At 64.4% G+C, this 55,492-nt stretch carries 56 protein-coding genes (1 of these 56 only partly in view); 26 read left to right on the top strand and 30 right to left on the bottom strand.

Features of this window, described 5'->3' with window-relative positions; genetic code table 11:
* The 5 genes in view from JDO7802_RS07235 to JDO7802_RS07215 are tightly spaced (at most 56 nt apart) and all read left to right on the top strand, a layout consistent with a single transcriptional unit that may run on beyond the window.
* Positions 1 to 99, top strand: partial view of an ABC transporter substrate-binding protein gene (locus JDO7802_RS07235; RefSeq protein WP_055084049.1) — the final stretch only. 1,248 nt of this gene lie to the left of the window's left edge; the window shows 99 of its 1,347 coding nt (coding positions 1,249-1,347); its start codon lies off the left edge, out of view; it ends in the stop codon at positions 97 to 99.
* 56 nt (positions 100 to 155) lie between these two features.
* Complete coding sequence (locus JDO7802_RS07230; RefSeq protein WP_055084047.1) at positions 156 to 1,448, top strand: carbohydrate ABC transporter permease; 1,293 nt, start codon at positions 156 to 158, stop codon at positions 1,446 to 1,448.
* Positions 1,445 to 2,677 (top strand): carbohydrate ABC transporter permease, encoded by a 1,233-nt coding sequence (locus JDO7802_RS07225; RefSeq protein WP_055084045.1) that lies wholly within the window; start codon positions 1,445 to 1,447, stop codon positions 2,675 to 2,677. Before JDO7802_RS07230 ends, JDO7802_RS07225 begins: the two co-directional genes overlap by 4 nt.
* 4 nt (positions 2,678 to 2,681) lie before the next feature.
* Complete coding sequence (locus JDO7802_RS07220; protein ID WP_055084043.1) at positions 2,682 to 3,947, top strand: MGH1-like glycoside hydrolase domain-containing protein; 1,266 nt, start codon at positions 2,682 to 2,684, stop codon at positions 3,945 to 3,947.
* An 11-nt stretch (positions 3,948 to 3,958) separates the two neighbouring features.
* Positions 3,959 to 5,011, top strand: a complete 1,053-nt coding sequence (locus JDO7802_RS07215) for an ABC transporter ATP-binding protein (protein WP_055084041.1) — start codon at positions 3,959 to 3,961, stop codon at positions 5,009 to 5,011.
* Between the two features lie 6 nt (positions 5,012 to 5,017).
* On the opposite strand, the gene tcuA is transcribed toward JDO7802_RS07215, so the two are convergent.
* On the bottom strand, positions 5,018 to 6,481 hold the full coding sequence (gene tcuA / locus JDO7802_RS07210) for an FAD-dependent tricarballylate dehydrogenase TcuA (RefSeq protein WP_055084039.1): 1,464 nt from the start codon (positions 6,479 to 6,481) through the stop codon (positions 5,018 to 5,020).
* Positions 6,482 to 6,544: 63 nt separating this feature from the next.
* Between tcuA and JDO7802_RS07205 the strand changes: the two genes are divergently transcribed.
* Together JDO7802_RS07205 and JDO7802_RS07200 are read left to right on the top strand one after the other, a co-directional pair.
* Complete coding sequence (locus JDO7802_RS07205; RefSeq protein ID WP_245624140.1) at positions 6,545 to 7,189, top strand: GntR family transcriptional regulator; 645 nt, start codon at positions 6,545 to 6,547, stop codon at positions 7,187 to 7,189.
* Positions 7,186 to 8,214: an AbrB family transcriptional regulator gene (locus tag JDO7802_RS07200; protein WP_055084036.1), complete on the top strand. Its 1,029-nt coding sequence runs from the start codon at positions 7,186 to 7,188 to the stop codon at positions 8,212 to 8,214. The genes JDO7802_RS07205 and JDO7802_RS07200 overlap by 4 nt, the downstream gene beginning before the upstream one ends.
* Here JDO7802_RS07200 and JDO7802_RS07195 read toward each other — a convergent pair.
* The 4 genes from JDO7802_RS07195 to JDO7802_RS07180 all read right to left on the bottom strand — a co-directional run bounded on the left by JDO7802_RS07195 (position 8,192) and on the right by JDO7802_RS07180 (position 13,453).
* Entirely contained in the window at positions 8,192 to 9,160 is a 969-nt protein-coding gene (locus tag JDO7802_RS07195; RefSeq protein ID WP_055084034.1) for a D-2-hydroxyacid dehydrogenase family protein, read from the bottom strand. The genes JDO7802_RS07200 and JDO7802_RS07195 overlap by 23 nt on opposite strands.
* Positions 9,157 to 10,248 carry a 4-oxalomesaconate tautomerase gene (locus JDO7802_RS07190; RefSeq protein ID WP_055084032.1) on the bottom strand — a complete coding sequence of 364 codons (1,092 nt, stop codon included), beginning with the start codon at positions 10,246 to 10,248 and terminating at the stop codon, positions 9,157 to 9,159. The genes JDO7802_RS07195 and JDO7802_RS07190 overlap by 4 nt, the downstream gene beginning before the upstream one ends.
* Positions 10,245 to 12,272, bottom strand: a complete 2,028-nt coding sequence (locus JDO7802_RS07185) for a tripartite tricarboxylate transporter permease (RefSeq protein ID WP_055084030.1) — start codon at positions 12,270 to 12,272, stop codon at positions 10,245 to 10,247. The genes JDO7802_RS07190 and JDO7802_RS07185 overlap by 4 nt, the downstream gene beginning before the upstream one ends.
* Positions 12,273 to 12,349: 77 nt before the next feature.
* On the bottom strand, positions 12,350 to 13,453 hold the full coding sequence (locus tag JDO7802_RS07180) for a tricarboxylate transporter (protein WP_055084028.1): 1,104 nt from the start codon (positions 13,451 to 13,453) through the stop codon (positions 12,350 to 12,352).
* A gap of 153 nt (positions 13,454 to 13,606) precedes the next feature.
* Between JDO7802_RS07180 and JDO7802_RS07175 the strand changes: the two genes are divergently transcribed.
* Both JDO7802_RS07175 and JDO7802_RS07170 read left to right on the top strand, forming a co-directional pair.
* On the top strand, positions 13,607 to 14,275 hold the full coding sequence (locus JDO7802_RS07175; RefSeq protein ID WP_055084026.1) for a response regulator transcription factor: 669 nt from the start codon (positions 13,607 to 13,609) through the stop codon (positions 14,273 to 14,275).
* Positions 14,272 to 15,672 carry a sensor histidine kinase gene (locus JDO7802_RS07170; RefSeq protein WP_055084024.1) on the top strand — a complete coding sequence of 467 codons (1,401 nt, stop codon included), beginning with the start codon at positions 14,272 to 14,274 and terminating at the stop codon, positions 15,670 to 15,672. The genes JDO7802_RS07175 and JDO7802_RS07170 overlap by 4 nt, the downstream gene beginning before the upstream one ends.
* Positions 15,673 to 15,925: 253 nt before the next feature.
* On the opposite strand, the gene JDO7802_RS17930 is transcribed toward JDO7802_RS07170, so the two are convergent.
* From JDO7802_RS17930 to JDO7802_RS07160, 3 genes are all read right to left on the bottom strand, one after another.
* Positions 15,926 to 16,603, bottom strand: a complete 678-nt coding sequence (locus JDO7802_RS17930) for a hypothetical protein (RefSeq protein ID WP_187298111.1) — start codon at positions 16,601 to 16,603, stop codon at positions 15,926 to 15,928.
* 92 nt (positions 16,604 to 16,695) lie between these two features.
* Positions 16,696 to 17,028, bottom strand: coding sequence for a DUF2794 domain-containing protein (locus JDO7802_RS07165; RefSeq protein ID WP_055084022.1), 333 nt, complete (start codon positions 17,026 to 17,028; stop codon positions 16,696 to 16,698).
* Positions 17,029 to 17,331: 303 nt separating this feature from the next.
* Positions 17,332 to 18,201, bottom strand: coding sequence for a branched-chain amino acid aminotransferase (locus JDO7802_RS07160; RefSeq protein ID WP_055084020.1), 870 nt, complete (start codon positions 18,199 to 18,201; stop codon positions 17,332 to 17,334).
* A gap of 127 nt (positions 18,202 to 18,328) precedes the next feature.
* Here JDO7802_RS07160 and JDO7802_RS07155 point away from each other — a divergent pair, with 127 nt between their 5' ends.
* From JDO7802_RS07155 to dxs, 6 genes are read left to right on the top strand one after another with little or no spacing between them, the layout of a single operon-like run.
* Positions 18,329 to 18,829, top strand: coding sequence for a MarR family winged helix-turn-helix transcriptional regulator (locus JDO7802_RS07155; protein WP_438501626.1), 501 nt, complete (start codon positions 18,329 to 18,331; stop codon positions 18,827 to 18,829).
* The gene (locus JDO7802_RS07150) at positions 18,826 to 19,539 is read left to right on the top strand and encodes a response regulator (RefSeq protein ID WP_055084017.1); all 714 of its coding nucleotides are present in this window, start codon (positions 18,826 to 18,828) and stop codon (positions 19,537 to 19,539) included. The genes JDO7802_RS07155 and JDO7802_RS07150 overlap by 4 nt, the downstream gene beginning before the upstream one ends.
* 57 nt (positions 19,540 to 19,596) lie before the next feature.
* Positions 19,597 to 20,520 (top strand): histone deacetylase family protein, encoded by a 924-nt coding sequence (locus tag JDO7802_RS07145; protein ID WP_055084015.1) that lies wholly within the window; start codon positions 19,597 to 19,599, stop codon positions 20,518 to 20,520.
* The gene (locus JDO7802_RS07140) at positions 20,513 to 20,752 is read left to right on the top strand and encodes an exodeoxyribonuclease VII small subunit (protein ID WP_055084013.1); all 240 of its coding nucleotides are present in this window, start codon (positions 20,513 to 20,515) and stop codon (positions 20,750 to 20,752) included. The genes JDO7802_RS07145 and JDO7802_RS07140 overlap by 8 nt, the downstream gene beginning before the upstream one ends.
* The gene (locus JDO7802_RS07135; RefSeq protein ID WP_055084011.1) at positions 20,749 to 21,618 is read left to right on the top strand and encodes a polyprenyl synthetase family protein; all 870 of its coding nucleotides are present in this window, start codon (positions 20,749 to 20,751) and stop codon (positions 21,616 to 21,618) included. Before JDO7802_RS07140 ends, JDO7802_RS07135 begins: the two co-directional genes overlap by 4 nt.
* 21 nt (positions 21,619 to 21,639) lie before the next feature.
* The gene (gene dxs, locus JDO7802_RS07130) at positions 21,640 to 23,553 is read left to right on the top strand and encodes a 1-deoxy-D-xylulose-5-phosphate synthase (RefSeq protein ID WP_055084009.1); all 1,914 of its coding nucleotides are present in this window, start codon (positions 21,640 to 21,642) and stop codon (positions 23,551 to 23,553) included.
* Between the two features lie 103 nt (positions 23,554 to 23,656).
* On the opposite strand, the gene JDO7802_RS07125 is transcribed toward dxs, so the two are convergent.
* From JDO7802_RS07125 to JDO7802_RS07115, 3 genes are all read right to left on the bottom strand, one after another.
* Complete coding sequence (locus JDO7802_RS07125) at positions 23,657 to 23,908, bottom strand: hypothetical protein (protein ID WP_055084007.1); 252 nt, start codon at positions 23,906 to 23,908, stop codon at positions 23,657 to 23,659.
* Positions 23,909 to 24,054: 146 nt separating this feature from the next.
* Positions 24,055 to 24,720, bottom strand: a complete 666-nt coding sequence (locus JDO7802_RS07120) for a YjbF family lipoprotein (RefSeq protein WP_187298110.1) — start codon at positions 24,718 to 24,720, stop codon at positions 24,055 to 24,057.
* Positions 24,721 to 24,725: 5 nt separating this feature from the next.
* Positions 24,726 to 26,825 carry a YjbH domain-containing protein gene (locus tag JDO7802_RS07115; RefSeq protein ID WP_187298109.1) on the bottom strand — a complete coding sequence of 700 codons (2,100 nt, stop codon included), beginning with the start codon at positions 26,823 to 26,825 and terminating at the stop codon, positions 24,726 to 24,728.
* A gap of 263 nt (positions 26,826 to 27,088) precedes the next feature.
* On the opposite strand from JDO7802_RS07115, the gene JDO7802_RS07110 reads away from it, so the two are divergent.
* Positions 27,089 to 27,829, top strand: a complete 741-nt coding sequence (locus tag JDO7802_RS07110) for an NAD-dependent epimerase/dehydratase family protein (protein WP_055084001.1) — start codon at positions 27,089 to 27,091, stop codon at positions 27,827 to 27,829.
* Positions 27,826 to 28,467: a sugar transferase gene (locus JDO7802_RS07105; RefSeq protein ID WP_055084807.1), complete on the top strand. Its 642-nt coding sequence runs from the start codon at positions 27,826 to 27,828 to the stop codon at positions 28,465 to 28,467. The genes JDO7802_RS07110 and JDO7802_RS07105 overlap by 4 nt, the downstream gene beginning before the upstream one ends.
* Positions 28,468 to 28,474: 7 nt before the next feature.
* Here the strand turns inward: JDO7802_RS07105 and JDO7802_RS07100 are convergent, their stop codons facing one another.
* From JDO7802_RS07100 to hslO, 8 genes are all read right to left on the bottom strand, one after another.
* Complete coding sequence (locus JDO7802_RS07100) at positions 28,475 to 29,251, bottom strand: ion transporter (protein WP_055083999.1); 777 nt, start codon at positions 29,249 to 29,251, stop codon at positions 28,475 to 28,477.
* 5 nt (positions 29,252 to 29,256) lie between these two features.
* The gene (locus tag JDO7802_RS07095) at positions 29,257 to 30,483 is read right to left on the bottom strand and encodes a class I SAM-dependent RNA methyltransferase (RefSeq protein WP_055083997.1); all 1,227 of its coding nucleotides are present in this window, start codon (positions 30,481 to 30,483) and stop codon (positions 29,257 to 29,259) included.
* 249 nt (positions 30,484 to 30,732) lie between these two features.
* Entirely contained in the window at positions 30,733 to 32,583 is a 1,851-nt protein-coding gene (locus tag JDO7802_RS07090; RefSeq protein ID WP_083481059.1) for an ABC transporter ATP-binding protein, read from the bottom strand.
* Positions 32,580 to 34,418, bottom strand: a complete 1,839-nt coding sequence (locus tag JDO7802_RS07085) for an ABC transporter ATP-binding protein (protein ID WP_055083994.1) — start codon at positions 34,416 to 34,418, stop codon at positions 32,580 to 32,582. Before JDO7802_RS07085 ends, JDO7802_RS07090 begins: the two co-directional genes overlap by 4 nt.
* A gap of 36 nt (positions 34,419 to 34,454) precedes the next feature.
* Entirely contained in the window at positions 34,455 to 35,039 is a 585-nt protein-coding gene (locus tag JDO7802_RS07080) for a LysE family translocator (RefSeq protein ID WP_055083992.1), read from the bottom strand.
* Positions 35,036 to 36,175, bottom strand: coding sequence for a CCA tRNA nucleotidyltransferase (locus JDO7802_RS07075; RefSeq protein ID WP_055083990.1), 1,140 nt, complete (start codon positions 36,173 to 36,175; stop codon positions 35,036 to 35,038). Before JDO7802_RS07075 ends, JDO7802_RS07080 begins: the two co-directional genes overlap by 4 nt.
* Positions 36,159 to 36,752 (bottom strand): CoA pyrophosphatase, encoded by a 594-nt coding sequence (locus JDO7802_RS07070; protein WP_055083988.1) that lies wholly within the window; start codon positions 36,750 to 36,752, stop codon positions 36,159 to 36,161. The genes JDO7802_RS07075 and JDO7802_RS07070 overlap by 17 nt, the downstream gene beginning before the upstream one ends.
* Entirely contained in the window at positions 36,742 to 37,749 is a 1,008-nt protein-coding gene (gene hslO, locus JDO7802_RS07065; protein WP_055083986.1) for an Hsp33 family molecular chaperone HslO, read from the bottom strand. Before hslO ends, JDO7802_RS07070 begins: the two co-directional genes overlap by 11 nt.
* A gap of 111 nt (positions 37,750 to 37,860) precedes the next feature.
* On the opposite strand from hslO, the gene JDO7802_RS07060 reads away from it, so the two are divergent.
* Positions 37,861 to 38,319: an NUDIX domain-containing protein gene (locus JDO7802_RS07060; RefSeq protein ID WP_055083984.1), complete on the top strand. Its 459-nt coding sequence runs from the start codon at positions 37,861 to 37,863 to the stop codon at positions 38,317 to 38,319.
* On the opposite strand, the gene JDO7802_RS07055 is transcribed toward JDO7802_RS07060, so the two are convergent.
* Positions 38,316 to 39,602: a PP2C family protein-serine/threonine phosphatase gene (locus JDO7802_RS07055; protein WP_055083982.1), complete on the bottom strand. Its 1,287-nt coding sequence runs from the start codon at positions 39,600 to 39,602 to the stop codon at positions 38,316 to 38,318. The two genes, JDO7802_RS07060 and JDO7802_RS07055, sit on opposite strands and share 4 nt — an antisense overlap.
* Positions 39,603 to 39,656: 54 nt before the next feature.
* Here JDO7802_RS07055 and JDO7802_RS07050 point away from each other — a divergent pair, with 54 nt between their 5' ends.
* Complete coding sequence (locus JDO7802_RS07050; RefSeq protein WP_144430547.1) at positions 39,657 to 40,055, top strand: Hpt domain-containing protein; 399 nt, start codon at positions 39,657 to 39,659, stop codon at positions 40,053 to 40,055.
* A 15-nt stretch (positions 40,056 to 40,070) separates the two neighbouring features.
* On the opposite strand, the gene ilvA is transcribed toward JDO7802_RS07050, so the two are convergent.
* Both ilvA and JDO7802_RS07040 read right to left on the bottom strand, forming a co-directional pair.
* Positions 40,071 to 41,303 carry a threonine ammonia-lyase IlvA gene (ilvA, locus tag JDO7802_RS07045; RefSeq protein WP_055083978.1) on the bottom strand — a complete coding sequence of 411 codons (1,233 nt, stop codon included), beginning with the start codon at positions 41,301 to 41,303 and terminating at the stop codon, positions 40,071 to 40,073.
* Positions 41,296 to 42,051 (bottom strand): hypothetical protein, encoded by a 756-nt coding sequence (locus JDO7802_RS07040; protein WP_055083976.1) that lies wholly within the window; start codon positions 42,049 to 42,051, stop codon positions 41,296 to 41,298. The genes ilvA and JDO7802_RS07040 overlap by 8 nt, the downstream gene beginning before the upstream one ends.
* 148 nt (positions 42,052 to 42,199) lie before the next feature.
* Here JDO7802_RS07040 and JDO7802_RS07035 point away from each other — a divergent pair, with 148 nt between their 5' ends.
* The 6 genes from JDO7802_RS07035 to JDO7802_RS07010 all read left to right on the top strand — a co-directional run bounded on the left by JDO7802_RS07035 (position 42,200) and on the right by JDO7802_RS07010 (position 47,906).
* Positions 42,200 to 42,652 (top strand): PRC-barrel domain-containing protein, encoded by a 453-nt coding sequence (locus JDO7802_RS07035; RefSeq protein WP_055083974.1) that lies wholly within the window; start codon positions 42,200 to 42,202, stop codon positions 42,650 to 42,652.
* A gap of 139 nt (positions 42,653 to 42,791) precedes the next feature.
* Complete coding sequence (locus JDO7802_RS07030; protein ID WP_055083972.1) at positions 42,792 to 44,012, top strand: argininosuccinate synthase; 1,221 nt, start codon at positions 42,792 to 42,794, stop codon at positions 44,010 to 44,012.
* The gene (locus JDO7802_RS07025) at positions 44,009 to 45,028 is read left to right on the top strand and encodes an AbrB family transcriptional regulator (protein WP_055084805.1); all 1,020 of its coding nucleotides are present in this window, start codon (positions 44,009 to 44,011) and stop codon (positions 45,026 to 45,028) included. Before JDO7802_RS07030 ends, JDO7802_RS07025 begins: the two co-directional genes overlap by 4 nt.
* Positions 45,029 to 45,105: 77 nt before the next feature.
* The gene (gene msrA / locus JDO7802_RS07020; protein ID WP_055083970.1) at positions 45,106 to 45,720 is read left to right on the top strand and encodes a peptide-methionine (S)-S-oxide reductase MsrA; all 615 of its coding nucleotides are present in this window, start codon (positions 45,106 to 45,108) and stop codon (positions 45,718 to 45,720) included.
* 105 nt (positions 45,721 to 45,825) lie between these two features.
* Positions 45,826 to 46,890 (top strand): YjgN family protein, encoded by a 1,065-nt coding sequence (locus JDO7802_RS07015; protein WP_055083968.1) that lies wholly within the window; start codon positions 45,826 to 45,828, stop codon positions 46,888 to 46,890.
* Complete coding sequence (locus tag JDO7802_RS07010) at positions 46,890 to 47,906, top strand: M48 family metallopeptidase (protein WP_055083966.1); 1,017 nt, start codon at positions 46,890 to 46,892, stop codon at positions 47,904 to 47,906. The genes JDO7802_RS07015 and JDO7802_RS07010 overlap by 1 nt, the downstream gene beginning before the upstream one ends.
* Here the strand turns inward: JDO7802_RS07010 and JDO7802_RS07005 are convergent.
* Positions 47,903 to 48,223, bottom strand: coding sequence for an HNH endonuclease family protein (locus JDO7802_RS07005; RefSeq protein WP_055083964.1), 321 nt, complete (start codon positions 48,221 to 48,223; stop codon positions 47,903 to 47,905). The two genes, JDO7802_RS07010 and JDO7802_RS07005, sit on opposite strands and share 4 nt — an antisense overlap.
* 9 nt (positions 48,224 to 48,232) lie before the next feature.
* Here JDO7802_RS07005 and JDO7802_RS07000 point away from each other — a divergent pair, with 9 nt between their 5' ends.
* Positions 48,233 to 49,387 (top strand): TIGR03862 family flavoprotein, encoded by a 1,155-nt coding sequence (locus JDO7802_RS07000; RefSeq protein ID WP_055083962.1) that lies wholly within the window; start codon positions 48,233 to 48,235, stop codon positions 49,385 to 49,387.
* Here JDO7802_RS07000 and JDO7802_RS06995 read toward each other — a convergent pair.
* From JDO7802_RS06995 to JDO7802_RS06965, 7 genes are all read right to left on the bottom strand, one after another.
* Positions 49,378 to 50,121 (bottom strand): hydroxypyruvate isomerase family protein, encoded by a 744-nt coding sequence (locus JDO7802_RS06995; protein ID WP_055083960.1) that lies wholly within the window; start codon positions 50,119 to 50,121, stop codon positions 49,378 to 49,380. The genes JDO7802_RS07000 and JDO7802_RS06995 overlap by 10 nt on opposite strands.
* The gene (gene otnC, locus JDO7802_RS06990; RefSeq protein ID WP_055083958.1) at positions 50,118 to 50,762 is read right to left on the bottom strand and encodes a 3-oxo-tetronate 4-phosphate decarboxylase; all 645 of its coding nucleotides are present in this window, start codon (positions 50,760 to 50,762) and stop codon (positions 50,118 to 50,120) included. Before otnC ends, JDO7802_RS06995 begins: the two co-directional genes overlap by 4 nt.
* A complete protein-coding gene (locus JDO7802_RS06985) occupies positions 50,759 to 51,619 on the bottom strand; it encodes an NAD(P)-dependent oxidoreductase (protein WP_055083956.1) in 861 nt (286 codons plus the stop codon). Before JDO7802_RS06985 ends, otnC begins: the two co-directional genes overlap by 4 nt.
* The gene (locus JDO7802_RS06980) at positions 51,612 to 52,199 is read right to left on the bottom strand and encodes a glutathione S-transferase family protein (protein ID WP_055084803.1); all 588 of its coding nucleotides are present in this window, start codon (positions 52,197 to 52,199) and stop codon (positions 51,612 to 51,614) included. The genes JDO7802_RS06985 and JDO7802_RS06980 overlap by 8 nt, the downstream gene beginning before the upstream one ends.
* An 86-nt stretch (positions 52,200 to 52,285) precedes the next feature.
* Positions 52,286 to 53,266: a DNA polymerase III subunit delta gene (gene holA, locus JDO7802_RS06975; protein WP_055083954.1), complete on the bottom strand. Its 981-nt coding sequence runs from the start codon at positions 53,264 to 53,266 to the stop codon at positions 52,286 to 52,288.
* Entirely contained in the window at positions 53,263 to 53,760 is a 498-nt protein-coding gene (lptE, locus tag JDO7802_RS06970; protein ID WP_055083952.1) for an LPS assembly lipoprotein LptE, read from the bottom strand. The genes holA and lptE overlap by 4 nt, the downstream gene beginning before the upstream one ends.
* Positions 53,747 to 55,492: class I tRNA ligase family protein (locus tag JDO7802_RS06965; RefSeq protein WP_083481058.1), on the bottom strand; the 1,746-nt coding region annotated here is incomplete at its 5' end. The genes JDO7802_RS06965 and lptE, both read right to left, overlap by 14 nt.

The following is a 55,492-nucleotide window of genomic DNA, read 5'->3' as shown; positions in this document are numbered from 1 at the left end:
GTCATGAGCCGTGTCATCCGGGAGATGACCGACGGCGACCTGACTGTTCAGCAAGCAGCCGACAAGATCGTGGCCGAGCACAAAGCGCTCGACCTCTGATCGTGTCATGGGCGGCGCGCACAGACGCGCCGTCCTCCTCCGACGCGGAAGCGATCATGACACCCGACAGCCAACCCAAACCGCCAAAAGGCCTGGGGCCACTGGCCAAGCGCGAGATGCGCTTTGCCTACATGCTGCTGTTGCCAACCTTCCTGATCGTGCTGTCGGTCGTTCTGTTCCCGCTGGTTGCCAACGTCTGGATCAGTTTCAAGCCGGTCACGTTGGGCGACCTGCGCGCGCCGTCCATCCTGTCGAATGAACGCCTGATGGGCGATCTTGAGGCCGTGGGCGACACCGCCGACATTCGCTACCGCCTGCGCAATTCGTCGCGTCAGAGTGCCATCGCCTCGGTGACCTTCACCGATACCCTGCCCGCGTCGCTGGATGTGCTGACGGTGGATGAACGCTGCACGCTGGAGGATGCCGCACTGCGCTGCGACTTGGGCGATTACGAGCCGGGATTCCGCGAAGACGTCATCGTCCGCGTCGCCGCCACCCAAGCGTTTCTGGATGCGCCCGCCGACGTCAAGGACACCGACCCGGCGTTTGACTTCGTGCCCGAGAACATCCTGACGAACGACGATTTCACGCTCGATAACTTCCGCAAGGTCTTCAACGCCTCCGACTTCTGGGAGGTTCTCTGGGCCTCGCTCTACTACACGATCGCGGGCACCGTCGGCGCATTGGTCATGGGCCTTTTCGCCGCGCAGCTGATGAACATGACTTTCTTGGGCCGCAGTGTTCTGCGCGGACTGTTCCTGTCTCCCTACGTCGCCCCCGTCATCGCGGTGGCGCTGGCCTGGGTGCTTCTGCTCGATCCCGGCCCCGGCGGCACGCTCAACGCACTGTTGCTGCAACTCGGCGTCATCGACGGGCCGATCAGCTTTCTGGGTCAACGTGCCGCCGAGCTCAGCATCCTGGGCCTGACCTTCGACTTCCCGGTCGCCTTGACCGTGGTGATCATCTTCGAGATCTGGCGATACTTCCCGCTGGCCATGCTGTTCATCCTCGCCCGGATGCAATCGGTCTCGACCGACATTTACGAGGCGGCGGAAATCGACGGGGCCACGCCGCTGCAACAATTCCGCTTCATCTCGCTGCCGCAACTGGCGGGCATCATGGCGGTCCTGTTCCTGCTTCGCTTCATTTGGACGTTTAACAAGTTCGACGACATCTTCCTGCTGACGGGCGGGGCCGCCGGAACGCGAACGCTTACCGTGAACGTCTATGAGCAGGCGTTCGCGATCTCGAACCTGGGGGCTGGTGCCGCCGTCGCCGTGGTCGTCTTCCTGATGTTGCTGTGCTTCTCGGTCATCTTCTTCAAATTCTCGCCGGAGGATGACGCATGAGCCGCTTCGGAAACATCTTCTGGCTATGTTTGCTCTTCGGCACGCTGTGGGGCGCGGTCCTTACGACCCTGCTCACGCTGCTCGCCCTCTTCGTTTCCGGCGAACCGTTTCAGCCGCAGGTCACGGCCGGCGCGCTGGCGGGCCTGATTGCGGCGGGCGTCCTTACGGGCGTGTCACCTGCGCGGCGGACGCTTGGCGTGCGCGCGCTTGCCACCTTTGTCTTCCTGCTCGTCCTCACCCTCGCATCAGGCACGACGCCGCTGGGCTTGCCGCTGTCTGTCTACCCTATTGGACAGGTCACATTCACGGTGCTTGCCGCCTTGGCGGCTGTGCAGGCGATCCAACTGACTGCCCGCGGTTTTGGCCCCATGCGCGAGCGGCGCTATAACGTCGAAGTGATCTGCCTTCGGTTCGTCAAGGGCTTCGGCTTGCTGGCCTTCACCATCGCCGTCGCCCTGCCGTTCTTCGTCATGGTGATGATGAGCCTCAAGAACCAACAGTTGCTGCTCTCCAATCCGCTCGATTTCTCCATCGACTTCGGTCAAGGCGCGAGTGCTCTTTTCCGCAGCTATATCGAGCTCTTTACCCAGTACCACTTCGGCACCTACCTGCTGAATTCGGCGCTCGTGTCTGTCGCGACCGTCGCCATCACCCTGTTCTTCGCCGTCCCTGGAGCCTATGCGGTCGCGCGCCTCAGGTTTCCGGGCCAGAACTTCCTCAGCCGCTCGATCCTGTTGATCTACATGGTGCCGATGATCGTTCTGGTGATCCCGCTCTACGCGATCTTCTCTCAGCTTGGGATGCGCAATACCCTCTGGGGGCTGATGCTGGTCTATCCGGCGACGACGATCCCGGTCGCGCTCTACATGCTGCAAGGCTACTTCCGCGGCATCCCGTCGGAGCTGGAGGAAGCGGGGCTGATGGATGGTCTGTCTCGCCTCAAGGTAATAATCAAGATCACGCTCCCCCTCGCCCTGCCCGCCTTGGCCTCCGTCGCGCTCTATGTCTTCATGATCGCGTGGAACGAGTTTCTGTTCGCCTTCATGTTCCTCGACAACGTCGACCTCTACACCCTGTCGCGCGGCATCGCAGAGCTGAACTCCTCCGAAGTCCCGCGTCAGCACCTCATGGCAGGGGCCGTGATCGCGACCGTGCCCGTCCTGGCCCTGTTCCTCTGGTTCGAACGCTTCCTCGTCGCGGGGCTCACGGCCGGAAGCGTGAAAGGTTAATCAAATGTCACTTCGCCAGAAAGCGATCGACACCCTCCTCGCCAACGATCGGGGCGGCTTCACCATTCCCACGTCAGGCCTTTATCCGCACCAATGGAACTGGGACAGCGCCTTCGTGGCGCTCGGCATCGCGACCTATGATACGGACCGCGCTTGGGCCGAAGTGACGTCGCTGCTAGAGGGGCAATGGCCCGACGGCATGGTGCCCAGCATTATCTTCCGCAGCGACGACCCGGATTACTTCCCCGGACCCTCTCGCTGGGGCGTGACACCTGGCCCGATCCCGTCGACTGGCGTGTCGCAGCCGCCCGTCTTGGCAACCGTGGTGCGCCACCTCACCCCTGACGCGCCCGACCGTCGCGCCGCCGTCTTCGACGCGTTGCTGCGCTGGCACCGATGGTGGCACGATGCGCGCAGCGTCGATGGTGTGGTCTGCACGGTTCATCCTTGGGAAACCGGGCGCGACAACTCGCCCGACTGGAACATCGGCCTTGCGGCGATGGAGTCGGCACCCGACCTCGCGCCCTACACGCGCATGGACAACAAGCACGTCGACGCGACCTATCGACCGACGCAGGATCAGTATGACAAGTATCTCACCATCGTGCAGTTCGGCGAACGGATCGGTTGGGACCAGCGGCGGCTGACCGACGAGGGGCCGTTCCTGATGGCCGACCCGACCATTCACTTCGTCCTGCTGCGTGCCAATCGCGACTTGCTGGCAATGGCGCAAAGCTTGGGCAAAGATGCCGAGACATGCATGGAAGTCCAAGGCTGGATCGACACCGGCCTGGCCGCGACCGACACGTTCTGGAACGATGACCTCGGTGCCTTCTGCGCCCGCGACATCCGTTCGGGTGCGTTGACGGCGGGGTTCAACAATTCCAGCGCGCTTTGCTTCTATGCCGACGCCGGCACCCCCGACCAACGCGCCCGCACTGTAGCGAACCTGCGCCGGATTGCCGGCAAGGTCGCGCATATGCTGCCCAGTTGGGACCCAGACGACCCGGCGTTCGAGCCGCAGCGGTATTGGTGCGGGCCCGTCTGGCCGCAGATGAACTACATGACCGCGCTTGGTCTCGACGAACAGGGCGAACCTGATCTGGCGGCCCAACTGCGCGACGGGTTGATCCGCGCCATCGAAGCCTCGGGCTTCTGGGAATGCTTCAATCCACTCACGGGTGCCGGCTGCATCGGTGCGAACTTCTCCTGGACCGCGGCCGTATGGCTGTCGTGGAACGCCGACCCTCGCGCGCGCCAAGCCGTCTGAAGGAATACATCATGGGATCCATCACGCTCAATTCCGTCGAGAAATGGTTCGGGGCCGTTCAGGTCATCAAGGGCATCGACCTCGACATCCGCGACGGCGAACTCATCATCTTCGTCGGTCCGTCCGGCTGCGGAAAATCGACGCTGCTGCGGATGATCGCGGGGTTGGAGGAGACGTCGCGCGGCCAGATCCTGCTGGATGGTGCCGACGTCACCCACAAAGTTCCGTCCGAGCGGGAACTGTCGATGGTGTTCCAATCCTACGCGCTCTACCCGCACTTGTCCGTCGAAGATAACATGGGATTCGCCCTCAAGACCGCAGGTGCATCCAAGGCCGAGATCGCCGAGAAAGTCGGCCATGCCGCAGACATCCTCAAGCTCGACGCCTACATGGACCGTCGCCCCAAGGATCTGTCGGGCGGTCAGCGGCAGCGCGTCGCCATTGGCCGGGCCATCGTGCGCAAGCCGAAGGGCTTCCTTTTCGACGAACCGCTGTCGAACCTGGACGCCAGTCTGCGCGTCGATATGCGCTTCGAGATCGCACGCCTGCACAAAACACTCGCCACCACAATGGTCTACGTCACGCACGATCAGGTCGAGGCGATGACGCTGGCCGACCGGATTGTCGTCCTGAAGGACGGTTTGATCCAACAGGTCGGGACACCACGCGAGTTATATGAACGGCCCGATACGGTCTTCGTCGCCCAATTCATTGGCAGCCCAAAAATGAACTTGATGCCTTGCACCACATCGGACGGCCAGTTCGTATTGGACGGTGGCAACGGCGGCGCGCTTGGCTCGGACGGGCGGTCAGGCGCGGTGCAATTGGGCATTCGCCCCGAGCACATCGACATTGGCGCGCCCGGTACGGGACATTGCGACGGCGTGGTGCAGGTCAGCGAATACCTTGGCGCTGATTTCTTCCACTACGTCGATTGCGGCCCGCTTGGCCTGCTGACGGTCCGCAGTTCCGGCGCAATGGACGACATCGAGGGCCAGACAATCGGCCTGACCTTCGAGAACGCGAACCTGCATTTCTTCGGAGCAGACGGCAAAGCCCTTTGAGGGAAGTCAGGCGGCCCCCCGCCCGGCCAAGCGCCCGAACACTGCCCCCGAGGTGAGGCCCGATCCGCCGGGATAGCCTTCGAAGAAGACCCCGCCCACCATCTCGCCGCAAGTGAAGAGACCTGGGATCACATGGCCATCCTCGTGCAGGACCGCGCCCGTGTCCGACACCTTCAACCCACCATAGGTGAATGTGATGCCACCAGTCACAGGGAAGGCCTTGAATGGCCCCGTATCGATCTTCTGCGCCCAGTTTGATTTCGCCAAGGCCAACCCCCTGGTCCCCTTCCCGTCCAAAATGGTCGGGTCGAACGGCACATCGGCCATGACCGCGTCATTGTAGGCCGCCAGCGTCGCCGCCGCTCCTTTCGGGTCGACGCCTTCCATCCTGGCGCAGAGGTCTTCCAACGTGTCAGCCTCGACGAAATGCGCGTCATGAAAACGGTATTCTGCATAAAGCAGGTCATCGACCTTTGCATCGAAGACCTGCCACGCGAAATGCCCTGGCTGTTCCAGAACGGCCTTCCCGAACTGCGCGTAGGTGTAGTTACGGAAATTCTCGCCCTCGTCGACGAAGCGGTTGCCGTCAGCGTTCAGCATCACACCCAGGAAGTAACAGATCTTGCGGTAGTTTTTACGTTCCCCCGGTGGCAAGTCCAGCCCGCCGTAATCCGCCATGTGCAGGTCCATCGGCGTCGCGTGGCATCCGGGGTAGAGACCGTACTTCTGTGCACCCAGCCCATGTGCCAATGTCAGGCCGTCGCCGGTATTGTGCGGCGTGCCGCGTACCTTCGCCTTCTCCCAGTCGCCGCCCATCAACTCGGCGCGCAGGCGCGCGCTCGCCTCGAACCCGCCGCAGGCCAGGATCACCGCATCGGCACGCACCTCTTCGGACCCGACACGGACGCCGACGACCGCCTCCCCATCAGTCAAAAGATCTGTAACCGCGCTGTCATACCGGATTTCGCCGCCCAGGCGGGCAAATGCAGCCAGTTCCATATCGAACAGCCCCACGCCCTCGTTTTCCGCGGCCAGCGTCAGGCCGCCCCAGAAAACGTGCCGGCCGTCCTTCTCGAAGCTCTGCCGGCTATAGATTGGCTCGAACTTGATCCCGTGTCCGCCCAACCAGTGCATCGCGAACAGGCTTTCGCTGATCAGTCGCTTTTGCTCCACCGACAGCGGTCGCCCGCCGTTGAAGCCCAGCAGATCATCGCAGAATTTCGCCTGTGGATAGCCCCCAAAATCGGTTGCCACCAATCTGGGATCTTCCGGATCTTTGAGAAGCGGGAGCAGGTCCTCCGCCCCGTCATAGGCAAAGCGCATCGCGCCCGCCGTGTATTTGGTGTTGCCGCCTGCAAGACCCTCACCTGCCTTCTCAAGCATCAAAACGCTGGCCCCGGCTTCCAGTGCGGCGATGCCCGCGCACATGGCCGCGTTTCCCGATCCGACGATGATGACGTGCTTTGACATTGGCAATTCTCCTTGATACAAATTTTGTATCCGAGTGGATACAATTTGAAAAGGTGTCTATACTTGTCGGACGATCAGGAACTTTCTCAAGGTGGCATCGCCTTTGCCAAGCTGATGTCCGCGATCGAGGCGGGCGAGTTTCGGCCTGGCGACCGCTTGCGCGAAACCGACATTGCGGAACGTCTATCGCTGTCGCGGACGCCGGTGCGCGAAGCCTTGCGTCGATTGGAGGCCGAACGGATCGTGGAGCATCGCCCCCGCATTGGGGCCGTCATTCGCACGCTGGGCCAGACTGAAGTGGTCGAACTTTACGAAATGCGCTTGGTCCTCGAACGGACGGCGGCGGAGATGGCGGCCAAGCACGCCAGCGCCGCCGAAGTTGACGCACTCTTTGCGATCAACGACGAGATTGCGGCGGCCACGAATGCCCCTTCCCGTGCCGCCGCCATCAACCAGCGGTTCCACCGGTCCATCTACCTCGCGGCGCGCAATCGGTTCTTGCTGGAATCTGCCCGCGCGCTCAACAACGCGCTTCTGCTGCTCGGCCCTACCACTTTGGCCGACGAGGCACGGATCACAACGGTCGTCGGGCAGCATGGCCTAATCATCGAGGCGATCTCTCAGGCTGATATTGATGCCGCCGGTGCCACTGCCGAAGCCCATCTTCAAACCTCCCTGCGGCATCGCCTGTCCTTGATGCGATCGTGAAGTCGGTCCTGTCGGCCCATCTGGTCGCGGCCCTTGGCGTTGGCGCCTTCTACCTTCTGTCACTGCCCCTACCCTGGCTTCTCGGTCCAATCATTGCTTGCCTGATCGCGGCCCTTCTAGGCATGCCGATGCGGGGAATGCCCGTCGTCAACAACCTGATGCGCACCATCCTCGGGGTGGCTGTCGGCGCAACGTTTACCTGGGCACTCGTCGCGGCGATGGCGCAGATGTGGACGACGTTAATCCTTGTCCCGCTCATGGTCGCCGCCATCGGCTTGGTCGGCGTGCCCTATTTCCAGCGGCTTTGCGGTTTTGACTTTGCCACCAGCTACTACGGGGCGATGCCGGGCGGTTTGCAGGACATGCTCCTTTTTGGCGAAGAAGCGGGCGGCGACGTGCGCGCGCTGTCATTGATCCACGCGACGCGCGTGATGGTCGTCGTTGTCGCCCTTCCCTTCATCCTCAATGGCTACTGGGGCGTCGACCTGAGCAACCCACCTGGTCTGCCCGTCGCAGACCTGCCCCTTGGTCAACTGATGCTGATGCTGGTTTGCGGCGTCGTCGGCTGGCGGGTGGCCAAGGCAATCGGCCTGTTTGGTGCCTCCATCCTCGGGCCGATGATCCTGTCTGCGGTTCTCGCGCTCACCGGTACCTTGCAATTCCGCCCCCCTGCGGAAGCAATCTGGATGGCGCAGTTCTTCATCGGCATGACCGTCGGGACGAAATACGCGGGCGTTACCGGGCCAGAGGTGCGCCGTGTCGTGACCGCCGCCTTGGGGTTCTGCGTGATCCTGCTGATCCTGTCCGGCCTCTTCGTTGAGGCCATTCACCTCCTCAACCTCGCACCGCCGATGGAAACGCTGTTGGCCTTCGCGCCCGGCGGTCAGGCGGAAATGACGGTTCTGGCGTTGATTGCGGGGGCGGACATGGCCTTCGTCATTGCCCATCACGTTTTGCGGATCGTCGTGGTGATTTTGGGCGCACCGCTTGCCGCGCGGCTTTTCAGCCCAAGACCTCAGGGTTGATCATGTTGATTGCCCTGCCGTCTGCGAAGGCGTTGACCTGATCGAAGATGTCAGAAAATTGCAGATCGAACTCGTCCTCGGTGACATAGCCAATATGCGGCGTTGGAGTCACATTCGGGTGTGTCAGCAGCAGATTGTCGGCATCGCGCAGTGGTTCATTGTCGAAGACGTCAACGGCGGCGTGGAGACGGCCACGCGCGATCTCCGCCTCCAGCATACCGGCTGCAATCAGACCCGACCGCGATGTGTTCACCAGCAAGCTGCGCGGGGCCATTGCAGCCAGGTCAGCGGCTGTGATGATGCCGCGCGTGTCGGGTTTCAGACGGACGTGCAGGCTTACCACGTCGCTGGTCGCGAAGAACGCCTCTCGACTGGCCGCGATGTTCCGACCGTCGGCGAGGGCCCGCGCCCGCCCTTCGTCGGAGGCCCACCACTGCACGTGCATTCCAATCGCCTCGGCGTAGCCCGCGACGGCCTGTGCAATCCGCCCGTACCCGTAAAGCCCCAGCGTCCGACCACGCAGCGTGCGCCCGACGCCCATCTGCCAATCGCCCGCGCGGATCGAGGCGACCTGCTGTGGGATCTGGCGATAGCTGGCAAGGATAAGCGCCAGCGTCATCTCGGCGGCCGCATAGGACGGCGTGTCGCTGTGCATGTTAGACGACAGCAACACGCCATTCGCAGTGCAGGCGTCGACGTCGACATGGGGATAGACGCTGCGCTGGCTGATGAGCCGCAACTTCGGCACGCGCGACAGCAGGTTCGCGCCGATTTTCGTGCGCTCGCGGAAGAGCACCAGCGCATCTGCCTGCGCGATCCGCGCCGCGAGGCGCTCCGGATCCGGTTCGTGATCCGTCCAGACGGTGACATCGTGATCCGCCAGCTTGGCGAAGCACGGCAGGCCGCGCAGCGTGTCGAACCAATCGTCAAGGATGTGGACCTTCATGTGCCGCTCCAGATATCGCGTGGAATCATCACCTCGCCACGCGCCAGCAGGCGGGCCGTCCGGACCAGCCCGGCCGAGCGCAGGTCGATGCCATCCGCGGTCAGATCGTAATCCACCAGCACGTCAATCGTGCCGACAGGATGTTCCAGAGCAATCTTAGCGGGCCGGTCGTTCGACCGTATCGCCAACCCGTCGGCCACCGTCCCCGGCGTCAACACGCAGGACGCGAGGCATTGCGCACCGGTCACCGCCATCGTCGGATGGGCTGTCCATGGCATGAAGTATCGCGCTGCGACCGTTCCACCATTGCGCGCCGGAGCGATCAAACCGAATTTGGGCGTGACCGACCCCGCGACGTCCGCACCCCCCATCGCTTCGCCCGCCATTATTCGAACGGCCTCCATGTTGGCAAAGAAGGCACGGTTCTCATTCAGCTCCGCGACGCTTTCATATCCCGTCAGACCGAATGCGTCGGCGCGCGCGATGACCATCGGCATGGCGACGTCCATGCAGGTCACATCGATGTCGTTAAATGTGTCGACCAGATTGCCCGTCGGCAGGAATGCCCCGGTCGCGCCGCCAACCGTATCCATGAATTGCAACGCAACGGGTGCCGCCGTCCCCGGAACGCCATCGATCATTGCCTCACCGTCGTAGATCACGCCATCGGACGAGGTCTGCACTGTTGCGACGACGCGCGCGCCGGTATTGACGGCGCGGATCCTCACCGTGGTTTCCCCTTCGGTCGCGTCGATCAGGTCCATCTCCAGGGCCGCAGGTCCGACACCCGACAGAATATTGCCGCAGGTCGGTTTGAAATCCACCGTACGATCCTCCACGCTCACCTGCGCAAAGAAGTAGTCGATATCGGCCCAATCGTCGTCTGACCGCGACAGCATCGCAACCTTGGTCGTGACCGCATTACCGCCACCGATGCCATCAATGTTGAGCGGATGACCCGACCCGACCATTGCAATCAGGACACGTGCAAGCGTTTCACGATCTGCGGGCAGATCAGCGCGGTTCATGTAGGGCCCGCGCGAGGAGCCGCCGCGCAGGAACAGGAAAGGAATGGCTGTCTGGGTCATGTGAGCGGCCACGGAAGATCAACATAGTTCTGAAGCAGGCCCGGCGGGAAATCCCGGTTCAATGTCCAGGCCATCGCACAGATGAAAGTGATGCCCCCTGCCGCATATGTCGCCGCGTAAGCCCAGCTTTTCCCTGCGCGAATGCGGATGAACAGCAATAGAAATACCGCGAGCGCGAAGATGAAACCGACCAATGCCGACGCGATCAGCAGGGCCGCGAACCAGGCGAGCGTCGGCCAGAGGGCGTGGGTGTTCGACGATGCTTCCTGCGCTTCACGGTCGGCGAAGATGGCACTGGTTTCGGGGCTGCGCATCATCTGCACCAGCAGAAGCGCACATCCAATAAGGGCGATGGTGGCGACGAACACGGGAAACACCCGGTCCATGCGCGCAAAGTCCGGGATGATCGCCGCGTTCCAGTAGGTGAGGCCGACGTAGGCGGACAAGATCAGCAGAAACACGAGCGGCGCGCGTTTGGAGCCCGACGCGACGTCGCCTTCGGCCTGGATCGTTTTGGCTTGGCGCAGGCCGACTACGACAGAAATCAGGGTGATGACGATCAGGATGATGACGATGGGGCTGAAGACATACTCCAACCCCTCCTCGAACCCACGACGGAAGCGGGACGCGCCGATCTGATACGCCTGATTGGTGTAACGTTCGGCCGGAGCGGACAGCACGAACCCGATCAGGAACGCGGGGCGGGACCAATCGAACCGCCGCATGAAAATGCCCAGAAGGCCGATCCCGAAGAGCGCAACCAGATCCCAGATCTCTTGGCGTGACTGGAAAGCCGCGAAGGCGATGATCATGAACAAGAACGGCGCGAGCAGCGCGAAGCGAATGTTCGTCAGCCGCGCGATGCCGCCAGACGCGGCGATGCAGATCAACGTTCCCACGACATTCGCCGACGCCAGGAGCCAGACGATGGCGTAGGTGAAGTCGAGATTATTCTTGAGCATGGACGGGCCGACTTCGATCGAGCCGGTCCCGAGAAGAGCCACCGCAGAGATGAAGATCGCCATCGAGCCCGAGCCAGGAATGCCGAAGAGAAGTGTTGGCACCAGGCCTCCGCCTTCCTTGGCGTTGTTCGACGACTCCGGCCCGATAACACCGCGCACGTCACCCGACCCGAACTGCGTCTTGTCTTTGGCGGTCTGCACGGTATGGCCATAGGCGATCCAGTCGACGACCGACCCGCCGAGGCCGGGGATCACACCGACGATGACGCCGATCAGCGAGCAGCGCATCGAGAGCCAGCGGTTCGCCCACCAGTCCTTGACCCCCACCAGCCAGCCGCCGCCCAAGTTGGCGCGGTCGGAAATGGCCTTGTCCTGCCGCAAGAGCGCGATGATTTCGGGGATAGCGAAGACGCCCAAACCGACGATCACCAATTTCAGCCCGTCCACCAGATACGGCAGGTTGTAGGTCGACATGCGCAGCGCGCCCGAGCTGGCCCCTTCCCCGATGGTGCCCACCAAGATGCCGACGCACGCGGCGACAATGCCCTTGATCGCGACCCGACCGGCGAGGATGCCGACCATCGACAGCCCGAAGATCGTGATCATCAAAAGTTCCGGCGTCTGGAACAAGAGAACAATGGGGCGCGCGGCCAGGATGAAGACTGTCAGGAAGGCCGCACCGAACAGGCCTCCGAACAGAGAGGACGCAAAGGCGGCTGACAGGGCACGGGCCGCCTGACCTTTCTTGGCCATGGGGAATCCATCGAGGACGGTAGCTTGCGACGCCGATGATCCGGGGATGCCCATGAGAACGGAGGCGAAGGTGTCGGACGTGGGCACGACAGCGACCATGCCGATCATCAGGGCGAGGCCCGAGACAGGCTCCATCCCGAACATGAATGGAAGCAGCAGCGAAAGTCCGGCAATGCCGCCCAAACCGGGGAAGACCCCGATGCACAGGCCCATGACCACGCCGAGGACCAGATAGCCGACGACATGCGGCTGGAGGATCATGGCGAAGGCGTCGTTCAACGCCGGAAGCGCCATCGCAATGACGTCCATCGCAGCAACCTCAATATAAAATTGGTTGGCAAGAAGGGTCTTCCCCGCCGCCGACGTACGGGGAAGACAAGGCTAGATCACTCCAGGACGACGCCGTAGCGATCCTTGAGCCAGCCGGTGACGTAGGCCTTGGAGGCTTCCGGCACGACTGTTGCGCTGTCCAGCGCGGTCTGCGCCGCCGCACCCGTCAGTTGCGGATAAACGCCAAGGCGCGCGGTGCTGATCTCGGCAAAATCGGCACGGGCCTTCACGTCCTCGAAGGCTTGCGTGTAGGTCGCGATGGCTGCGTCCGGCGCTCCGGCGGGCAGGAATACCATCTTCTGGGCGGGGAAACCGGCGACGAAGAAAGCCTTCCAGGCATCCCATTGCTTGCCCGAGGTTTCGCAGCCATCGGTGACATCGCAGACTTCCTTGAAACTGGGCATATCGGGGAACGTCGGGTCACGCACTATGTTGCCCGCGTCATCCAGCGCGCCGAACGCGAACCACGGCACCGCAGTGCCCGCTTCGACCAGGGGCGTCACGCCCGACAGATAGGACGACGAAGTCTGGTAGTCGATGTTGGCTTCGCCGCGCTCGAACATCAGGCGACCGTCGCCGCGCCCTTCGATGCCAAAGACCGGCTCGACCTGAAGGCCCAGCATTTCCCATGCCAGAAGCGGCACGAGGTCGAGGCGGGTGGCCCCCTGGCTGCCATAGATGAAGTCTTCTCCGGCCAGCGCGGTCGCGTCACCGCCCTCGCCCAATTGACCCGCCAGATCAGCCGGCAGATAGGCTACGCCACCGGTGCCCGACGCCAGAACCACATTCCAGTCGCCATATTCGTAACGCACGCGTGGATCGCTCAGCAGGTATGGAAACTGCGTGGACCCGGACGAGCCAAAGATCGTCGTGCCATCGTCGTATTCCACATCCTGAAAGAAGTTCGCACCTTTGGTCGAACCTGCACCGGGCATGAAAGTCACGACGACCGTCGGATTCCCCGGCAGCGCTTCGGACAGCAGGGGGGCGTAGAAATTGGCCCATTTGGCAGACCCACCCGTCTCCGAGAATGGAATGATCCACTCCACGGTCTTGCCTTCGAGGTCGATGGCATGGCCATCGGCCAATGCAGGTGCCCCGGTCATCGCAGCCGACAGCACGGCAACAGACGCCATAAGGCGCTTGGTTTTCGAAATCATAAGGTCTTCCTCCCAAAGTCCGACGGTCGCGTCGGCCGTAGATAATCAGACAGCCTCCCCAGCTGCCTTGGTGGTCCGATCATGCGGCGCGATACTTGCATGAACCTTTCATCGGGCGGATTATTGCTTGGTTTCTTGCGGAAAGGGTTTTCCATGCGTGTGGTCGTGATCGAAGACAACCTGTCGGTGGCCAAGGGAATCGCCTACAACCTTCAGGACGCGGGCCACGCGATCGACCTGATCCAGGATGGCGATGAGGCGGACGCCTATCTGCGCAGCGACGACTCCGATCTGATTGTTCTAGACATCAACCTTCCCGGCAAGGACGGGCTGGAGATTCTTCGCGGGATGCGGGCGCGGGGCGACATGCGGCCTGTGCTGCTTTTGACCGCCCGAGCGGAAACCAACGATAAGGTCCGCGGTTTGGATGCCGGAGCGGACGACTACCTGAGCAAACCTTTCGAGATGCAGGAATTCGCCGCCCGGATCAGAGCCCTGTCGCGGCGCGTGACCGATACACCCAAAGTCCAGACGCGGATCGGATCGCTGGTCTTCGATATCGGCGCTAGGATGATAACTGCGCCCGGTGGCCCCCTTGCAATTCCGCGCCGCGAGATCGCGGTGTTCGAGCGGTTGCTTCAAGCCAGCGGTCGCCTGGTATCAAAGCAGGTCCTTCTCGACAGCCTTTACGGCACGGGCGCGGATGTCGATGAACCGGTCGTCGAAGTCTACGTCTCGCGGTTGCGCAAACGTCTGGCTCCTTTCGGCGTCTCCATCATCGTGAGCCGCGGACTTGGGTACATGATGCAGGCGACCGAATGAACAGGGTCCTGTCCCTGCGCGCGCGGCTCACGGCCGTCATCCTCGCACCCCTTCTGGTCATCGCAGCGCTCGTCGGGATTTGGGCCTATGCTGATGCTCAGGCACGCGCGATCGACCGGTTTGATCGCTCGCTCCTGTCGACGGCGCTGTCCATTTCGCGCGATACTGCCGTGACCGGGGGCGACGCGCTAAGCGAAGCGACCCGCGACCTGCTGCGCGATACCTCGGGTGGTGCAGTCTTCTACCATGTCTACGCGCCCGACGGCGTCTTCGTGACCGGTTACGCGACGCCCCCCGTTGTTCCGGGCACTGCGGGCGGGGACGTACCGGAACAGACGTATTACGAAGCAATCTACCGTGGTGAACCTGTCCGGGCCCTCCGCTTCCGGCAACTTATGTCCATCGACCAATTGACTGGTCCCTTCACCTTCACCGTGTGGCAAAACACCTCCCTGCTGGATGGCTTCGTTGATGGCCGGACACGTCCTACGTTTGCAATCATCGCGCTCCTGCTCAGCGCGTTGGCAGTGATTGTCTGGTTCGGCGTTCGCCTGGGCCTTCTGCCGCTCGATGATCTGGAGAATGCCATCGAACAAAGATCGCCAGATGATCTCTCGCCAATCAAGCGCAAGATCCCGCAGGAAGTTGCCGGGATCGTCGCGCGGTTGAATGCGCTGCTCGAACAACTCCGTCTGACCTTGGATGCCAAGGATCGGTTTATTTCTGACGCGACGCATCAGTTGCGCAATCCAATCGCTGGTGTCCTGAGCCTTGCTGAAGCGGTGGAGACAGCCAAAACTCCGGCCGACATGCGCGCGCGGAGCGCCGATCTCGTCGAAGCGGCGCGTCGGTCGGCGGCCTTGGCCGACAGTCTGCTCGCGCTGGAACGTGCCCGCGCCGGCCACCGCGGTGCAAGCTTTGGAACGTTCGATCCGAGGGCCGTATTGCTAGGGATAGCAGCCGGGTTCCAAAAGCAATCTGACGCGAAAGGGATCGTCTTCGATGTAGAAATACCGCCGACACTACCCAATTTGACCGGAGACGCGCTCATGTTCGAGCAGGCTGTCCTGAACCTTCTTAACAACGCACTCGCCCACGGAGGCGGAGGCCTGACAGAAATCGCGCTCACAGCCTCCCATGGGTACAACAGGCTCAAGGTTACGGTTTCCGACGACGGAAAGGGTATCTCACAGTCTGACATCGACACAGCAATGGCACGCTTCGGCCAAGTCGAGCCATCACAAGGATCTGGCTTGGGCCTCTCAATCGTGAACGCCGTATCGGAAGCCTTTGGCGGGACAACTACATCGAGCACATCGGCGGCCGCGTTCAGCGTTTCGATGAGCCTTCCCATCAGTGACCATTCGACTCATCCAAGACCTATACTGGCGCTCTGAAACCAACGGGCCGTATGTAAATATCCATCTGATAGATCAATAGGACAAAGCCCGCGGTCCCACGTGGAGAAAACCACTTACTTTGAATTGCCGCCTGAAAAATCAAGAGCTCCGGCAGTTGGGATCGATCGACGCGATTTACCCGAAGCGAACGTTCACTTCGCCGCCGGCATGACGTGGGGCGGAAGGCAGCCGTGCGGACAGAACTGCCTTACATTTGATATCGGCTTTGCACTTGGCGGTTAATTGGCCACTAAGCTCCAAGATTTATGTCCAGCTTGTACTTTGAAGCTACGACACGCGCATGTTGCCGAACAATTCCGACATCGATTGGTAGGATGCGCTCGATCTCCGAGCACGCAATACCGGGTGTCTCCTCGGCAAGATCTCGGATCGCTGCCGGTATCTCCCACGAAACAGTTGGGTCAAAGTACCAGACTTTTGATCCGGAAGCCTTGGCTGACATCAGAAGATCGCGATATGTCTGCACTTGCGATCGGCTGGCTATTGGATACCGTTTTAACAGCCATACATCAAAAATTCTCTCCTCTGCCGCCAAGTGCCACATCGTCTTACATTCTTTGCATTCGAGCCGATGGAGCCACCATATCCCATCGATTTCGCGCTCGATTATCTCAAATCTGTCGCTTGGCCATTCTCCAAGTGAGACCGACCCATCGTCAGGCTGTGAATGACAGTCGCAACAGGCAGGCTTGAAAAGATGCTGGCTTAGGTAAGCCTTGAACTCCGCAAGTCGCTTCGCATCATAAAAATTCACCGAGATGGCGGCAAGATATCCTTCTTCACCCAAGGCATCTTCAATCTCATTAGAGGAATACAGCCAGTTTTCGAAAACTTGATCCTCCATATCCCCACGGACAAATCTCCAAAAACCGTCGCATAACTTAGGATTATTTTCGAGGATTGGCATTGGTTCACGTTCGATTATGACGGCTTTGGCGAACCAAACATTCGCTGCATCACGACTGATGTGCAAGATAGGCTCACAGCCACCCTCCGCCCCTACTCCACCGCCCGGATCAACTTCCTCTCCAACACGCGCAGCACCGTCTTCAGATCCGACCCACGCTTCAATATCCGGCCATCCATGCCGATCACGCAGTACATCCCCTGCTTTGCCGCCATCTTGGGGCGTTTCTCGATGCGGTACATCGGCTGTTCGGCGGTGCGGCGGAAGATCGAGAAGATGGCCACGTCACGCAAAGCGGAGATTCCGTAATCCCGCCATTCGCCTGCGGCGACGAACCGACCATAGAGCGACAGGATCACCGAAAGCTCGGTGCGGTGAAAATGGATGGTATCCTGCGGGGCGTGGATCGGTGTCGGCGCATTCATGTCTGGAACGTGCCCCCCGTCCCTGCGGTTGGCAAGGGGTCAGCAGTGAACGCTTCGTTAACGTTGCCTTGATCCAGCCATGAAATCACCCGCCCAAGACCGCGCGCCTTCCCCGAATTCGCCAAGTCCACAAACGATACATTGTCTTGTAGGAGCGATAAGCTCACCCCCGGGGCGGCGATTTCTTGCCCCCACCCAGTCGCCGCTCCGGGGGCCTACAAATCGAACGGACACCAGATCCGTCCGGTTCGGATAAGAAGGCCCCGTTCACAGGACGGGGCCCCTTTCGTTTCATCCCGCCGTTCAGGCGCGGACCAGCGTTTCGTAGCCTTCGGCGATATCCCGCGTCAGCGATCCCACCTCGAAATTGTAGTCGCCGATCTGGCCCACCGGCGTGACCTCGGCCGCGGTCCCGGTCAGCCAGCACTGCTCGAAGCCTTCCAGCTCCTCGGGCATGATGTGGCGCTGGTGCACCTTCACCTGCCGGTCACCCAGCATTTTCATCACCGTCTGCCGCGTAATCCCGTTCAGGAAGCAATCGGGGTCGGGCGTGTGCACCTCTCCGTCCTTGACGAAGAAGATATTGGCCCCCGTCGCCTCGGCCACATAGCCGCGATAATCGAACATCATCGCGTCCGAACAGCCCTTGGCCTCCGCCGCGTGCTTGGACATCGTGCAGATCATGTAGAGGCCCGCGGCCTTGGCAGTGTGCGGCGCGGTTTCGGGGCTGGGCCGCTTCCACTTGGCAATGTCCAGCTTGGCGCCCTTCATCTTGGCGTCGCCATAATAATTGCCCCAGGCCCAGACGGCCACGGCCATCCGAACCGGGTTGCGCGACGAACTGACGCCCATATCTTCGCCCGCCCCGCGCCAAGCCAGGACGCGGACATAGGCGTCGTCCAGGCCGTTGGCCTTCATGGTCTCGTATTTGGCGGCCTCGATCTCCTCGACCGTCCAAGGGATTTCCATATCGAGGGCACGACCCGACGCAAGCAGCCGTTCGGAGTGCTTGCGGCTCGCGAAGATCTTGCCGCCGTAGGCACGCTCGCCCTCGAAGACGGCGCTTGCGTAATGCATCGCATGCGTCAGCAGGTGGACATTCGCGTCCTTCCAATCGACGAGCGTTCCGTCCATCCAGATCTTGCCGTCGAGTTCAGCGTAGGACCCAGCCATTGTCTTCTCCATCCCTATTGTGTCGCAAATATGCCCGATACGGACATAAAATTGCGCATAAACTGCCTCGGGCTATCAATGCGACCTTGGAATGTCAACAAGGCTGACGTAATTTGCAACCAAGGAGATGCCGATGGCCCAGGGACACAGCGACAACCTTCTGTTCCTCACGGACGAGCAGCTGCGCCGCGCGATCGAGGCGATGTTCTTCGCCTATCGCGGGTTCACCGCCGACCCTGACCGCATCCTTTCGGGGATGAACTATGGCCGCGCCCATCACCGTGCGATCCACTTCATCCACCGCACGCCGGGGACCACGGTGAACAACCTGCTGTCGGTTCTGGGCGTCACGAAGCAAAGCCTGAACCGCGTCCTGCGCACCCTGGTCGAAGACGGCCTGGTCGACAGTCGCGTCGGCACCCGCGATCGCCGCGAACGCCACCTGCATCTGACTGACGCGGGCGAGGCGCTGGAGCGGGAACTGTCGGACGCGCAGCGCGCCCGGATGCGCGCCGCCTTTCGGGAGGCGGGCCCCGCAGCCGTCTCTGGCTTTCGCGAGGTCCTTGAACATATGATGGACCCCGAACTGCGCCGTTACTTCGCGGCCGTGAAGGAAGGCGAGAGATGAGCGACGACGCCACCCCCGGCCATCAGGCGCATGTCCTTCTGGTCGATGACGACGAACGCATTCGCGGCCTTTTACAGAAATTCCTGATGCGGAACGGGTATCTGATCACCGCCGCCCGCGACGCCGACCACGCGCGCCGCCTGCTGGCGGGTCTGGATTTCGACATGGCGATCCTCGACGTGATGATGCCCGGCGACAACGGCTATGTCCTGTGCGCCGAAATCCGCGAAAGCCGGGATATGCCGATCCTGATGCTGACCGCCAAGGGCGAGACCTCGGACCGGATTACCGGCCTTGAATCGGGGGCGGACGATTACCTGTCCAAGCCTTTCGAGCCCAAGGAACTTTTGCTGCGGCTGAAGGCCATCTTGCGCCGCGCACCTGCGGGGGGCGGCGGTGCGATGCCAAAGACCCTTCACCTGGGCACGGCCCGCTACGACCTCGACCGGGGGGAACTTTATCGCGGGCCGGACCCCGTTCGCCTGACCGCGACCGAAACGACGCTGATGCGCGTGTTGGCCGCCACCCCGCACGAGCCTGTCAGCCGCGCCGACCTGGTCGAAAAGCTTGGCCGCGATGGTGATACCTCCGGCGAACGCGCCGTCGACGTTCAGATCACGCGGTTGCGGCGCAAGCTGGAAAGCGACCCCAAGCAGCCCCGCTATCTTCAGACGGTGCGCGGTGCCGGATACATGCTTGCCCCAGATTGAGCCGCCGGGGCGCTGCCCTGGACCCCGAGGTTTTTAACGCCAGAAGAAAGGGGCCTTATGACGCTTCTGCTGACACATCCCGACGCCGACCTGCACGAGACGCCGCCGGGCCATCCCGAACAGGTCGCGCGACTAAAGGCCGTGCGCCGCGCTTTGAGCGGGGTCGATCTGCTGCGGGAAGATGCGCCAGAGGCGACAGATGCGCAGATCCTGCGGTGCCATCCGCAAAGCTATCTCGACATGCTGATTGCGGCATCGCCGACCGATGGCTGGGCGCAACTGGATGCCGATACGCACATGGCCCCAGGAAGTTTGCGCGCGGCGCGATTGGCCGCCGGGGCCGCCTGCCGCGCGGTGGACGCGGTGATCGGGGGGGAGGCGGACAACGCTTTCGTCGCCATGCGCCCACCCGGCCACCACGCGGAGACGGCGAAGCCCATGGGGTTCTGTCTGTTCGGCACCGTCGCGATCGCGGCGAAACATGCGTTGGAGGCGCATGGTCTAGACCGGATCGCGGTCGTCGATTTCGATGTCCATCATGGCAACGGCACGCAGGACCTTTTGTGGGACGAGGCCCGAACGCTGTTCGTCACGTCGCATCAATCTCCGCTTTGGCCCGGCACGGGGGACGCGTCCGAAACCGGGGCGCATGATAACGTGATCAACGTGCCGCTGCCGCCCAATTCGGACGGTGCCACGTTCCGGGCCCGCATCGAACCGGCCCTGGCGCGGCTTGACGCCTTCGCGCCGCAGCTGGTCCTGGTGTCCGCCGGGTTCGATGCCCACCGCGAGGACCCCCTGGCTCAACTGGACTGGCAGGAAGACGACTTCGCATGGATCACGGACCGGCTGTGCGATCTGGCCCATGCCCATGCGGGGGGTCGTCTGGTGTCCTGTCTGGAAGGCGGCTATGACCTCACCGCGCTTGCGACATCCGTCGCGGCCCATGTGGACGTTCTGCGGAGGCGAGAAAATGGCTGACGATATCAAGACCCTGAGCTTCGAGGATGCGTTGGCCCAGTTGGAGCAGGTGGTGACGCAGCTTGATTCCGGCGATGTGCCGCTGGAAAAATCCATCGAGCTGTATGCGCGCGGTGCCAAGCTGAAGGACCATTGCGACGCCAAGCTGAAGGCGGCCGAGGAGAAGGTCGCGCAGATCACGCTGGATGCAAAGGGGCAGCCGACGGGTGCCAAGCCCGCCGAGGGCATGTGAGCTTCGACGCCGCGCTGCGCGCCGCACAGGGCGAAATCCAGACGACGCTGACCGATCTGCTGGCCCCGTTCGACGGACCGGTGGCCGATGCGATGCGCTATGCCACATCGGGCGGCAAGCGGTTGCGCGGATTTCTGGTGCTTGAAACGGCGGCGTTGTTCGATGTGCCGCGGGGTCAGGCGCTGCGGGTTGCCGCGGCGATCGAGGCCGTTCACGCCTATTCCCTGATCCACGACGATTTGCCCTGCATGGACGACGACGACCTGCGGCGTGGGCAGCCGACGGTGCACCGCAAGTGGGATGACGCCACGGCCGTTCTGGCCGGAGATGCGCTGCAAACGGTTGCGTTCGAATGGCTGGCCAGCCCGCTGACCCATGCCGACGCCGCGATCCGTGCGGATCTGGTGGTGACGCTGGCGCGGGATGCGGGGGCCGCAGGCATGGTGCGCGGCCAGGCGCTGGACATCGCCGCCGAAACCGCGACCGATCCGCTGACGCTGGAACGGATCACCGAATTGCAGCGGCTCAAGACGGGTCGTCTTCTGGAATGGCCTTGCCGCGCGGGGGCGCTGCTGGGCATTGGCGATCCGACGCCCCTGATGCTGTTCGCGGCCGATCTGGGCCTTGCGTTTCAGATCGCCGACGATCTGCTGGACGTTGAAGGTGATGCCGCGACAATGGGCAAGGCCGTGGGCAAGGACGCGAGTGCCGGCAAGGCGACCTTCGTGTCGCTGATGGGGGCGGATGCCGCCCGCGATCGCGCTCTGGCCTTGGTGAAATCTGCACAAGATGCCCTTTTGCCCTTCGGTGACCGCGCTGCTACCCTCGCGGCGGTCGCCCGCTATGTGGTGACCCGCGACAGATAAAGCGACAAGCAGAGGCCTGCGATGACTGCCCCGAAGACCCCCCTTCTCGACCGCATCGCCGGTCCCGCCGATCTGCGCGCGATGTCCGACGCCGATCTGGGCCATGTGGCAGACGAGCTGCGTGCCGAAACGATCCACGCCGTCAGTCGGACGGGCGGGCACCTGGGCGCAGGGCTGGGCGTGGTCGAACTGACCGTGGCCCTGCATGCCGTGTTCGACACGCCACGCGACAGATTGATCTGGGACGTGTCGCATCAATGCTATCCGCACAAGATCCTGACGGGACGTCGGACCCGCATGGACAGCCTGCGCCAGAAGGACGGGCTGTCGGGCTTCACCAAACGGACGGAGTCGGATTACGACCCCTTTGGCGCGGCCCATGCGTCGACATCGATCTCTGCCGCCCTGGGGTTCGCCATGGGCCGGGAACTGGGCGCACCGGGTAACGGCGACGCGATTGCCGTCATCGGGGATGGCGCGCTGACCGGCGGCATGGCGTTCGAGGCGTTGAACCATGCGGGCCACCTGAAGAAGCGGCTGATCGTGATCCTGAACGACAACGAGATGTCGATCGCCCCGCCCGTTGGCGCGCTTTCGTCCTATCTGTCGCGGCTGTACGCCGGGAACCCGTTCCACGACCTCAAGGCCGCGGCCAAGGGGGCCGTGGGCTTCCTGCCGCCGCCGCTGCAGGAAGGGGCGCGTCGCGCGAAGGAAATGCTCAAGGGCATGACCGTCGGCGGCACCATGTTCGAGGAGCTGGGGTTCTCCTACGTCGGCCCGATCGACGGGCATGACATGGAAACCCTGCTTGGCGTGCTGCGCGCGGTGAAATCCCGCGCCGATGGGCCGATCCTGATCCATGCGATCACCAAGAAGGGCAAGGGTTTCCGCCCCGCTGAAAGCGCGCGCGACGGCGGCCATGCGACGGCCAGGTTCGATGTGGGCACCGGTGTGCAGACCAAGGCCAAGTCCAACGCGCCAAGCTACACCAAGGTCTATGCCGAAAGCTTGCTGCAGGAAGCGGCGGACGACGACCGCATCTGCGCGGTCACGGCGGCGATGCCCGACGGCACCGGTTTGAACCTGTTCGCGGAGCGCTTCCCAGCGCGATGCTTCGACGTCGGCATCGCCGAACAGCATGGCGTAACGTTCTGCGCGGGATTGGCCGCATCGGGCATGAAGCCGTTCTGCACCATCTATTCCACCTTCCTGCAGCGCGGGTACGATCAGATCGTGCACGACGTCGCCTTGCAGAACCTGCCCGTCCGCTTTGCCATCGACCGCGCCGGGCTGGTCGGGGCCGACGGGCCGACCCACGCAGGGTCTTTCGATATCGCGTATCTCAGCAACCTTCCGGGTATGGTCGTCATGGCCGCCGCCGACGAGGCGGAGTTGCGGCACATGGTGGCCACGGCGGCCGCTTACGACGACGGGCCCATCGCCTTCCGGTTTCCGCGTGGCGAGGGTGTGGGATGCGAGATGCCCGAACGCGGCACGCCGCTGGAGATCGGCAAGGGACGCGTGGTTCACGAAGGATCCGGCGTCGCGATCCTGTCGTTCGGCGCGCGTCTGGCCGAGGTGGAGGCGGCGCGCGAGCGGCTGGCCGCCCGTGGGATCACGCCGACGGTCGCGGACGCCCGTTTCGCCAAACCGCTCGACCGCGACCTGATCCTTGGCCTTGCCCGCGATCACGACGTGCTAATCACCATCGAGGAAGGTGCCGTGGGCGGTTTCGGCAGCCACGTGGCGCAGCTTTTGTCGGACGAGGGCGTATTCGATGCGGGGCTGAAGTTCCGGTCGATGGTCCTACCCGATGCGTTCATCGATCAGGCGGGTCCGGCACAAATGTACGCGGATGCCCAGTTGAATGCGTCGGACATCGAAGCGAAGGTTCTGGATATTCTGGGGATCGAGGTCTTGGAACGACGCGCCTGACGCGCCTGACGCGGACAACCCGAGCGAGATTCCAGACCTGTGAAACGAAAAGGAGCGGGCCAGTGGCCCGCTCCTTCATTCGTTAAAAGTCGGCGTCGCGTGATCAGTCGTCGCTGTCGCCGCCGTTGTCCTCTTCGCCCGTCGTCGAGGACGAAGAGCTATCCGACAGGGCCGCGGCGACGACGGCCAGGGCGACCACACCGGCGGCACCCAGCAGCAGCGGGCTGCCGACGGCGGGGGGCGTGTCGACGATCACGACGGGCTCCACGGTGGCGGCACCGGTGTTGCCGGCCATGGCGGCGGCGGGAAGAATGGCCGCGGCCAAGGCGGCGGTCAGGGCGATGGTCTTATTCATTTCAAGCTCCAAAGGGCGATTCACTCTCAGTCGAACTAGTTTACTCCCATGTAGAAATCAAGTTGGCGAACTACGCATGTTCTTCATTAAGCGACAAATTTGAAACATTGCGAAAAGCCGCCGTCCGCCGAACAGGTCGCCCGAAATCATTCGGTTAGGCGAAAGATGTCGAACATGCCGATCTGTGGGCTGACCCGCTCCCGACTGCGTCTGACGGCACCGTTTGCCGACAACCAGTAGCTGTTGGTGAAGCTGTCGCCATCGGCCCCCGCGCAGGATTCGTCATACCGGGTCGTGCGGAACGTGCGTCCGAAAGAGGCGAGCGTCTCCACGCCACGCGGCGTGACGGTACAAAAATATTCCAAGGCGACCATCCGGCCGGCGACAAGAACACGATTGACCCGCCGCAGATCGCGCCCGCCGCCCTGCACGAGGGCCGCGGCCAACGGCTCTATATCGGCCGTCATCAGATCGAACCCAAATCCCCGCGTGCCCACCAAGACGCCATTGCGCTGCAACAAGGCGGTCCCATCCAGCGTCTGCCATTGCAAGGTGCCGCGATTCGACGACACGGGGGCCACGACGAAACCATTGTCGCCGTCTTCCTGCACGACGAGCAGCAGCGACCCCGGACTTGCCGCGATGAGGTCGGACGTCAGAACGCTGCGGGCGTCTGCCACAGGCTCGGCCCCGCCGACGACGCCGGCAACGCTGGCGGCCGCGATATCAAGGCCCGACTGGCTTTCGGTGTTGCCGCATCCGACCACGACGATTGCGGCGGCCAAAATGGATGTCAGGCGAATTGGGGTCATGCGCATCATCTCCAGAACCGGTCCCAGTCGGTCATCAGATCGGGTGCCGACTGCGCCCGAACCGAAGGATACAGGCGATTGCGCAGGTTCAGGCGCGCCCCGCCATCACGCAGGATCGGCTGGATGACGTTCGACGAAGCAGTCTGCGTCTGCGTGCCGATGATCCAGCTGAACGGGATCGTCACCTTGATGCCCTTGTCGAAACTGCCCTCGCCGAAATCCTCGGCGCTGACGTCGGTCTTGGTCGCATAGGCGCTGACCGCCCAACCGTTGGAGAATTCGCGCGTCAACTCATAGGTCGCGCCTTTATCTCCGGCCAGATACTGCCCCACGGCGAGACGGCTGTGAAACCCGCCCCCATGCTCCAGATAGCCGGTAACGAAGGCCGTCGTCGCGTCCAGATCCTGGAACCCAAGCCGCATGTCGAATTCACGCTGGCGCACACTGTTGGCTTCGACCCCGATGGCAAGCGGGCTTCCGTCCCGCTTCCAGAGCAATTCGGTCGACACGCCCCCGTATTGTTGCTCGAGCAGGCCGGCCGACACGCGGGCATAGAGATTGCGGCCCGGTCGCCAGATGTAGTTCGCGGTCGCATACCCGATGAAAGGTCCGTCCGTCCGAGCGAAGAGATTGCTCTCCGTGCGCACGCGCGGAAGCACCGAATTCGATTCGCGTGTGGATTCGTCGCGGTTTCCGATCAGACGCCGGCGGATGCTGCCTTCAAAAATGACGCCCTGCACCGGCGCATAGGAGGCCGCGAGTTCCGCGCCAAGGTCGACACGCGCAGGGTTGTCGGGATCGAACGCACTGACCGTCACATACGGGCCCAGGCTCCAGCGGAAACGCGGGAGGGCATCCGGCTCGATCATCAGACCCGCGCGGTCCAGCGTCGCGGCATCGACCCGGCCGGCGACGGCCAGGATCTCGGCGGCACCGTTGGGGGAATTCTCGAAGGCCTCGATATCGCTACGCCGCAAGACGACGGCGGTTCCCGCGATGCCCTGACCGTTCAGCGGGACCAGCACGAAGGTTTCCACCGACGCGGGCAGGGTCGCCGTGGCGTGACGCGCCGCCCGACCGATGGCCTGCGCCGTGGTCGTATAGCGCGTGTTGCGGAAATGGATCTCGGCGCGGGTCCCGTCGATCTTCGTCGCGAAAAGGTCCAGCCCGTCCTCTTCCAGACTGGTGTCCAGACCTGTGCGCACGGCCGGGACGGTCACGACGTCCTGCGTCCAGGCGGTGTTCCAGACCTGCGGATTGGCGGCACGCGCCGGGCGCACCGTGACGGGGCGCGGCGCCGGGTCCAGGCCCGATCCGAAAGTGCCCCGTTTGGGGTTGAGCGCGACCTGAAACGTCAGCCCGACTTCGCTGCCGTGCAGGACATAGCCGCCGACGCGCACATTGGGCCGAACCGCATAGTCGAAGCCGAAGTTGAGCGGTGTTTCGATGTCGATGATGTCGCGTTCGACTTCGGCGACATAGGCGTCGGAAGAATATTCCGCCTTCAGCGTCAGCCGGTCGTTGACCTCATACTGCACCCCGCCGAACAGCGCGGCATCACCGCGGAACAACTGATCCGACTGCACCGTGCCGCCCCGTCCGATGTCCAAGCCGGGCCGCGTATCAAAACGGTCGTCCAGCACACCGAGCGGATTGCCGAAGCCCTCACGCGTGCCCAGACGGCCCCAGCCGATGCCGCCGGTAACGGTAAAATCGCCGAAGCTCTTGGTGGCGACGACGTATTCGGCGGCATAGATGCTGGTTCCGCCGAAATCCTGAAGGCCGATGGTGACAGCCGGCAGATTGCGGCTTTCCCTGAGGACCTGAAAGCGCAGGTCGAAACTGCGGTCGTATGTGCGTTCGAAGTCACCAGTGCCGTCGGCCAGGAAGTCGGGCAGCGACGCATAGCGGAACAGTGCCTGCACCCGCGGCAACAGTTGAAACGCGATCTGACCGCGACCGGCTCCGTTCGACAGCAGCGTCAATGACGTCGTCAGCTCGGCGTCGGGCTGCATCTGCGCGGACGGCATGTCGATCAGACCCGGCACGCCATACGAATTGACCGAGCGGACCTGCTGGGTCGACGCACCTGTCGCCAGGAGCATGGTCGTGACACACGCGGTCGCTGCGATCCGGAACGTCATCTCGTCTCCTTGGGCGGGGTATCACGTGCTTCATGCCGACAAAGTCCCTGAACGGAAAGACAATGCGGGGAATCAGGTGCCATACCGGAATGAGTGTCTTGATTCTGCAACGGCATCGCGTCACCCCCTTGGCGATGAATCTACGTGTCGGACTCCCCTCGAACGATCGACTGCGCCCGCCCCCCGGACTGGTTGTCACCGGATCCGGCGGGCGGATCGGTCGAATGCTGCGCCGCATCTGGGCGGACGACCATGTCCGCTGGCTGCACCGCGACGACGATGTGTCCGTCGCCTTTGCGGATCGGACCTGCGCGCTGGGCCTGGCGGGTGTCACCGGCGGGACCGATGCCGATCTGGCGGCGAACACCACGACCGCACTGGATGCCTTGGTCGCGGCGCGCGCGACGGGTGTTGGTCGCGTGCTGCTGTTCTCCTCTGCCGCAATCTATGGCCGCAATCCCGGTGCCCTGACCGAAGACACCGCCCCGACGCCCGACGCGCCATACGGCACGGCCAAGGCAGCGATGGAGGCGGCTGTTCTGGATTGGTCGGCGCGCCACCCGGATGGCCCCGAAGCCGTCATCCTGCGGCTGGGCAATGTGGCGGGGGCCGATGCGCTGCTGTCCCGGCTGACCGACGCGCCGCCCGACCTCGATATGTTTCCCGGCGGACACGGTCCCCGGCGCAGCTATATCGGGCCGATCACGCTGGCCGCGACGCTGGCGACGCTGGCACGCGCGCCGATGCCCCTGCCCGCAATCATGAATGTCGCCGCACCGGGTGCCGTGGACATGGCCGATCTGCTGCGCGCCGCCGGGCGCGACTGGACGTCTGTGCTCCCCCGACCGGGCGCGATCGCGACGGTCGACCTCGAGACGTCGCGTCTGCAATCCATCGCGCCGCTGGACCGCGACACCGCCGATCCATCCCGGATCGTCGCCGAATGGCGCGCGGTGACGCCATGACACCGGGTAAGCGGCTTTTCGATATTCTGTTCTCGATCTATCTCATGATGTTCCTCGCCCCGGTGATCGTGGTGGTCACCTGGAAGCTTTGGCGACAGAAGGATGGTCCGATCCTCTATGGGTCCGAGCGGATGAAGACGCCGACGCAGGGGTTCACCTTGTGGAAATTTCGCACCATGACCGCCGATCCGAACGATTCCGGCGTCACCGGCGGGGGCAAGGCGGCGCGGATCACCCCGCTGGGTCGCGCGTTGCGGCGTCGCCGGCTGGACGAGCTGCCGCAGCTCTGGAACATCCTGAGGGGCGATGTCAGCTTTGTCGGCCCGCGCCCGCCGTTGCGCCACTACGTCGAGATGTTCCCCGAGCTCTATGGCGAAGTGCTGAAATCGCGGCCGGGCGTCACCGGCCTCGCCAGTCTGATCTATTCCCCACACGAAGATCGCGTGTTGGCCGCCACCCTCACCCCGCAGGAGACCGAGGAGGTCTATGCAACCGTCTGCATCCCGCGCAAGGCGATGCTGGACCTTCTGTATCAGCGCAACAGAACGTTCTGGTTGGACGTGAAACTGATCAGTTGGACCACGGCCAAGTTCTTCCCCAAACGGATCCGCCCAAGGCGCAAGGGGCAATGGGTCTGACCACTGATCACTTCAGCCGGTCGAGGCGTTTTTCGATGTCCGCCAGCTTGGACAGCACCTCGTCGCGGTAAGCGTCCGTCGCCGCATTCGATTCCTCCGAATGGGCGTCCTGCATGGAGTTGACGATCAGACCCACCAGCAGGTTCACCACCGCGAAGGTCGTCACCAGGATGAATGGCAGGAAGAAGGCCCAGGCGTAGGGATAAACCTCCATCACCGGGCGCACGATGCCCATCGACCACGATTCCAGCGTCATGATCTGGAACAAGGTATAACCGGACTGCGGCAAACTGCCGAACCAGTCGGGAAAGGACGGCCCGAAAAGCGTCGTCGCCATCACCGCGCCGATGTAGAAAAGGATGCCCATCAGCACGAAGACCGAGGCCATGCCGGGCAGCGCCGTGATCAACCCCTCGACCACCCGGCGCAGGCGCGGAAACACCGACACGATGCGCAGGACCCTCAGGATGCGAAGGGCGCGCAACACGCTGAACGACCCCGACCCCGGGATAAGCGCGACGCCCACGATCGCCGTGTCGAACAAGTTCCACCCGTCGCGCCAGAACCGGCGGCCCTGTGCGACCATCTTGGCGGTCAGTTCGGCCACGAAGATCGCCAGGCAGGCCGCGTCGAGCGCCAGGATCATCGGACCGGCCGCCGCCATTGCCGCGGGAATGGTCTCCAACCCCAGCAAAAGCGCGTTGAACAGGATCACGGCCGTAATCGTCCGTGCGACAATGGGACGGTCGAGAAAATCCCCGAGCCGGGTGCGGAAGGCGTTCATCGTGGTCAGGTCCGGTGAAAGGCTGCGACGAGTTCCACATGGGGGGACCACCGAAACTGGTCAACGACCGTCACCGGCCCCATGCGCCATCCCGCCTGCACCAATGTGGCGGCATCGCAGGCGAAGGTGCCGGGATTGCAGCTGACGAAAGCGATGCGGCTCAGGTTCGCGGATCGCACCAGCTGCGCGACCTGCGCCTGCGCCCCGGCCCGCGGCGGGTCGATGACGGCGGCGTCGAACCGGGTCAGGTCCTCGGGCAGGATCGGGTTGCGGAACAGGTCGCGAACCTCCGCCGTGATCGCCTTGAGACCCGTGGCATGGTCGCGTCCGGCGACCAGGGCCTCGGTCAGCGCCCGCTCCCCCTCGACGGCGTGAACGGGGGTCGTTTCGGCGACCGGGAAGGTGAAGGTGCCGCAGCCCGCAAACAGATCCACGACCCTGTCGGCCCCGGCCACGATGTCGACAACGCGGGCGGTCAATGCGGCCTGCCCCGCTTCGGTCGCCTGCAGGAATGCGCCGGGCGGCGGGGTGACGCGGGCGCGGCCGATGGCGACGCGGGGCGGCGACTGCTGTAGCGCAGGCTCTCCGTTCCATGTGATGCGCGCGAAATACGGGGCCAGCGGGGCCAAAGCCAACATCTCCTCGCGCCCGAACGGCTTGGCCTCCGCGATGGCCAAGTCGATCCCGTTGAGCGTTTCGGTGACGTGCAGCGTCACCTGCGCCCCGCGCGTGGCGGCCAGGCGGGTGATCTGTTCGAGCCGGGGCAAAGCGGCGATCAAGGCAGGTGTCAGAAGGGTGCATCCGGGGATGTCCACGACGTCCGAGCCGCCCGCGACGTGGAAGCCGACCAGCGCGCCTTTCTTCGTCTTCAATCCCGACAACGCCGCTCGGCGACGCGAATTGGGCGGCGACGTTTCGATGCCCGCGATCTGCGCTTCGATCCCGGCACGGGCCAGCGTGTCGCGCACGATGCCCATCTTCCAGTCGGCGACGAACGCGTCCGAGGCATGTTGCAGGCTGCACCCCCCGCAACGCTTATAGTGACGGCACGGGGCCGCGACGCGTTCGGTCGATGGCGTAACGATCTTCGGGGCCGGGATCCGGTCCCCCGACACCTCGCCCGACACTTCCTCCCCCGGCAAGGTACGCGCGGCAAACAGCGGACCGTCGGGGCCCTGTGCGATGCCGTCGCCGTGGTGGCCAAGGCGGGTGATGATGTGGGTGTCGGTCATGGAAGGGGCCGTAGCACCGGGGGCAGGCTTTCGCCATATGGTCCGGAGGTCGATGCAAAATTGTGGGGAGAGGAGGATTGCCTGTCGTCGTGCCGACCAAGACCGCACGATCGGGTCCATCCTTGAAAGACATCTTTCCGGTGCTCGGGCGTACAAATGTGGGGCGACAGACGAAGGTTTTTGCGACCGCCACGTCCTGTTGATTGGCCGCTGCAAATCACCGTGAAGTCCTCACCCACGATGGCCAGCCTACTCCGCCGCCACCTCGTCCACGCCGATGAACCCGCCCGACTGACGGTCCCAATACCGCGCATATGTGCCCTTGGCGGTCAGCAGTTCGGCGTGCGTTCCCTGCTCCACGATGCGTCCGTCTTCCAACACGATGATCCGGTCCATGCGGGCGATGGTCGACAGGCGGTGGGCGATGGCGATGACGGTCTTATCCTCCATCACGCGGTCCAAAGCGGTCTGGATCGCGGCCTCGACCTCCGAGTCGAGCGCGCTCGTCGCCTCGTCCAGCACAAGCACCGGCGCATCCTTGAGGATCGCGCGGGCCAGCGCGATGCGCTGCCGCTGCCCGCCGGACAGCTTGACGCCGCGTTCGCCCAGAAATGCATCGTAGCCGGTGTTGCCCTTGTGATCGCGCAGGGTGGTGATGAAATCATGCGCCTCGGCCTGTCGGGCGGCGTCCTCCACATCGGCTTGGCTGGCCCCGGGCCGCCCGTAGAGGATGTTGTCGCGCGCGGTGCGATTGAACATCGCGGTTTCCTGCGTGACCATTCCGATCTGACGGCGCAGCGAATCCTGCGTCAGATCGCGGATGTCGTGGCCGTCCAGCGTGATCCGCCCGGACGTCGGATCGTAGAGCCGGAGGATCAGCGCGACGAGCGTTGACTTGCCGGCCCCCGACGCCCCCACGACGCCCAGCTTTTCGCCGGGATGCAGGGTCAGGTTCAGATCGGCGATCCCACCCTCGTTTCGGCCATAGGCGAAGGTGACGTTCTCCACCGCCAGTGCGCCGTCGGCCCGCCCCATTTCCAACGCAGCCGGCGCGTCGGTCAGGGTCGGACGGGGGGTCAGGGTGTTCATGCCATCCTCCACCTCTCCGATGTTGGCGTACATGCCCATCAGGGTGAAACTGACCCACCCCGACATCTGGCTCAGACGGATGGCAATGGCCCCGGCGGTGGCGATTTCGCCCGGCGTGACCTGACCGTCGCGCCAAAGCAGCAGCGCGCCACCGATCAGAAGCACAGGCAAAACCCCGGCCAGCGCCATCAGGGTGAACCGGAAGCCGGTGGACATGCGCCCGAATTCGATCGCGCGGTCGCGCAGCGTCCCCATGGCATCCAACGCGGAGCGATCCTCGTGATCGCCGTGACCGAACAGCTTGACGGTCTTGATGTTGGTGATCGTATCCACGACCTGCCCCGTGACCATCGCGCGCGCGGCCGCCCTCCCCTTGGACCGGGCGCGGATGCGCGGCATGAACCAGCGGAACATGACGACATAGCCGCCGATCCAGACGGTCAGCGCCAAGGCGATGCGCCAGTCGATCGCGATCAGCAGAATGGCGGAGCCGATCACCGACGACGCGGTGAAAGCGACGACGTTGATCAACTCGGACGTGACTTCGGTGATCGCGCGGGCCGTCTGCATCTGCTTGGTCGCGATGCGCCCGGCGAAATCGTTATCGAAGAAGGTGACCGCCTGTCCCAGCGTCCAACGGTGCAGCCGCGACTGCACCAGTGGCCAGATGGAGGGCGTGACGGTCAGGCCGTTCATCGCCGCCGACGCCCCGAAGATCAGCGGGCGCAGCACAAGGTAGAACACCACGAACAACGACAGCAGAACCGCATTGCGCACGAAATAACCGTCCGCCCCGGCGATGGCGCTGTCGATCACGGCCCCCAGAAGAAACGCCGTGATAATCTCGGTGATGCCGGCCATGGCCGAAATTGCGAAGGCGACCAGGATGACGGGCCAGGCCCCCGCAAGGCACCACCGGAAGAACGCCAGCAGGTCGGTGGGCGGCGGGCCGTCGGCGCGGGCGAACGGGTCGATCCGGTCGCCGACCCAGGTCAAGAATCGGTCCATCATTCCGCCGCCGTGTCGATGAAGCCACCGGATTGCCGTGCCCAGAACTGCGCATAGAGACCGTCCCGGGTCAGCAATTCATCATGCGTCGCCTCTTCGATGATGGTGCCGTCGTCGATCACCAGGATGCGGTCCATGGCGGCGATCGTGGACAGGCGGTGCGCGATGGCGATGACGGTCTTGCCCTCCATCATACCGTAAAGCGTGTCCTGGATCGCGGCTTCGACTTCGGAATCCAGGGCCGACGTCGCTTCGTCCAGGACCAGGATCGGCGCGTCCTTGAGGATGACGCGGGCCAGCGCGATGCGTTGGCGTTGCCCGCCCGATAGTTTGACCCCCCGTTCACCGACCTGTGCGTCGTAGCCGGTGCGCCCCTCGGGGTCGGCCAGGTCCAGAATGAAGTCATGCGCCTGCGCCTTGCGGGCCGCGGCCTGCACCTGCGCGTCCGTGGCATCGGCCCGGCCGTAGCGAATGTTGTCGGCCACCGACCGGTGGAGGAGAGAGCTGTCCTGCTGCACCATGCCGATGGCGTGCCGAAGACTATCCTGCGAAATCCGGGTGATGTCTTGGTCGTCGATGGCGATCCGCCCCTGTTCGGGATCGTAGAACCGCAGCAGCAACTTCACGAGCGTGGATTTGCCCGCCCCCGACCGCCCGATCAGGCCGACCTTCTCGCCCGGTGCGATGTGCACCGTCAGGTTCGTCACGCCGCCCTTGCCCCCGCCGTAATGATGGGTGACGTCGTCGAAGGCGATTGCCCCGTCGGTCAGGGCCAGCGGTTTCGCGTTCGGCGCGTCGGTCAGATGGATGGGCTGGGCGATAGTCTCCATCCCCTCCTCGACCACGCCGAGCGAGCGGAAGAACGAGGTCAGGGCCCACATGATCCAGCCGGTCATCGCATTCAGGCGCAGCACCAGGGCCGTGGCGGCGGCAACCACGCCGACGGATGACGTGCCCGACACCCAAAGCCAGATGCCCCAGCCGACGACACCGACGATCAGCAATCCGTTGAGAACGACCAGCGACATATCCATGATCGAGAAGATCCGCATTTCCCGCTGAAACGTGCGGCGCGTCTCCTCGATCGCGATATGAGCATAGTCCAACTCCTTGCCTTCATGGGCGAAGAGCTTGACCGAATGGATGTTGGAATAGGCATCGACGACACGGCCCGTGGTCATCGACCGCGCGTCGCTGCTGGCCTTGGATGCGGGGCCGACACGCTGGACGGTCCAGCGAACGAGGATGCCGTAAAGCACAAACCACACCAGCAACGGCAGGACCAGCCGCGGATCGCCCGTGTAGAGAAGGAAGGCGGCCCCCACCAGATAGGCGAGAGAAAAGGCGATTGCGTCGAACACCTGGAACACCGCTTCGCCGGCGGCGGGCGGGGCCTGCATGATGCGGTTGGCGATGCGCCCTGCGAAATCGTTCTCGAACCAGCCGACCGACTGGCGCAACACGTGGTTGTGCGCCCGCCACCGCATGAGCGTGCCGTAGTTTGGCAGGATCGCCTGGTTCAGCAAAAGCGTGTTGAGCGCCTGAAACGCGGGCCGCGCCAGCAGGATGAACGCCGCCACAAGCCCCAGTTCCAGCCCGTATTCGGCCAAGAACGTCCGCGGGTCGCTATCCGACAAGATGTCGACCAGGCGGCCCATGTAATAGATCAGCCAGATCTCCACGATTGCCACGACCACGGCGACGACGCCGGTCACCGTGAAGACGCGCGCAAACGGGCGCGAGTATTCCTTCAGGAACGGCCAAAGCCGCGCCGGGGGCGTGTCGTTGCCCCCATGCGGCACATAGGGATCGACCAGGTTTTCGAAGTAGCGGAACATGTCGGGGCTTTCGTCTGCTCGCAGGAGTATAGCCCTCTAGGCCGCGAAGACCATGAGCCCCGAGGCGGCAAGTGCCACCGCCATCACGGTGGTGAAGATCCGCCAGGCCAGCGGCGTGGTCAAAAGATAGGCCAGGAGCGTTCCGGCAAAGGTCCAGAACAGGCAGACGAACAGGTTTATCCCGCTGAACGCACTGCCGATGCGCAGCGCCTCCAGATGCGCGGGCAAGTCGCTGGCGAACCCCGAGGAGGCCGCCAGGGCGATGATCCAGATTTTTGGGTTCACCCATTGGAACAGGACCGCTTCGACGAAAGTAAACGGCCGGTCGCGGCCGTCCGCCTGTGGACCCGAGGCCGAACGCAGCAGCTTCCACGCCATCCACAGGATCCAGGCGACGGCCACGATCTGCAAAACCAGTTTCAGCACCGGGATCGCCAGCAGAAGCGCGCCGATGCCAAGGGCCGTCAGACCAGCGGTTATGCCCACACCCACCGCGACGCCGATCACATGGGGCAGTGTCGGTCGGAACCCGAACCGCGCGCCCGACGCGGTCAGCAGGATGACGTTGGGGCCGGGCGTGAACAGTCCGAACAGCACGAAAAGATACAGCGGGTCGATCACGCCTTCGCGGCCGCAATCAAATCGTCTTTCGACACGTCGCCCTTGCGCGCGCGCCACAGATCGCGCGCAAGGGTAAGCCCCCGACCCAAGGCGGGCCCCCGAAGATCCGGCATGAGGTCGGACGCCTGAAGCGGGAAGACATCGCCCGCGCCCCGCCGCGCCTCCGCCAGTGCATCCGGCGCGGGCGGGGTGCCCAGAAGGGCCGCGCGAATGGCGATGGCGTCGATGGCGCGCGGGCCCAGCATGTCACCCAATGCGAAGGGTGCGATATCGTCGCGCGCGGCGGCGGACACCGCGCCCAGCGTCTTGGCCTGCGCCTTCGACAGGCGCAGACCCGTCACATCCCCGCCCAACAGGGCAAGCCGCGCGATCCAATCGGCAGTGGGAACCACGTGCACCAGAACCGGCAGCGCGGTCGCATCCGCGCCGGGCAGAATGCGCTGCAGGATGCCCGATTGCGCCATCGCCGCCACCACGGGGGCCGGGTCGGGCGCGGCCAGCAGCTTGCACGTCTCCGCCCCGATGCGTTCGGCGCTGATCCGCGCCAGACCGTCTGCGTGTTCCGCGCAGGCGGCCAGCCCGTCGGCGTCCAGGCCCAGCGCGGGATCGCCGTACCATGCCGTGAAGCGGAAGAAGCGCAGGATGCGCAGGTAATCCTCGGTGATCCGCGCGCCCGCGTCGCCGATGAACCGGACGTGGCGGGCCCGCAGGTCCGGCAGGCCGCCCAACGGATCGACGACAGTCCCGTCGGCCTGGGCATAGAGCGCGTTCATCGTGAAATCGCGCCGGGCGGCATCCTCGGCCACGTCGGTCGAGAACGCGACGATGGCGTGGCGGCCGTCCGTGGCTTCGTCGCGGCGGAAGGTCGTGATCTCATGCGCGATCCCGCCCGAGACGACTGTGACGGTGCCGTGATCGATGCCCGTCGGAATGGCCTTCAACCCTGCGGCCTGGGCCAGGTCCATGACGCGGGCAGGTGGCGCATCGCTGGCGATGTCGATGTCGCTGACGGGGGCCCCGATCAGCGCATTGCGGACGCATCCCCCGACCGCCAGCGCCCGGTGGCCGGCATCGCCAAGCATCGCGAAGACCGCCTGCGTCGCAGGCGCGGTCAGCCAGTCATCCGTCACTCTCATCGAACCTGTCCGCCAATCCGCGCAAGATCCGGGCCGTTGCGCCCCAGATGTAATAGGGACCATAGGGCACGGCGTAATACCTGCGCCACTCCCCCCGCCACCGCCGCTGTTCCACGACGTAATTCGCAGGGGTCAACACATGGGCCAGCGGCACGGTGAAGACCTCCGCCACCTCTCCGGGTTCGGGGACGGGGGCGAATGCAGCAACATGGGCCATGACGGGGGTCACGGTGAAGCCGGTGACCGTCTCGTGCGCGGGCAGCGGGCCGATGACCCGCGCGGCGGCGCGCGGCAGCCCGACCTCCTCGTGTGCTTCGCGCAGAGCGGCGTCCACCGCCGTCTCACCGGGTTCGTGCTTGCCGCCGGGGAAGGCGATCTGACCGGGATGGTGGCGCAGCCTGCTGGACCGCTTGGTCAACATCAGGCGCAGGCCCCGGTCCGTCTCGACGAACGGAACCAGCACGGCCGCATCGCGCAGCACGCGCCGCCCCGGCAAGACCACACCGGGGTTCAGATCGAAATCGGAAGAAGCCGCGCCGGGTCGTGCCAGCGCGGCTCTGAGACGATCAGGCGTCATCCGCTTCCTTCGTCGCCTCGAACCCGAGCGTTTCGGGATCGAAGACATAATGCGCGCCGCAGAACTGGCAGTCGGCGGTCACGGTGCCTTCATCGGTCGTCATGTGACCGATGTCCTTGGCCGAATAGATCGACAGCGACTGGCGCACCTTGTCGGCCGAACACGAACAGCCGAAGCGGATCGGCTGGCTCTCGAACACACGCGGTCCTTCCTCGTGGAACAGGCGCACCAGAAGGTCCGCTGGCGACAGGCTGGGGCCGATCAGCTCCATCTCGTCCGTGGTGTCGAGCAGGATGTTGGCGCGGTTCCAATGCTCCTCCGCGTCATCGTCCAGGATGTCGGACGCCGTCAGCAACCCGCCTTCGCCCGACCCGCCGTCGGTCGCGAAGGGACTGGCCTTGGGCATGTGCTGCAGCATGACGCCCCCGGCACGCCACTGCTCCTCCTCGCCCGGAATCTGGCTTCGGCCATAGGCCAGCGCGAAGCGCGTCGGGATCTGCTCGGACTGGGCGAAGTAGGTCTGCGCACACGACGACAGGCTGCCGCCCGCCAGCGGGGTGATGCCCTGATACGGTGCCATGTCCGGCCCCTGGTCGATCATGATGGCGAAATACCCCGATCCGACCAGATCGAACGGATTGAGGTTCGCGGTCGTCATCTCGGCCAGGCGGTCGCGGTCGAAGCTGGCCCAGGCGCGGATGCGCGCGGGCTGGCCGTCGTCGGTGGGCCCGTAGTAATCGGTCGCCAGCAGCCGCGCGGGACCGTCGCCGCGCACTTGCAGCGACAGTTTCCAGCGCAGTTTGATCGTCTGGCCGATCAGGGCGGTCAGCAACGACATCTCCGCGACCAGCGCTTCGATCGCGGGGGGATAGTCGTGCTGGCGCAGAACATCCTCCAGCACGCCGTCCAGACGGGCGACGCGACCCCGGATGTCGGAAGCGTCGAGCTGGAACGGAAGGACCGTGTCATCCCACAAGTGTCTGGTGGCGTCGGTCATCACGGGACCTCCTCGAAATCTGTCCCGGGCTGCGGCATACGGGTTTCCCCACCGGCCCGGTGCTGGCATTGAAGCGTGTCATATAGCGACGCCAACGGCAGGACCAACCCCATGAACTTCACCACCGGTCTGCCGCGGGCGGGACGGCCGCCGCAACCGGGCGTTGCCTATCGGATGCGGCCCGGTGCCTATGCCGTGCTGTTGCGGGGCCGATCGGTTCTGCTGACCCGTCAGATCACCGGCGACATCGACGAACTGCAACTGCCCGGCGGCGGGATCGACCCCGATGAGGCCCCCTTGCCCGCGTTGATCCGCGAAATTTACGAAGAGACGGGATATTCCGCCCGCGTCCTGCATCGGCTTGGCGGCTTTCGGCATTTCGCATGGATGAGCGACTACGGCATCCACGCCCAGAAGATCTGCCATATCTATCTGGGCCAACCCGGTCTGAGGCGCGGACCGCCCGGCGAAGCGGGCCACGCGGCGGTCTGGATGCCAGTGGGCGAAGCGGCACGGCGCGTCGCCAGTCCCGGCAGTCGAATGATCCTGCGGCGACTGGCGGGCCGCTAGACCGCAGCCATGCCGCGACGGACCGGCTCCCGATTGTCGTAGCGGAAGAACAGCATGGAAATGTCGTCCTCGAAATCCGCGATGCCGGAATGGTCGCGCAGTGCCTCTTCGATGGCATCCACGGCCTCCTCCGGGTCGTCGGGGCACCGAGCGAGAAGCGCCATCAGACCTTCTTCCTCCAGCATGTCGCCCCAGGTGTCGGCGCATTCCGTCAGACCGTCTGAATAGGTCAGCAAGGCGTCGCCGGGGTTCAGGCGCACCGTTCTGCATTCGAACTGAACGTCCGGCAACATTCCAACCGGGGGGCCGCCGTCGCCCAGACGTTCCACCGTGCCGTCCACCCGGCGCACGAGCGGGTGCGGGTGGCCCGCCTGACAGAACAGCACCTCGCCGTCGTAGGTATCGACGTAGGCCAGCACGGCCGTGAAATAGATATCGGTGTCCATGTCGCTGAGCATCAGGTCATTGAGGCGCGCCATGACCTGATCGGGACGATACACGTCCCGCTGGTTGGACCGGAAGGCGATGTTCGCGCGCCGCGACCGCCAGGAGAAAAGCGACGACAACCGCCCCGTCAGCAGCGCAGACGCCACGCCATGTCCAGATACGTCGATCGAGTAAAGGCCGATTCGGGTCGGCGAGATCTGGAAATATCCGACGAGATCCCCACCGATCTGGCCGGACGTCATCAGCCGCAGCGACAGGTCGGATCCCGCAAAGGAACGCGACCGGGGTGGAATGAAGGCCCGCTGCAACTTGCGCGCCTCTGCCAGGTCGGCGTCCATGGCGTCCTGCATGGCACGCAATTCGGTCAGGGTGGAATGCACCTCGTGATTTCGGTGCTGCAACGCCTCCTGCATGTCGAGGATCCGGCGCCCCGTGTTGATGCGCGCGCGCAGTTCCGCCAGATCCAGCGGTCGGGTGACGAAATCGTCTGCCCCCGCCTCCAGACCCTGCGCCTTCTTGGCGCGATCCGTCTCGGAGGTCATCAGGATCACATAGGCATAATCGTCGCGCGCCAGTTGCCGAAAGGCGCGGCAGAAATCCGGGCCGTCCATGCCCGGCATCTGCCAATCGCTCAGGATCATGCCGATCGGATCTTCATGGTCCGACATGCACATATGCAGGGCATGCGCCGCATTCGGGGCTGTCTCTACCTCCAGCCCCATGCGCGACAGCAATGCGATCAGCAACTGGCGCTGCGACGCACTGTCGTCGATCACAAGAACGCGCAGGCGGTCCTTGGGCGGCGGTGGCGAAACGGGCGGGAAAGAGGCGATCATCGGTCCTTCGGCATCTGTATGCGCCAGTCTTGCACGAAAGGGGCTTAAGGACCCATGAAGCTGAAAATTCGATGTTTTTCGCGGGACCGGCTTAACGGACTGTTAGACGCAAGCACGTCATATCCCCCCATGATCGACGCGTCCCGCATAGAAGAGCTTCGCGCAGAAATTGGCGATGATGATCTGTCGTTCATCGTTTCCGTCTATCTGGAGGAGGCTCGATCGACCTTGCACCAGGTGGCCGGCGGGTTGCCGCAGCCGGATTATGTCCGCGCGGTTCACTTCCTACGCAGCGGGGCGCTCAATCTCGGATTGTGCGGCATCGCCGTTCTGGCCGGTCAAATGGAACGCGACATCGTCGACGGCACCGTAATTCAGCAAACGCTCGGCGCGCGTCAGCTTGGCGATGCGCTTGATCAGACCATGGCGGAGTTGGAGACGGCTCTGGCTTGACGGTTCGCCGCAGTCTCAGATCACCAATTCTCCCAGAAGCGGATCGTTCGTCAGATCACGGGCCGCCAGTCCGTCGGCCGCCATCCGCGTTTCCAACCGGGCAAATGAATCCGGCGTCGTGCTCTCGATGCCGATCAGGACCGTCCCGAAGTTGCGCACCGATTTCTTGAGGTATTCGAACCGCGCGATATCGTCGTCCGGCCCCAGAATATCCAGAAAATCACGCAAAGCGCCGGGCCGCTGGGGCATCCGGATCACGTAGTATTTCTTCAGACCCGCGTGGCGCATCGCCCGCTCCTTGACGTCCGGAAGACGCTCGAAGTCGAAGTTACCACCGGTGGCGATGCACACGACGCGCCGCCCCTCGATCTCGGGGCCCAGATCGCGCAAGGCGTCGATGGACATCGCGCCCGCAGGCTCCAGCACGATGCCCTCGATATTCAGCATTTCCTGAATGGTGATGCAGATGCGATTTTCGGGCACGCGCAGCACGTGCTGCGGCGGCACCTGACGCAGGATATCGAAGTTGCGCGCGCCGATCCGGGCCACGGCCGCGCCGTCGACGAAACTGTCCAGCGTATCAAGCGTGACGGGATGGCCCGCCGCAAGCGCCGCCGTCAGGCTGGCCCCCCCGGTCGGTTCGACGAAGCGGATGTCGGGCACGATGCCCTTGGCACGGAAATACGCCAACATCCCGGACGACAGCCCCCCGCCGCCCACCGGCATCACGATCAGGTCCGGCACGCCGTCCATCTGTTCCAGGATTTCCACCGCGACCGATCCCTGACCTTCGATCACGTCGGCGTCGTCGAAGGGTGACAGGAAATGCGCGCCCGTTTCGGTGCAATAGGCCTGCGCCGCCGACAGGGTCGCGTCGAAGAAGTCGCCGACCAAGCGCACCTCAACCCGGTCACCGCCGAACAGACGGGTCTTCTCGATCTTCTGGCCCGGCGTGGTGACCGGCATGAAGATCACGCCGTCCACACCCAGATGGCGGCACATCCAAGCGACGCCCTGCGCATGATTGCCCGCACTGGCACAGGCGACGCGCCCGCCGGACAGTTTGCGCATCGCGTTGAACGCGCCGCGGATCTTGTAGGACCGGACGGGCGTCAGATCTTCGCGTTTCAGCCAAATCTCCGCGTCGAACCGGTTCGAAAGATAATCGTTGCGCGCCAGCGGCGTGGGCGGAAAGACATCGCGCATCGCCGCGGCGGCGGCTTCGGCGCGCGCGGCGAAATCACTCAACGGGGCGACCTTCGACCAGATGGCCATACAGCGCGGTCAACGTCCCCACCCCCAGCATCAGGCCGATCCAGCCGGTGACGAATTGATACAGGGTGGAGATGACCACGTTCGCATCCTCCAGCAGGATCGGCAGGCGCAGCAGGAACGTGACGCCGACCGTTAGCAGGGCCAGAACGATGATGGTTTGCGCCTGCCCTTTGGTCGCGATCAGCGCGTCGTTCATCCGCATCGGCTTGCCAGCGGCCCCTGCCGGAAGAATCACGCCGACGCGGTAGAAGACGAGGCAGGCCGCGAAGAACCCCCCCGCTGCCGGAACCGCCGCCACCGACTCCTGGAACAGCGGCACCAACAGCACAGCAAGCATCGTCGCCACCGTGATCGCCGCCAGGGCCGCCATCAGGAACGCCAGCAGGGTTCGCCCGAAATAGCTCAGCAGCAGGTCCATCCGAAGCGGTGGAACCCAGCCGTCCGACACCTCGCCCAGCAGCGCGTAACGGTGCCAGCCGACCGAAACCCACAGGCTGGCGAAAACACCGATGATCAGCGACGCCATCGTGCCCAAGATGAAGCCCGCCGGCGGTGGGTTTTCCGGATCGAGTTGCTGGCCGACCCATTCCGGATAGGTGAGTGCGACCCACAGCCCGGCAGCCATCGCCAGACCGTAGGGCACCAGCGACACGCGGATCGCCGGAAGCAGATTTTCCGTGATCAGCGTCAGCGCGCGGACGAAGAGTTTCCAGCCCAGCATCGATGCCTCCCCTATGGTCGTCCTGCCGTAAGCCGGTCGGTCCGTCCCGTCAACGCGGCGGATCCGGTGCGCAATCGGGCCGCACAGGAACAAACGGGCGTTCATCACGTTGATTTCCCGACCGTCCGTTATAATCAGGAGTTCTCCAATGACACATCGTGCCCTTCTGGCCGCGACCGCAATCGCCCTTGCCGGCACCACCGCGGCCTTTGCGGACGCCCATACCGACAGTCCCTTTTCGATCACGACGATCGAATACGGCGAGCGCTATCTCGCCTCGACCCTGATCGGGGAGAGTGTCCATGTCGCCGACACCGAGATCATGCCCGGCGTCGCGCTGGCCGCCGGAACGGTCGACGAATGGGATGACATCGGCGAGATCGGCGATCTGATCGTCGGCGTCGATGGCACGCTTCAAGCGGTCGTCCTCGACATCGGCGGTTTTCTGGGGATCGGCGAGCGTCAGGTCGCGATCGACTGGTCGGCCCTTCGCCCCGTCTACGAAGAAGACAACCTGGAGGAATATTTTCTCGGGCTGAACGTGACGCAGGAGCAGTTGGAAGCCGCCCCCGAACTCGAGCGGACGGACGCCGACGGCTGACGAACGCAATCGCACCACGCCGCGACACCCACACTCTGACGTCGATGAACGGGGGGCATCCGGCCTCCCGTTTTTCCATGTGGGCTTGCGATAAGCGCCGAACGGGCCTAGGCGCGGACGGCGACAACGGAGACATGACATGGACGCCCCCAAGAAAGTCGTGCTGGCCTATTCCGGCGGCCTCGACACCTCGATCATCCTCAAATGGCTGCAGACGGAGTACGGCTGCGAAGTCGTGACCTTCACCGCCGATCTTGGTCAGGGAGAGGAGTTGGAACCCGCCCGCGCCAAGGCCGAGATGATGGGGGCAAGCGCCATCCACATCGAAGATCTGCGCGAGGAATTCGTGCGCGACTTCGTGTTCCCGATGTTCCGCGCCAATGCGCTCTACGAAGGGCTGTATCTGCTGGGCACATCGATTGCCCGCCCCCTGATCTCCAAGCGTCTGGTTGAAATTGCCGCCGCCGAGGGGGCCGACGCCGTTGCGCACGGCGCCACCGGCAAGGGCAACGACCAGGTCCGGTTCGAACTGGCCGCCTATGCGCTCAACCCCGATATCAAGGTCATCGCGCCCTGGCGGGAGTGGGACCTGACCAGCCGGACGAAGTTGCTGGAATTCGCCGAGCAGAACCAGATCCCCGTCGCCAAGGACAAGCGCGGCGAAGCGCCGTTCAGCGTGGATGCGAACCTTCTGCACACTTCGTCCGAAGGAAAGGTTCTCGAAGACCCGGCGCAGGAAGCGCCCGACTACGTGCTGCAGCGCACGACCCGGCCGGAAGACGCACCCGACACGCCCGAAATGGTGGAAGTCACCTTCGAGCGGGGCGATGCGGTTGCGATCGACGGTCAGGCGATGTCGCCCGCCGAAATCCTGACCAAGCTGAACGAGTTGGGCGGCAAGCATGGCTGCGGCATCCTCGACCTTGTCGAAAACCGCTTCGTCGGCATGAAGTCCCGCGGTATCTACGAGACGCCGGGCGGCACGCTCCTGCTGGAAGCACATCGCGGGATCGAGCAGATCACACTGGATTCCGGCGCGGGTCATCTTAAGGACAGCATCATGCCGCGCTATGCGGAGCTGATCTACAACGGCTTCTGGTTTTCGCCCGAACGCGAAATGATGCAGGCGCTCATCGACAAGAGCCAGGAACATGTCTCGGGCACGGTGCGCCTGAAACTCTACAAGGGCAGCGCGCGCTGCGTTGCCCGGTGGTCCGATCACAGCCTCTACTCCGAAGCCCATGTCACCTTCGAGGAAGATGCCGGGGCCTACGACCAGAAGGATGCGGCCGGGTTCATCCACCTCAACGCGCTGCGTCTGAAGCTGGTGGCGAACCGCAACAAGCGGGTGAAGGGCTGACCCTAGCCCGCGTCGCCCTGACCGGCGCCATCGGCGTTGTCGGGGTCATTGCATTTCGGGCAGCGGGTCTTCCGCTGCCCTTTTTGCTGGGGCCGATGCTTGCCTGTCTGATTGCCGCGCTTTGCGGCGTCAGGCTGGACAGTTGGCCCCCCTTGACCAACACGATGCGCACCATCCTGGGCGTCGCCGTCGGGGCCAGCTTTACGCCCGCCATCGTGGGCCAGATGGGCGGCATGATCGCGTCGCTGGCGATGGTGCCCGTGTTCCTGTTGGTGTGCGGCGCGCTGGGCTATCCGTTCCTGCGCCGCGTCGCGGGCTTCGACAAGGCGACGGCATTCTATGCGGCGATGCCCGGTGGATTGCAGGACATGCTGCTGTTCGGCGAAGACTCCGGCGGCGACCCCCGCGCGCTGTCCCTACTGCACGCCACACGCATCCTGCTGATCGTCACGATCCTGCCCGTGCTGCTCTGGACGGTCTGGGGCATCGACCTGACGCTGCCCCCCGGCGCGCCCCTTCGCGGCGTGCCGTGGTGGGAACTGGCGGCGATGGTCGCGGCGGCAATCGGTGGCTGGCAACTGGCGAAACGCGTGGGCCTGATCGGCGCGTCGCTGCTCGGCCCGCTGATCGCGGCGGCCGTGCTGGCCTTGTCCGGCGTCATCACCCAGCGTCCCCCAGCCGAGGCGATCCAGGCGGCGCAATTCTTCATCGGGATCGTCGTCGGCGTGAAATACACCGGCATCAGCCTGGCCGAAATCCGGCGCGTCCTGACGGCGGGGCTGGGCCACGCCGCGATCCTGGGGGGTGTGGCCTTCGTTTTCGCGGAAATCGCGATCACAATGGGCCTGGCCCGCCCCATCGACGCGATCCTGGCGTTCGCGCCCGGCGGTCAGGCGGAAATGGCCGTCCTGGCCATCGTGGCGGGGGCCGACGTCGCCTACGTCGTCGCACACCATGTCCTGCGGATCGTCTTCGTCATCACCTGCGCGCCCGTCGTTTTCCGCGTCCTGCGATGACGCGCTGGCGGCAATGTGATGTGGCATCGCACCTGACGGACCCTATCTTCGATCCAGACACCGTCGAAGGAAAACCCATGCGCCTTGCCATCCTTGCCGCCCTGACCCTGTTCGCCCTGCCCGCCCGCGCCGACACCGCGCTGGTCGCGGGCGGCTGTTTCTGGTGTGTGGAATCCGATTTCGAAAGCGTCGCGGGCGTGGGCGACGCCGTATCGGGCTTTACCGGCGGCACCACGCCCGACCCGGAATACCGCGCGTCGGGCGATCATGTCGAAGCGGTCCGCATTCCCTTCGACGAAGATACGATCAGCTACGCCGAAATCCTCGATCTGTTTTTCCGATCCATCGACCCGCTGGATGCGGGCGGGCAGTTCTGCGACCGGGGCCGCGAATACACGACGGCCATCTGGGTTGATGGCCCCGAGCAACGCGCCGTCGCCGAAGCCGCCAAGGCCCGCGCCGAAGCCGATCTGGGCCAAGCCATCGTCACGCCCATACTGGACGCCGGAGAATTCTATCCCGTCGACGACTATCACCAGGATTACTACAAATCCGAGGACCGCATCGCGATATCCTCCCTAGGGGTCGGTGTGAAGAAGAAGGACGCCTACAAACGCTACCGTGAAGGCTGTGGCCGGGACGCCCGCGTGCGCGCCGTCTGGGGCGATGCCGCGCCTTTCGCCGGCTCCTGACCGCGTGACACGAAGGCCACAGCGCGCGCCCGACGCACGCGCGCCGCTGTCACCGCCGCGTGCCATTTGCCACTCTGCCCGCCAATGACTTCGGCGGAGCGGTTCATGACACCTGAACACCTTGATTTCAAACAGGTCCAATTCACTGGCCGCACCGGCGAATGGTTCGGCATTTGGATCGTGAACCTGCTTTTGTCGATCATCACCATCGGCATCTACTCGGCCTGGGCCAAAGTTCGGCAGAAGCGGTATTTCTACGGGAACACCACGATCGACGGGCGGGCCTTCGACTATCACGCGACGGGCGGGCAGATCCTGATCGGGCGGCTGATCGTGATCGGCGTGTTCATCCTCATATCCTTGCTGACGACTTTGAATCCGCTCCTGATTTTCGTGGTCTATCTGGCCGCGATCTTCGTCGTCCCTTGGCTTTTGATCCGCAGCGCGCGGTTCAACGCCCGCAACACCAGCTGGTCGAATGTCCGGTTCAATTTTAGCGGGGACTACGGCGACGCTATCGCGACGTTCGTGCTCTTTCCGATACTCGTGGCCGTGACGCTTTATACGACGATCCCTCTGTTGACGCGCAAGGCCCACCGGTTCTACGTCGGCAACCACATGATCGGCGGCCGCAAGTTTGCCTTCGACTGCAACTTGGGCCCTCTCTACAAGGCGTTTGGTCTGGCCGCGCTCTGGGTGATTGCCGTCTTCGCAATCATGATCGCGATCGGACTGGCGGGGGGCTTCTCCGCCTTCGACGGAACCCGGGGCGCACCCAGCGAGGACGCGATCGCGATCGGTACCATCGGCGTGCTTTACGGCTTCCTGTTCGTCGGGTTCTTTCCTGCCGTCATTCTCTACCGCGCGCTGGTGCGCAACGTCGTCTATGCCAACACCGTGCTGGACGGCGGGCACCGCTTCGCCTCCACCACCCGTGCCCTGCCGCTGCTCGGCATCGCGGTGACCAACACGCTGGCGGTGATCCTGACCCTGGGGCTTGCCCTGCCGTGGACGCAGATCCGCATGACGCGCTATCTGGCCGACAATACCTTCGTCGCCCCCAACGGATCGCTCGACGCTTTCGTGGGCCAGATCGAACAGGATCGCAGCGCCGTGGGCGATGCCTTCAGCGATATCGAGGGGATCGACATCGGCGGCGTCGGCATCTGATGGTCGTCGCGGGCCGCGCCTCTCCGCCCGGTCGATCCGTCTCGGTTCCGGTCACGCTCTCGGTGGACGAAGGCGGCATGGTGCATCTGCGCGATGTGAACGACGAAATCTGGCGCTCGGCCCCCGTGGATGACCTTCGGATCGATCAACCGCTCGCGCGGTTGGACCGCAAGGTGACGTTCCCCGACGGCGTGCTGTTCCAGACGCCTGATCACGTCGGACTCGACGCTGCACTGGGTCGTACGCGCGGCCACACGCTGCATGGGGCCGAAGCTTTTCGCCCCCGGCTGATCGCCGCGATCGCGGCCACGATTGTGGGCATCGGACTGATCTGGCGCTTTGCCCTTCCCGTCCTCGTCGCCTTCGCCGTCTGGCTGACACCAGACCCGATGCTGCGCCAGATGGATGCCGGAACGCTGCTGACGCTGGACCGGCTCTTGCTGAATCCGTCTTCCCTGCCTGCCGGTCGACAGGCTGAAATCGCTGACATGCATGCGGCGCTTCTGGAACAGGTCGATCCGCGCGATGTGCCCTCCACCACCCTGCTGTTCCGCGATGCGGGCAAACAGGTCGGTCCCAACGCCTTCGCCCTGCCCGGCGGCACGGTCGTCGTGACGGATGAGCTTGCGCGCCTGCTGCAAGACGACCCCGATGAACTGGCCGGGGTTCTGGCGCACGAGATCAGCCACGTGACCGAAGATCATGGTCTCAAGGCACTATACCGCTCCATCGCACTCTACGTCGTGGTGTCCCTCATGGCGGGCGATACCGGCCCGATCCTCGACGAAATCCTGTTGGAGGGGAACGTCCTGCTGTCGCTGCGCGGCAGCCGCGACGCCGAGCGTGAGGCCGACGCCAGGGCCATCCCGATCCTTCAGGGGGCCGGGTACAATCCCGAAGGGCTGGCACGGTTTTTCGACCGGCTGGAAACGATGATGGGCGACGGCGGCGGCTGGGCCTCGACCCACCCCGGCAGCGGTGAACGTGCCGCCCGCATCCGCAACCTGGCCCGCTAACGCCGTTTCCACCCACGCCGACCGCCGGGTGTCTTGGAATGGAAATCGGCCGGACGCTTGGCGATCCATTTGACGAATTTCTCCAGACGCGGGTTCGCTCGCAGCGCCTCGGGCGTATTCCATATCCGCGCCAACTCCGCTTCGGACGCGGTGGCGTGTATTTCGTTGTGACAGATCTGATGCAGAAGGACAGTCGGCCCGCCCTTTCCGCCCCGCAGTTTGGGGACCAGGTGATGCAGGCTTTGCGGCGTTCCCGGCACGATCGGTCGGCGGCACAGCGCGCAGATGGGGTTTTCGTCGTCGGTTTCGTCTGACATGCCCCAAGGATGGATCCCGCATCCCCCAAGACAAGTCTCGCCGTCATCGGTGCCGGTCCCGCCGGCCTGATGGCGGCCGAGGTGGCGGCGCGCGCGGGATGCGCCGTGCAGGTGTTCGACCGGATGCCCAGCCCCGCGCGCAAGTTCCTGATGGCGGGCAAATCCGGCCTCAACATCACGCGGGAGGAGGAGGGTTTCGCCGCCGCCTATGGCTGCCCGCACCTGACACCCATGATCGACGCGTTCGGGCCGGATGACGTACGGGCCTGGATGGACGGGTTGGACCAGACCTCCTTCGTCGGCTCGACGGGCCGGGTGTTTCCAGATGCGATGAAGGCGTCCCCGCTGCTGCGCGCCTGGCTTGCGCGGCTCGACGGATTGGGGGTGACCTTGCACCGGCGGGCCCGCTGGACGGGGTGGAACGGTGACGCGCTGACCTTCGATGGCTTCGATCCGGTCACGCCGGATGCCACGATCCTTGCCATGGGCGGCGCATCGTGGAAGCGGCTTGGCTCCGATGGGGTCTGGGCGACGACGCTGCCTGATCTGGTCGCGCCCTTCGCGCCGTCCAACGTCGGCTTCGTCGTCGATTGGTCGGACCATATGGCACGGCACTTCGGGGCGGCGGTCAAGAACACCGGGCTGATCGTCGGGGGCAGGGTGTACCGCGGTGAATTCACCGTCTCGCGTCACGGGATCGAAGGGGGCGGGCTTTACCCCCTGACGCCGCTTCTGCGCGATGGCGCGGGCCTGGCGCTGGATCTCAAGCCCGACCTGACCGCGGTGCAGGTGCGCGACCGATTGGGCGCGCAAGGCAAGGACAGTCTGACGAACCACCTGCGCAAGGCCGTGCGGCTGACGCCCGTGCAGATCGCGTTGTTGCAGGAATTCGCGCGCCCCCTTCCGGACGATCTGACCCCAACGATCAAACACCTGCCCGTACCGCTGCGCGGGCCCCGTCCGATGGACGAAGCGATCAGCACGGTCGGCGGCTTGCGGTGGGACGCGGTGGACGACGCCCTGATGCTGCGCGACCGGCCCGGCACCTTCACCGCCGGAGAGATGCTGGATTGGGAGGCACCGACGGGCGGCTACCTCCTGACCGCTTGCCTGGCCACCGGGGCCTGGGCCGGGCGACACGCCGCCGCCTTCGCTCAGGCGTAGCGGTCCATCCAGCCCAAGGTCGCGCCGGTATCGCCTCCGGGTTTGTATTCCGCCCCCAGGGGCACGTCCCAACCCATCGTCTCGATCACCGCGAAGACATGGTCATACGACAACTCCCCCGCGTCGGGGCGCCCCCGGTCGGGGACAGAGGCGAACTGGATGTGCCCGATCACGTCCTTGCAGGCCGACAACTGCCGCGTCAGATCTCCGCCCATGATCTGCAGGTGATAGCAATCGAACATCAACTTGCAGGTGCCGCGGTGGACGTCTTCGATCACCTGCCGGGCCTGCGCCGATGTCGTCAGGAAATAGCCCGGCGCATCATGGTGGTTCAGCGGCTCGATCAGAGTGATCAGGTCGGGCGCGCGGTCGCAGGCATATCGCAGATTGGCGACGAACGCGTCATGGGCCGCCTGCCCTTCGGCAAAACCGGCCATGACGTGCACCGCCCCCGACCCGATCGCGCGGGCATAGTCGATGGCCTGATCGATGGCGACGCGGGCCTCCGCCTCCCGACCGGGCAACGCCGACAGACCGTTGCCTTCTCCCTTGACGGTGTTCACGCCCAGCGCCGGCAGCCCCGTGTCCTTCAAGGCGGCCAGCACGTCTTCGGCGGGCGTGTCGTAGGGCCAGTGAAACTCCACCGCGTCGAAGCCGGCGTCCCGTGCCGCGCGAATGGCGTCGGGCAGCGACAGCTCGGTCCACAAAAAGCCGAGGTTGGCGGAAAATTTCATGCGTCCCACTCCAGATCGAAGGTCTTGACCAATTGCGTCACCTGCCCGCCCGTCAGGCCGCGCGGCCCCATGCCGCGCGTCATCAGGGCCAGTTGCGCGGTCGCTTCCAACTCCTCGATGGCGTTGCAGGCGGCTTCCACGTCCTTGCCGGCGACGACGGGACCATGATTGGCCAACATCACCGCCGATCGTTTCCCCGCCAGCCCACGCACCGCATCGCCCATGGCCGCGTCCCCCGGCATGAAATACGGCAGCAGTGTCACGCGGCCCAACTGCATCACCGAATAGGGTGTCAGCGGCGGCAGGAAATCCTCGCCCGGCTCCTCCAGCAGCGAGAGGGCGACGGAATGGCATGAATGCAGATGGACGACCGCGCCAGCGGTGCCGCGTGTATCGTAGAAGGCGGAATGCAGCGGCATCTCCTTGGTTGGCTTGTCGCCCGACACATGCTTGCCCGCCGCGTCGAACCGCGCCAGACGTGCCGGGTCCAGACGCCCGAAACTGGTCCCCGTCGGCGACACCAGAAGACCGCCATCGTCCGTGCGGGCCGAGATGTTGCCCGTGCTGCCATGGGTCAGGCCGCGCCCGTAGAGCGACCGGGCCATCTCGCAGATCTGATCCCGCAGACGACTTTCGCTCATGCCTTGCCCTTGGGCAGGTCGACCCCGGCCTGCGCGGCATAGACCTTGGCGATGGCCGCGTCGTCTTCGCGCCCCAGCCCCATCTCCACCGCCTTGCGGTAGCCGTTCAGCGCGGCCTGCACCATCGGCAACTCGATCGCGGCATCGGCCGCGATATCCTGAATGATGCCCAGATCCTTGATCCAGATCTCCACCGCCGAATGGGGGGTGTAGTCACCGTCGCGCACGTGCGGACCACGATTTTCCAGCATCCACGACGTGCCGCCGCACTGGGGCAGCACCTCCATGAACCGCGCGGGGTCGATGCCCTGCGTGACGCCGAAGACCATCGCCTCGGCCATGGTCGCGATATGGGTGCCGGCCAGGACTTGATGCACCGCCTTCATGGCAGAGCCTGCGCCAACGGCTTCGCCCATGTGGAAAACGGTGCGCGACATGGCGTCCAGCGCGGGCTTGGCGGCATCGAAGGCGGCGGTCGACCCACTTGCCATGATGCTCAGATCGCCGTCGGCGGCGCGCTTGGCCCCACCGGATATGGGCGCGTCCAGATAGCGGATCTGTCGCTTTTCGCACCGGTCGGCCATGTCGCGGGCAAAATCGGGGGACACGGTCGCGCAGGCGACGACCACCGCACCGGACCGCAAATCGGGCAGGATCGCCTCCAACACGCTTTCGGTCTGCGCGGCGTTCAGCACCGCGATGACCGCCACATCCAGATCACCGTTCGGCAGGTCGCATCCGCCCTCCAGCACCACGTCGCGCGGATCGTGTCCGCAGACGTCGTGCCCGTCGCGCACAAGACTATCCGCCATGCCCAGGCCCATCGACCCCAGCCCCCAGAATCCAACCTTAGCCATGTGCGTTCGCCCTCCGGAAAGCGGGTCGTGCCCGCATGGTGTTCATGTGGTCGCGCACGGTGGCGTCGACGTCGAAGCCCCGCCCCAGCGCCCAGCCGCAACAATGCGCCAGAAGGATGTCGGGCACCACGGGATCGTCGCCCATCAGATAGGGACCGTCCCCGATCATCTGGCCCATCACTTCGGAATATCGGCCGAACTGCCATTTCAGCGACGGCTTCACCGCCGCGATCCGATGCTCTTCGGGCAGGACGAAACTGTGCTTGCCATAGGCCCAGAGAACCGCGTCGAACGTCTCCAGGATGGTGTTGGTCAGCGCGTCCTGCCTGGCCCGCAGGAAGGTTCCGGCGGGATGGGTGAATCCGCCGTGGCGATCGGCCAGATATGTCATCTGCGCCACGGAATCGAGGATGATGCCTTCGTCCGTCTCCAGCACTGGGATCTTGCCCTGCGGCGACACGGCCAGGGCCTCCGCGCTGCGCGGATCGGTCGGGATCAGGGCGTAGGGCAGCCCCAGCTCCTCCAAAAGCCAGAGGGGCCGCATCGCGCGTGACTTGGTCGTGCCGTAGAGTTTGTACATGTCGCAGTCGGTCCCCGGTCGGCCGTGTCCAGCCATTTCCCCGTACCTTCCGCGATTTCGATCGGTCAGGCCAGCCCCGCGACCCGTCAGCCGCGCGCCATCATCGCCAGCCGGATCAATGCGCGCTCCATCACCGCCATCGCCGGCGCGCGTGACGCGGACCGCAGGGTCAGGTCGGTGTCCATCAACAGAGCCAGCGCGGCTTCACAGCGCGCCGTTCCCCAGGCGCGGGCCTGGCGTTGCAACGCGTCACGGTTCGGCCCCCACGCATTGCCCGACCCTAGCGCCAGACCCAGAAGTTGCTGAAAGTGCCGCGTGGCGAAGATCACCAGCGTGACCGGGGCGACCCCTTGCCCCGACAGGCGCTGCATCAGCGGACCGATGCGTTCGACCCGGCCGTCGGCGGCAGCCAGGATCACCTCGTCCATGTCGGCATCGACGGTGGCGGGCGCCATCAGATTGATCGCCTCTGCGGTGACGGGGTCCCCGTTGGAATACAGCGCGATCTTGGTCAGGGTCTGCCGGAAATCGCCGGGGTCCAACGTCGCGGCCAGCGCATCGACATCGCGGCGCGCGTCCCCATCGAAGGTCAGGGCTTCGGCGGCGATCATCGCGTCCACTTCCTCCCGCCCCATCGGATCGTCATAAAGCCCAACGGCGGCGGCATTGGGATGCGCTTCGAACGCTTTGCGCAGCTTCGATGTTTTCTTGAGCGCGCCGCCGGTCACGACCAGCGCGGCATCCCCCTTCACCCAGTCCTGCAACGCGTTCAGGATCGGCCCGGCCTGCAGTTCGGTCACGCCGTCGACGAAGACGACGCGCGCGCCCGGAAACATGCCGATCGCCTTGAGCCCGTCGACGACCGCCGTGGGGTCCGACTTGGCCTCGCCCCCGGTCATGCGGGTCAGGCGCATGTCCGCCTCCGCGTCCGGTCCGGCCAGGTTCGCGATCAGTTCCTGCCGCTTGAGGGCCACGCGCATGGCATCGCCGCCATAGATCAGCGCGCCGGTCGTGCCGGGGTCGGGCTTGGCGAAGAACTTGGTCGCAGCGGCCCCGCGCAGGTTCATCGGGTCAGCCCCGACGCCTCGCCCAGAAGGCGGGTGACCACCCGGTCGGCCAGGATACCGGCCAGGCGGCGTTCGGCGTCGCGTTCAGACTCCAGCGTCGAGATGGTGGAGCCGGTGGCCGAATAGGCGGTGAACGTCGTCTCGCGCCCCGACAGCACCATCTGCGTGCCGCCGGCGGGGACCAGGGTCCAGTCGATCGTCCCTTCGAGGTTGTAGCGGGTGATGTTGTTGGACCCGTCGATGGCCAGCGCCTCCTCGGTGGTGGCGATGGTATAGACCAGATCCCAGGTGGGCACGGCGGCCCGGCCCAACCGCTCCTCGAACTGGCGCACGAAGGCGAAGGTCAGGTCGGTGTCGGGTTCGGTGGGGCGAATGGTCGCCCGCAGGGCGTCGCCACGCCCGCCCGGCCCGTAGACCGGGGTGAAGCCGCAGCCGGCAAGGGCCAGCAGCACGCCGGTCAGGACGGCGCGGCGGGAACCGTCAGACCACGACATTCACGATCCGCCCCGGCACCACGATCAGTTTCTTCGCTTGCCCGCCATCCAGGGCGCGCACCACGGCCTCGTCGTGCAGAACCAGCGCTTCGATATCGGCCTTCGGCATGTCCTTGGGCACCGATATCTCCGACCGCCGCTTGCCGTTGATCTGGATCGGCAATGTGACCGCATCGTCTACCAAAAGCGCCGGATCAGCGACGGGCCAAGGCGCGTTCAGCACGAAACCATCCCCGTCCAGCATCGACCATATCTCTTCGGACAGATGCGGCGTCATCGGCGACATCAGCTGCGCCAGCGTGCGCATGGCCGCGCGCCGCGCATCGGCTCCGGCATCGGTCTTGTGCAGTGCATTGGTGAATTCATAAAGCTTGGCGACGGATTTGTTGAACGCAAACCCTTCGATACCGTCGGTCACGTCTTGAATGGCACGAGCCGTTACCTTTGCCAGATCGGCATCCGCGTCGTTCGCCGCCCTGTCGGCGCGGGCCACGTCGGTGGCAAGCCGGTGGACGCGGCGCAGGTGCTTGTACGTGGCCTCCGCCCCCGACGCGGTCCATTCGACGTCCCGCTCCGGCGGGCTGTCGGACAAAACGAACCAGCGGGCGGTATCGGCCCCGTACTGTGTGATGATGTCCTGTGGATCGACGACGTTGCGCTTGGATTTGGACATCTTGGCGGACGGGATGATCTGGATCGTCTCGCCCGAGGCCTTCACGGTCTTCGTGTCCAGATCGACGTCTTCGGGCAGGTGATAGACGGGGCGACCGCGATCGTCCTTCGTCTGGAAGATGGCGTGCGTGACCATGCCTTGGGTGAACAGCGCGTCGAACGGCTCTTCCGTGCCGTGCGGCAGATGCCCGGTCTTGACCATCGCGCGGGCGAAGAAGCGACTGTAGAGCAGATGCAGGATCGCGTGTTCGACGCCGCCGATATACTGGTCCACATTCATCCAATAGGCAGCATCGTCGAGATCGGTCGGCGTCTCGGCGCGGGGCGCGGTGAAGCGGGCGAAATACCACGAGCTGTCCACGAATGTATCCATCGTGTCGGTCTCGCGCCGCGCGGGCTTGCCGCATTTCGGGCAGGCCGTGTCGCGCCATGTCGGGTGGCGGTCGAGCGGGTTGCCCGGTACGTCGAAGGTCACGTCGTAGGGCAGTTCGACCGGCAGGTTCGCCTTCGCCTCGGGCACGACGCCGCAGTCGTCGCAATGGACGACGGGAATGGGGCAACCCCAGTAGCGTTGCCGCGACAGACCCCAATCGCGCAGGCGGTACTGCGTCTTGCCGGTGCCCAGCCTCTCGGCCTCGGCCCAGTCGATGGTCGCGTCGATCGCCTCCTGCCCGGTGGCTTCGGTTACGCCAGCGGGCTGGTCGATCCAGGCGACTTTCTCGGTTTTCGGCGGCACGAACGCGGTGTCGGTCACGCGGCTGTCGTTATCCAGCGCGACGAAGGTGTCGGTGACGGGCAGATCGTACTTCCGCGCGAAATCAAGGTCCCGCTGATCGTGCGCGGGGCAGCCGAAAATGGCCCCTGTGCCGTAATCCATCAGCACGAAGTTCGCGACCCAGATGGGCAGCGTGCCACCCAGGGGGTTATCGACCGTCATGCCGGTGTCGAAGCCGCGTTTCTCCGCCTTTTCCAAGGCTTCCTCGGTCGTGCCGCCACGGCGGACGTCGATGTTGAAGGCGGCCAAATCGGGATTTTCTGCGGCCAGCGCCTTGGCCAGGGG

The sequence above is a fragment of the Jannaschia donghaensis genome (assembly GCF_001403795.1).
In the GTDB taxonomy this organism is placed as follows: Bacteria; Pseudomonadota; Alphaproteobacteria; order Rhodobacterales; family Rhodobacteraceae; genus Jannaschia; species Jannaschia donghaensis.
Note: the sequence above shows the minus strand (reverse complement) of the source record. Positions and strands in the feature narration are given on the sequence as shown.

Bases quoted from the DNA above. Each gene is read 5' to 3' on its own strand.
- JDO7802_RS07230 (WP_055084047.1), top strand. From the start codon at position 156: ATGACACCCGACAGCCAACCCAAACCGCCAAAAGGCCTGGGGCCACTG.
- JDO7802_RS07225 (WP_055084045.1), top strand. From the start codon at position 1,445: ATGAGCCGCTTCGGAAACATCTTCTGGCTATGTTTGCTCTTCGGCACG.
- JDO7802_RS07220 (WP_055084043.1), top strand. From the start codon at position 2,682: ATGTCACTTCGCCAGAAAGCGATCGACACCCTCCTCGCCAACGATCGG.
- JDO7802_RS07215 (WP_055084041.1), top strand. From the start codon at position 3,959: ATGGGATCCATCACGCTCAATTCCGTCGAGAAATGGTTCGGGGCCGTT.
- tcuA (WP_055084039.1), bottom strand. From the start codon at position 6,481: ATGTCAAAGCACGTCATCATCGTCGGATCGGGAAACGCGGCCATGTGC.
- JDO7802_RS07195 (WP_055084034.1), bottom strand. From the start codon at position 9,160: ATGAAGGTCCACATCCTTGACGATTGGTTCGACACGCTGCGCGGCCTG.
- JDO7802_RS07190 (WP_055084032.1), bottom strand. From the start codon at position 10,248: ATGACCCAGACAGCCATTCCTTTCCTGTTCCTGCGCGGCGGCTCCTCG.
- JDO7802_RS07185 (WP_055084030.1), bottom strand. From the start codon at position 12,272: ATGGACGTCATTGCGATGGCGCTTCCGGCGTTGAACGACGCCTTCGCC.
- JDO7802_RS07180 (WP_055084028.1), bottom strand. From the start codon at position 13,453: ATGATTTCGAAAACCAAGCGCCTTATGGCGTCTGTTGCCGTGCTGTCG.
- JDO7802_RS07175 (WP_055084026.1), top strand. From the start codon at position 13,607: ATGCGTGTGGTCGTGATCGAAGACAACCTGTCGGTGGCCAAGGGAATC.
- JDO7802_RS07170 (WP_055084024.1), top strand. From the start codon at position 14,272: ATGAACAGGGTCCTGTCCCTGCGCGCGCGGCTCACGGCCGTCATCCTC.
- JDO7802_RS17930 (WP_187298111.1), bottom strand. From the start codon at position 16,603: ATGCCAATCCTCGAAAATAATCCTAAGTTATGCGACGGTTTTTGGAGA.
- JDO7802_RS07165 (WP_055084022.1), bottom strand. From the start codon at position 17,028: ATGAATGCGCCGACACCGATCCACGCCCCGCAGGATACCATCCATTTT.
- JDO7802_RS07160 (WP_055084020.1), bottom strand. From the start codon at position 18,201: ATGGCTGGGTCCTACGCTGAACTCGACGGCAAGATCTGGATGGACGGA.
- JDO7802_RS07155 (WP_438501626.1), top strand. From the start codon at position 18,329: ATGCCGATGGCCCAGGGACACAGCGACAACCTTCTGTTCCTCACGGAC.
- JDO7802_RS07150 (WP_055084017.1), top strand. From the start codon at position 18,826: ATGAGCGACGACGCCACCCCCGGCCATCAGGCGCATGTCCTTCTGGTC.
- JDO7802_RS07145 (WP_055084015.1), top strand. From the start codon at position 19,597: ATGACGCTTCTGCTGACACATCCCGACGCCGACCTGCACGAGACGCCG.
- JDO7802_RS07140 (WP_055084013.1), top strand. From the start codon at position 20,513: ATGGCTGACGATATCAAGACCCTGAGCTTCGAGGATGCGTTGGCCCAG.
- dxs (WP_055084009.1), top strand. From the start codon at position 21,640: ATGACTGCCCCGAAGACCCCCCTTCTCGACCGCATCGCCGGTCCCGCC.
- JDO7802_RS07125 (WP_055084007.1), bottom strand. From the start codon at position 23,908: ATGAATAAGACCATCGCCCTGACCGCCGCCTTGGCCGCGGCCATTCTT.
- JDO7802_RS07120 (WP_187298110.1), bottom strand. From the start codon at position 24,720: ATGACCCCAATTCGCCTGACATCCATTTTGGCCGCCGCAATCGTCGTG.
- JDO7802_RS07115 (WP_187298109.1), bottom strand. From the start codon at position 26,825: ATGCTCCTGGCGACAGGTGCGTCGACCCAGCAGGTCCGCTCGGTCAAT.
- JDO7802_RS07110 (WP_055084001.1), top strand. From the start codon at position 27,089: ATGCTGCGCCGCATCTGGGCGGACGACCATGTCCGCTGGCTGCACCGC.
- JDO7802_RS07105 (WP_055084807.1), top strand. From the start codon at position 27,826: ATGACACCGGGTAAGCGGCTTTTCGATATTCTGTTCTCGATCTATCTC.
- JDO7802_RS07100 (WP_055083999.1), bottom strand. From the start codon at position 29,251: ATGAACGCCTTCCGCACCCGGCTCGGGGATTTTCTCGACCGTCCCATT.
- JDO7802_RS07095 (WP_055083997.1), bottom strand. From the start codon at position 30,483: ATGACCGACACCCACATCATCACCCGCCTTGGCCACCACGGCGACGGC.
- JDO7802_RS07090 (WP_083481059.1), bottom strand. From the start codon at position 32,583: ATGATGGACCGATTCTTGACCTGGGTCGGCGACCGGATCGACCCGTTC.
- JDO7802_RS07085 (WP_055083994.1), bottom strand. From the start codon at position 34,418: ATGTTCCGCTACTTCGAAAACCTGGTCGATCCCTATGTGCCGCATGGG.
- JDO7802_RS07075 (WP_055083990.1), bottom strand. From the start codon at position 36,175: ATGAGAGTGACGGATGACTGGCTGACCGCGCCTGCGACGCAGGCGGTC.
- JDO7802_RS07070 (WP_055083988.1), bottom strand. From the start codon at position 36,752: ATGACGCCTGATCGTCTCAGAGCCGCGCTGGCACGACCCGGCGCGGCT.
- hslO (WP_055083986.1), bottom strand. From the start codon at position 37,749: ATGACCGACGCCACCAGACACTTGTGGGATGACACGGTCCTTCCGTTC.
- JDO7802_RS07060 (WP_055083984.1), top strand. From the start codon at position 37,861: ATGAACTTCACCACCGGTCTGCCGCGGGCGGGACGGCCGCCGCAACCG.
- JDO7802_RS07055 (WP_055083982.1), bottom strand. From the start codon at position 39,602: ATGATCGCCTCTTTCCCGCCCGTTTCGCCACCGCCGCCCAAGGACCGC.
- JDO7802_RS07050 (WP_144430547.1), top strand. From the start codon at position 39,657: ATGAAGCTGAAAATTCGATGTTTTTCGCGGGACCGGCTTAACGGACTG.
- JDO7802_RS07040 (WP_055083976.1), bottom strand. From the start codon at position 42,051: ATGCTGGGCTGGAAACTCTTCGTCCGCGCGCTGACGCTGATCACGGAA.
- JDO7802_RS07035 (WP_055083974.1), top strand. From the start codon at position 42,200: ATGACACATCGTGCCCTTCTGGCCGCGACCGCAATCGCCCTTGCCGGC.
- JDO7802_RS07030 (WP_055083972.1), top strand. From the start codon at position 42,792: ATGGACGCCCCCAAGAAAGTCGTGCTGGCCTATTCCGGCGGCCTCGAC.
- msrA (WP_055083970.1), top strand. From the start codon at position 45,106: ATGCGCCTTGCCATCCTTGCCGCCCTGACCCTGTTCGCCCTGCCCGCC.
- JDO7802_RS07015 (WP_055083968.1), top strand. From the start codon at position 45,826: ATGACACCTGAACACCTTGATTTCAAACAGGTCCAATTCACTGGCCGC.
- JDO7802_RS07010 (WP_055083966.1), top strand. From the start codon at position 46,890: ATGGTCGTCGCGGGCCGCGCCTCTCCGCCCGGTCGATCCGTCTCGGTT.
- JDO7802_RS07005 (WP_055083964.1), bottom strand. From the start codon at position 48,223: ATGTCAGACGAAACCGACGACGAAAACCCCATCTGCGCGCTGTGCCGC.
- JDO7802_RS07000 (WP_055083962.1), top strand. From the start codon at position 48,233: ATGGATCCCGCATCCCCCAAGACAAGTCTCGCCGTCATCGGTGCCGGT.
- JDO7802_RS06995 (WP_055083960.1), bottom strand. From the start codon at position 50,121: ATGAAATTTTCCGCCAACCTCGGCTTTTTGTGGACCGAGCTGTCGCTG.
- otnC (WP_055083958.1), bottom strand. From the start codon at position 50,762: ATGAGCGAAAGTCGTCTGCGGGATCAGATCTGCGAGATGGCCCGGTCG.
- JDO7802_RS06985 (WP_055083956.1), bottom strand. From the start codon at position 51,619: ATGGCTAAGGTTGGATTCTGGGGGCTGGGGTCGATGGGCCTGGGCATG.
- JDO7802_RS06980 (WP_055084803.1), bottom strand. From the start codon at position 52,199: ATGTACAAACTCTACGGCACGACCAAGTCACGCGCGATGCGGCCCCTC.
- holA (WP_055083954.1), bottom strand. From the start codon at position 53,266: ATGAACCTGCGCGGGGCCGCTGCGACCAAGTTCTTCGCCAAGCCCGAC.
- lptE (WP_055083952.1), bottom strand. From the start codon at position 53,760: ATGTCGTGGTCTGACGGTTCCCGCCGCGCCGTCCTGACCGGCGTGCTG.